Origin of the sequence: Succinivibrio dextrinosolvens DSM 3072 (genome assembly GCF_900167015.1) — a bacterium.
GTDB lineage: Bacteria > Pseudomonadota > Gammaproteobacteria > Enterobacterales > Succinivibrionaceae > Succinivibrio > Succinivibrio dextrinosolvens.
The window spans coordinates 57,672-115,342 of the sequence record NZ_FUXX01000002.1 but is presented as its reverse complement, the minus strand read 5'-3'; the positions used below and the strand labels follow the sequence as shown (position 1 = coordinate 115,342).

Below are 57,671 nucleotides of genomic sequence, written 5' to 3'. Positions count from 1 at the left end.
AGTACAAGGATGTTGTTCCATTCAAGGTATTCGAAGGCAACCGTCCAACCAACTCATTCCTGGTTAAGGAAATCACTCCTCGTACCCTAGGTATGCTGGTTGCTATGTACGAGCACAAGATCTTCGTTCAGGGTTCAATCTGGAACATCTACTCATTCGACCAGTTCGGTGTTGAGTTAGGTAAGCAGCTTGCATTAAAGATTATCCCAGAGCTGGAGAACTCAGATGAAATCACATCTCACGACAGCTCAACCAATGGTTTAATCAATGCATTCAAGAAGATGAAGTAATCTTCTGATTAACCATTAAGAAATACAACAAACCGTTATTAATCCTATGGACTAATAACGGTTTTTTCTTTGAGGAACACCTTTTGCTTCCAATATCTTCTGTTAAGGAGTCCCTAATAGTATTTCTTTGCTATTTCATATAGTTCTCTTATTTTAGGATTCTTCTCAAGCAGCTCATCATGCAGAGGAAGTACCTTTTCTCTGAAAGCATTCACATCAACATTGATGAAATTTACTCCCATTGTCTTTGCCTGTTCCTTTGCTGCATTGATTCTGTATTTCCATTCTCTGAATTCAACTCTCTGAGCCTCCATTGCAGCCTCTTTGAAGACGGCATACTCCTCATCGCTTAAAGATTTGAGAAAATCCCTTGAGCCGATAAGCAGATCCGGGATCATCTGATGACCGTCATAGGAGTAATACTTACAGAGTTCACCGTGTTTCTGGTCGACAAGAACAAGTTCATTGTTTTCAGCACCATCAATAACATCATGTTTAAGAGCCTGATAGACATCGGAAAACTTCATAATGTAGTCATTGGCACCAAAAGCCTCCATCATCAGACTGTTGGTTCTGCCAGTCTGTACACGGATTACCTTATCCTTCAGATCATCAACAGAATAAATCGGGAATTTTGCATAAAAGTTACGGGTACCTGCAGTAAAGGCTGCCAGAGGAACAAAGCCCTCCTTATCAGAATTCTTTCCAAGTTCCTTTAACACCTCAGGATCACTGATAAACTTCTCGTATACATCCTCTGAATTGAATAGGTATGGAATTGAGAAAATCGCATAGCTTTTTGCCAGATTCTCAATATTGGAGGAGGAAATCGCCATAAACTGAATAGAGTTTATCTTTACAAGCTCGAAAACTCTCTCATTTGAACCGGACAGACCGTTTGGATAAATCTGAATCTCATATTTATCGTCAATATTGTTCTCAATATGATTCTTGAATGCCAGAAATGCCTTATGTTCAGGATGTGTTTCCACATGGGTATGGGCAATGGTTATGGTGGTTCTTGCCTGAGCAGAAACAGAAAGCGCCAGGGCTGACAGCACACAGACAGAAATCGTGATCATTTTTTTCAGATTCATAATTTCAGTTCTCTCTGACAAATTATTTACTGAGGCAATACTAAAAGTATAGATTCGATCAAAAGTTTAACAGTCTATAATGCTCACAAAATCAGGCATAAAAATCGATTTTCTGCATAAAAAACAGTTTTTTTGTGCAGAAGTTGAATCCGGGAATAAATGTAAAACATGAGCGTCATAATCAAAAATTAAAAACAGCGGAAAACAAAAGTAGGTCATAGCCATTTTGAATGGTAGAATAATCTGCTGAAGAGATTAGAAATATACAGCCTATGATTGAAAAAGAATTAACTTATGTCCCCCTCCATGTTCACTCCTGTTATTCAATTAACGACGGACTTCAGAACGTTGGAGACATCGTAAAGAAAGCATCTAAGTTCAATATTCCTGCAATTGCTGTAACAGACTACAACAATATGGCCGGATTCGTCCGCTTCTATAATGCATGTTACGGTGCGGGAATTAAACCAATCATGGGAGCAGATCTTCAGGTAAGAGAAAACACCAAGCCAGGTGATCCTGAAGTAATCTTTACAGTTACCCTTCTTGCCATGAACCGTCAGGGCAAACAGAATCTTTATGACATTCTGTCTGATGCCTGGGTTAATACAGGCTCTCCTGATATTGCAGATGTTGTCTGCACAGTTGATGATCTATGGAAATACTCTGAAGGTCTTATAATTCTGAACGGTTTCAGAGGAGATATTGGCGCATTTTTAAGAGCGGATGAGAAGAACAAGCTAAAAGAACGCCTTGATCTTTATAAGAAATATTACGGTGACAGATTCTGTTTTGAAATCACCAGAACAGGTCGAGAAGGCGAAGGACAGTTTGAGAAAGCAGCCTTAGACTTCTGTCTTGAATACGGATTCTTCCCTGTTGCCACCAACGATACCAGATTCCTTCTTGGTCCTGACGAAATTCCAAAGGATGGACTTAGCGACTACTATGTACATGATATTCGTGTTTCCATTCAGCAGGGCTGTCAGAAAGGTTCACGAGAGAATGCCAGAACCTATTCACCTCAGCAGTACATGAGATCACCAGAGGAGATGGCAGAACTTTTCTCAGATCTTCCTGAAGCAATCATCAACACCAGACGTATTGCAGAACGCTGTAACGTCGAGATTGAGCTTGATGTACCTCGCCTTCCAAGATATGACACAGGCGAATTATCAACAGCAGACTGTCTTAGAATGAAAGCTCACGAGGGACTTGAGAAAAGACTTGAGTTCCTGTTCCCTGATGAGAAGGAGCGTGAGGAAAAACGTCCGATTTACGAGAAGCGTCTGGAAACCGAGCTGGACGTTATCATCACCATGGATTTCCCTGGCTACTTCCTAATCGTGATGGAATTTATTCAGTGGTCCAAGGCGCACGGTGTTCCTGTGGGACCAGGACGTGGTTCAGGCGGCGGTTCACTTGTAGCCTATGCGCTTACAATTACAGACTTTGATCCTCTGCGCTTTGATCTGCTGTTCGAAAGATTCCTGAACCCGGAGCGTGTTTCAATGCCTGACTTCGACGTTGACTTCTGTCAGCGTAAGAGACAGATGACACTGCAGCACGTGGTAGATCACTACGGTCGTAATGCGGTATCTCAGATTGCAGCCTTCGGTACTCTGGCACCTAAAGCTGCTATTCAGGGTGTTGGCAGAGCCATCGGTGTACCTTTAGGACAGGTGCGCCGTGTCGCAGCTCTGATTCCTGAAACTCCAGGTACTACCTTCAAGGCCTGTTTCGGTATTGATAAGAAAGGCAATCCATGTGAATCTGTATCTCCAGATTTTCTTGAATTCTATAATCGCGCCAAAGCCAATGACGATAAGGAATCCATCGAGCTTATCGATGTATCCGTAAGACTTGAGGGCGTAATCAGAAGTATCGGTAAGCACGCAGCTGGTGTGGTTATCTCACCTACCAGAATTGCTGAGTTTGCCCCTCTAATGCTCGATTCTGACGGTCGACCTATTACTCAGTACGATAAAAAGGACGTTGAGCACGCCGGTCTGGTTAAGTTCGACTTCTTAGGTCTGACCACTCTTACCATTATTGACGATGCCAAGGAAATGATTGATGCAAAGCTTGCCCGTCAGGGAAAGCCTCCAATCAATATCGCAGCAATTCCTTATGAGGATGAGGCATCCTACAAGATGATTCAGGAGACGGAAACCACAGCGGTATTCCAGCTTGAATCCACCGGTATGCGTAAGCTTATCGGAAAAATGCAGCCTGACCGCTTTGATGATCTTGTGGCTCTTGTGGCTCTATACCGACCAGGTCCGTTAAACTCAGGAATGGTTGATCACTTCGTTGATCGTAAACACGGTACCGAACCTGTAAGCTACCCTCTTCCAGAGGCACAGGATCTTGATTTAAAACCAATTCTTGATTCCACCTACGGCGTTATTGTGTACCAGGAGCAGGTTATGCAGATTGCTCAGGTACTTGCAGGTTACTCTCTAGGTGGTGCGGATATTCTTCGTCGTGCGATGGGTAAAAAGATCCCTGCCGAAATGGCTGCCCAGCGTGACGTTTTCAACCGAGGCTGTCAAAAGAAAGGTAAAGATCTGAAAATCATGGGACAGATCTTCGACCAGGTGGAAATGTTCGCGGCATACGGCTTCAACAAGTCTCACTCAGCTGCCTATGCACTGGTTGCATGGTGGACACTGTATCTGAAGGTTCATTACCCTGCTGAATTCCTGGCAGCGATGATGACAGCAGACTGTATGAAGACCGAAAAACTGATTGCCTATATCGGTGAGTGTCACCGTCTTGGAGTTGATGTAAATCCTCCGGATGTTAATATCGGTAAATTCCGTTTCGGAGTTGATCTTGACGGTAATGTAATCTACGGCTTCTCTGCCATCAAGGGAATCGGAGAGAGACTGGTTGATCATATCGTTGAGGAACGTGAGGCTCACGGCAAGTTCTCAGACTTCTTTGACTTTGTATACAGAGTAGGAACCAACTTCCTGTCAAAGGGAACTCTGGAGGCACTTGTAAAGAGTGGTGCTTTAGACAGCATCGGACCTAACCGAGCACAGATGCTGGCTTCGATTCCTACAGCAATCAAGTATGCATCTCAGAAATCAGACAATATGGCTACAGGTCAGATGGATCTGTTTGCAGCTTTGGATGATCAGAACGTTAAACCTAACTATGTACTTGTTCGCAACTGGTCAGACAAGGTTCGACTATTCCATGAAAAGGCTCTTTTAGGTCTATATCTTTCAGGCCATCCAATAGATGGATACAAGGCCGAACTGGTTAAATACTGTGGAGATACCACCCTGAACAACATGCTGCCAGGAACACCTGACAGTCCTAATCATGTAGTTATCGGTGGTGTAGTTATCGGAGCCAGCGCCATGCCTTCAAAGAAGGATCCAACCAAAAAGTTCTACATCATCACTCTGGATGATGGAACCGCAACCTTCGAAACACTGCTCTTTGGCAAGAATGCCGACAAGATGACAAGAATCCTTGAAGAAATCGAAGAGAGAAAGGAACTTAAAAAGAAGACTACCCCTAAGGGGGAGGATATCCCAACTCCTCTGATTCTGGTTTTAGACGGCTGGCTGACCATGGATCCTGAGAACGGCTCAACCAGAATGAGAATCTCCAGCTTTGATACACTCGAGACTCTGCGCATGCATCGAGCTAACAGATTAACTCTGAATTTCACCAGTCATGTACTGAATGAAAACATTTCCTTCATTGATGAAATCCTGATGAGAAACAAGCTTGATGTCAAGGAAGTCAATGCGAAGAAGAAAATGGCCGATAATCCTGACGATGTAATCTCAGGATGTTCGTTAAGGATGATTATCGACAACAAGCTGATTCAGCTTCGAGACGATAAATACAGATTCCTGCCTTCAGATGATCTGGTTGAAGGAATCCGTGATATGGCAGGTGTAGACAGCGTTAAGATCGCCTACTAGCTTCTGCTGCGAAAGGTATAGAGAATTTCAGGGGTCTTGGTTTTTACAAGCTTTGAATCCCTGAAAATGTAGAACTCACACTCTTCACCTGAGCATGAGCTGTAGGATAGAAAGGCAGCGCCATCATTATCAAGAACACTGTCCAGTCTTATAATGTTGACCTCGGTTCTATCAGGAACAGAGAAATAATCAAAAGTTTTCTTTTCTATATCAGCATCAATTGAACTGATATCCACCAGACCTCTTCCAGAAGTCTTGATTAGACACTCTCGCAGTGTCCAAAGAGCGGTGAAAAGATAAAGCTGCTTATCTTCATCGAGCTTCTCAAAGTATTCATATTCCCCTTCAGAGAGGATTCTTTTCTTCAGCCCCTCAATATTACGACGAGGCTTGATGTACTCAACATCAATGCCAAGATCACTCTCTCCTATGGCAAGACAGATAAGCTTTGAGCTGTGAGAGATGTTGAAGAATGGATAGCGGCTTTCGACAAATACAGGTTTTCCATGAGACAGAGTTGTAATCTCTGGAAGATATTTCTGTGAGTAGAATACAGACAGACTCTCCTGCAGAACAGCTCTTCCGCCTAAAAAGCTTTTCTGTCTGTTCTGAGAGAATGAAGATGCAAAGTCGTGCCACTCCTTTTTGAGGATATTACTGTGGGCATAGGCATCTTCAATTGTGGAGAGAATAATCTTCATGTGAAGTTCTACTCTTTATCGTTAACTTTCAGATTATCAAACAGGTGAGGATTTGCACTTTCGCTCTTAGTATCTGAAAGTTTATTTTCAGAAGCATCTTCACCGTTTCCTGATACTTCTGAGGATTCAGAGTGTTCTGTCTTGTCCTTTGAATCAGACCCAAATTTCTGTCTGATAAATACCATTATTTTACTAGTAACAAAATACCAGATAACAAGGCATGCAGCACCTGCGATACAACCAGCCACAAAAAGGTTAGCTGACTGATTTACATGGAAAAGATCCATAACAGGAGCCAGAGATTTCGGCATAACAATAGCGGACCACAGAGGAACATTTCCAAGACACAGTGAAATGATACCGAATTTAGTCTTGGATGGAATAAATACAGCGATAAAACTCAGGATGCAGAAGGCAATTCCTAGACCAGAAAAAAAAGTTTGAGTTGCTTCAATACTAATCATAATCGTTAAAAACTGCTAAAATACACGCGACTAATTTTACCAAAATAGGAACACAAATGTTTATTAACAACTTAGATCCTATAGCTTTTTCTGTAGGACCACTGTCTATACGCTGGTATGGACTGTTTTTCTCATTCGGTTTTATCCTTGGCTATATTATTATGCAGTTGTTTTTTAAACAGAAAAAATACAAAACCGAGGATCTGGATAAACTGCTGGTTTACATTTTTGCAGGTACAGTTATCGGAGCAAGACTTGCCCACTGTCTGATCTACGAACCAGACTTCTATCTGGCCCATCCGATTGAAATCCTGAAAATCTGGCAGGGAGGCCTTGCAAGTCATGGCGGCTCACTTGGTGTAGTTGTCGCAACACTGATTTTCCTGCGCAAAAACAAGTATAAGTTCTTTGAGCTTGGAGACATGCTATGTGTTCCAATCGCACTTGTCTGCTCACTCATCCGTATTGGTAATTATTTCAACTCAGAGATTCTTGGAAATCCAACTAATGCGGATTTCGGTGTAATCTTTGTAAGACTTGGTGAAACCTTCCCTCGTCATCCGGCACAGCTTTATGAGGCTGCAGCCTACTTCACCGTATTTCTGATCCTTATGGCGCTGTATCTGTTTGTAAAGAACAGACCGGACGGACTGCTTGTAGGTCTGCTTCTAACCCTGACCTTCACTGCAAGAATGGCTATCGAACCATTCAAGGTTGAACAGGCAGACTACTCAACAAATGCAATATTCAACGTAGGACAGCTCCTGTCAATTCCATTTATTGTGGTTGGAATAGCTGTAATTATCTACGCTGTGAAAAAGAATTCAAAACTAAAGAAAGGTATCTAAAAATGTCATTAGAAATCGTAATTCTTGCTGCTGGCAAAGGTAAGAGAATGCACTCAGCGCTACCTAAGGTGTTACACAGGGTAGCCAACAGACCTATGCTTGAACATGTAATCAGAACCTCTGCAGAGTTAAATCCTAAGGCAATTCATGTAGTTATCGGACATATGGCAGAGAAAGTCGAGCAGATGCTGAACGACCTGCCAGAAGAGTTAAGAAAACTTGTAACCATCTCTGTACAGGAAGAGCAGCTGGGAACAGGTCATGCTGTAAACTGTGCAATGCCTAAGGTTGCAGATGATTCTGACGTTCTGGTTCTGTACGGTGATACCCCACTTACACCAGCTGACCTGCTAAAGGATCTTATCGCCTCACTTGCAGGAAATGAGCTTAGTGTATTAAGTGCAATTGCGCCAAATCCATATGGCTACGGCAGAATTATCCGTGGTTCAGACAATAAGCTTAAGGCTATTGTTGAGGAAAAGGATGCAACTGACGAGCAGAGAAAGATTGATGAGGTAAATACCGGCATGATCGTCTGCAAGGCATCTGTTCTGAAGGAATATCTGCCTAAGCTGAAGAACAACAATGCTCAGGGTGAATACTACCTGACAGATTTATCAGGCCAGCTTTCATCAGAGGGCAAGGCTGTAAACATTCTGATTGCCCCTGATTTTGACATTCTCTCAGGTGTAAACTCAAAGCCACAGCTTGCTTTTGTTGAGAGACTTTACCAGAAAAATCAGGCAGATAAGCTGATGGTTGCAGGTGTAACCCTGGCTGATCCACAGCGTATTGATGTACGCGGTGAACTTACCTGCGGTGAAGATGTATTCATCGACATCAACTGTATTTTTGAGGGTAAGGTTGTTCTTGGAAACAACGTTAAGATCTGCGCCGGCTGTGTAATCAAGAACTGTACAATCGGAGACAACTCAGTAATCTCTCCATATTCTGTTCTTGAGGATTCAGAGATTAAAAAGGCTGCTACCATCGGACCTTTTGCAAGACTGCGTCCTGGTAATGTACTTGAGGATAATGTACACGTTGGAAACTTCGTTGAGTGTAAGAAAGCGCATCTTGGAGTTGGAACCAAGGCAGGACATCTGTCATACCTGGGTGATGCAGAGATTGGTAAGGACGTTAACATCGGTGCCGGTACCATCACCTGTAATTATGATGGAGCAAACAAGTTCAAGACTGTAATCGGTGATGATGTTTTCGTTGGATCTGATACTCAGCTGGTTGCACCTGTTACAGTAAAGAACGGCGTTACCATCGGAGCAGGTACAACCGTAACCCGCAGAATAAAGGCTAACGAAGGCGCTCTGATTATCACCCGAGCTCAGGCAACTGTTATCGATAATTACCCAAGACCACACAAGTAATCCGGGTAATTATGCTGCAATGCACTCTGACGGCACATAGCTCTGTGCCTCATGAGTGCATTTTTTTTCATATGTTAATCCCTGGAATTGCTAGTTTAATAGGTTATACAACGTCCTTCAGAAAAAACAGGCTTCTTTCCGTACATATAGCAACTTTTTATCTGCTAAATAATCACTTTTTTCTGCTAAAATACCAAGCTGATCACGAAATAATGTTTAAAGGATAAAAAATATATGTGCGGAATTGTCGGTGCTATTGCTCAGCGTAACGTATCTCAGATTCTTCTGGAAGGACTGTCAAGACTTGAATATCGTGGATATGACAGTGCAGGAATCTGTACCATCAGTGATGGAGAGCAGCATTGCATCAAGACCACCGGAAAGGTTAAGAATCTTAAGGAAGCTGTAAAGGAAAAAGGCTGTCCGGGATTTATCGGTATCGCACACACCAGATGGGCAACCCACGGTATCCCATCAGAGACAAATGCCCATCCTCACATCTGTGAGAACCTGGCACTGGTTCACAACGGTATTATTGAGAATTTTGCCTCACTTAAGGAAGATTTACTAAAGCAGGGCTATCAGTTCAAGTCACAGACTGACACTGAGGTTCTGGTATGTCTGATTCACAGTCATTTAAAGAACAGCTCTTCAGTTTTTGAAGCTTTCAAGAAGGCTTTAAAGGAAGTTAAGGGTTCATTCGGCCTTGCACTAATCGACAAGAACGATCCTGATACTCTGTACGCAGCCCGCTCAGGCTCACCTCTTATTATCGGTCTTGGTATCGGTGAAAACTTCATCGCTTCAGATACCCTGGCACTGCTGCCTGTAACCCGCAGATTCATTTATCTTGAGGAAAATGAGCTTGCAGTTCTGACCACCGAAGAGGTTAATGTATACGATCTTGAGGGCAATAAGCTTGAAAAGCAGATCGTAGAATCAGATCTTGATGCAGAAAGTATTTCAAAGGGTAAGTTCCGTCACTTCATGCAGAAAGAGATTTATGAGCAGCCTCAGTCTTTAAGAAACACTCTTTTAGGCAGATTAAACGGCGATGATATCTCTCTGGAAACTGTTGTCGGCGCAGATGAGAATACCTTCCGCAACATCAGCAGTATTCAGATTGTAGCCTGCGGTACCTCATATCATGCAGGTCTTGTAGGCAGATACTGGCTTGAAGAGTTAACCGGAATTGCAACAAATGTTGAGATTGCCTCAGAGTACCGCTACAGAAAAGCTGTTGTAAGAGACAACAGTCTGTTCATTACAATCTCTCAGTCAGGTGAAACCGCTGATACTCTGGCATCATTAAGACTTGCAAAAGAACAGAACTACAGCAAAACTCTATCAATCTGCAATGTTAACGGTTCATCTCTGGTTCGCGAATCGGACTTTACTCTGTTTACAAAGGCAGGCGCAGAAATCGGTGTAGCTTCAACCAAGGCTTTCACAACACAGCTGCTGTCACTTCTGATCCTTGCCCTGATTATCGGCAAGCAGAACGGTTCTATCAGTGCAGAGAAGAATCACGAAATTATTGAAGCAATCCGCAAGCTGCCTTCACTTGCAGAGGAATTCCTCTCATGTGACAAGCTGATTGCAACTCTTTCAGAGCAGTTCTCAGGCAAACGTCACTGTCTGTTCCTGGGACGTGGAGTTATGTTCCCAATTGCTCTTGAAGGTGCATTAAAGCTAAAGGAAATCAGTTATATCCATGCTGAAGGCTACGCTGCCGGAGAATTGAAGCATGGACCAATCGCCCTGATTGATAAGGAAATGCCTGTTGTCGTTGTTGCTCCAGATAACTCACTGATGGATAAGTTAATCTCCAATGTTGAAGAAGTCAGAGCACGTGGAGCACAGCTTTATATCTTTAAGTCTGGCAATACAGTTATCAAGTCAGATGGACAGACCAATATGCTGTCACTTCCTGACTGTCCTGAGATCCTGCAGCCAATTTTATTTACAATTCCTCTGCAGTTACTGTCATATCACTGTGCTGTAATTAACGGTACAGATGTTGATCAGCCTCGTAATCTGGCTAAATCAGTAACCGTAGAATAATTTATATAATTAAAATTTTATAGGCCTTCCCTCATTCTGCTTGATCGAAGGCCAATGTTTTTTTAGATAAGAACACAACATCAGAATCCTTATGAACAATCAGGTCTCTCTAAAATGGGCACTTCCATATGCTGTTGTCGGCATCGGCCGTGATGCAGTCTATATGTTTGTGCTGTCCTTTTACTATCTGTATCTGACAACTGTACTGGATATTTCTCCTGTATATATTGTTCCAATCTTCCTGATTGTTAAGTTCATTGAGCTGATAAAAGAACCATTTATCGGTATGCTTATTGATTTATGCGCCGATATCTTTAAGTACAACAAGTTCAGAATGACAATACTGGCAGGAGGCATCATTAATGCTGCAATCCTGATTCAGATGTTTGACATTCCAAGCATGAATTCATCAGTACAGATTATTTATGCTATCTTCATGTACATCGCATGGTCTCTTTCATTCTCAATGCTTGATATCCCTTCTTGGTCATTAACATCTATTTTCGGTTCAGATCATAGAACACGCGAAATTATATGTGGACTAGGTCGAGGTTCAGCTGTACTGGGATTCTGTTTAACACTGGTTCTGACCTACGCTTTTTTCTATGAGGACCAGGGGCTCCCTACACATATTTTTTCTTCAATGGAAGCCGACAGTTTTAGAACAGCTTCATGGTATATTGCTGCAACAATTTTCCTGAGTTCCATTATTTTTGCCAGCTTCTTTACCATGGAAGAACCAGAGAGAAAGGTAGTTAAAGCAAAAAATGCCACAGCAACCTTCTTCGGTAATGATCAGCTGATGATTATTTTCTTCCTGACTCTTCTGCAGCAGATGTGTCTGTGTGTTTTTGTCGGATACCAGAACTACTTTGCTATTACCATTCAGGATGTTCCATCTGACAACGATATTCTGTTCTTTATCCAGATTCCTTGGCTGGTAGTAAGCCTTCTAACTTATACTTTTTTTCATCTGATAATTAAGTACACGTCCCGCAAGCAGATTTTTATATTCTCTACCTTGTTGATTCTGCTGTCATTTTTAACACTGTATGCAATGCACAGCACATCAAGACTAAACATGCTGTCACTGAGTTTCCTTATGTGTCTGTTATCACTTGGATTCTGTCTTTCTCAGGCATCAACCACAGTTATGACAGCAGACTGCATCGATTATGGAGAATTCAAATTCGGTTGTCGTTCTGAGTGTATGAATTTCTCAATTCAGATAATGTCAGCAAAATTCGGTTCTCTGTTTGCAATGGTATTTGCTGCACAGGGATCTTCTTATGCTTCACTGTTCACTTCAAAAGGACTTGATGAGAATCTATTTTTCAACTCAGTAAACATATGTACTCTTATAGTATGTGTCTGCAGCATAAGCATGATTGTGATATACGCGAACTACTATAAATTACATGGAAGTTTCTTTGAGAACATCCTGAATGCTATCAATCATTTTGGAAATAACAGAGATAATTCTGCAAAATCAAATATTAACACCATCAGATATGCTTTAGATGAGAATAGTGTTATCTATAATCTTAAAGCGCAGTCCGTTGATGAAATTATTCACGTACTAACAGACAGACTGTCACTTGTAAGAGCAATCAATTCAAAACATGATTTCCTAAATGCGATTAAAGCGAAAATGGATCAGAATCCTGCAGGTATTGCTCACGGAATTGCAATTCCACATGCAAGAGGAAGCTTTGTTAACCGTTCAGCTATTGCTGTAGCATCACTATCAAAACCAATCAACTGTGGAGCTCTGGATAACAAGCCTTGTGATCTGTTCTTCCTGATTGCTGTTCCTGATGATGGAAATTCCCATATCAGTATTCTTGCAAACCTATCTCTTATGCTGAGCGAACCTGGATTTGCAGATAAGTTAAGACGAGCAGGATCAAGTGAGGAGATTACCAAGAGACTGATCCTTTGCGAGAAAAAGCTATTTAAATAACTTTTGAAGAGTATAAGTAATTTGTAATTAAATTTAACCTTACCATAAATTATGCAAAACAGAATTATTAAACTAATCGGACTACTAATTCTTTCTACCTCATTCACTTCAGTACAGGCTACTGATGATATTCCTGAAGTATGTGGTGTGCCACAGGTTTACTCTGCTCTTGAAGGCGTCAGAGAATACTCTGAGATTACATTTAACAGCTATTTCGGCACAATGCAGGATATTGAGTCACGAGCCATTTACTATCGCGGTAAGTGCAACGTAATTATCACCAACGAGGAAAGATTACCTGCAAATCTAATCAAGGAAGGCAAGATTACTCAGAACAGTGTTGCAAGACTTGTAAAAGCACCTCTGATCCTCTGGTCCAACAACAGATTCCTTCTAAAGGACAACATCAACGTTATCGTAAAAAAGAAACTTAAGTCACTGGCAATTCCAAAGGACAGCCTGACTACAGTTGGATTCGCTGCAACAGAAGTAGTAAAAAGAAAGGATTTCCCTTCAGAGTATCTAAAAAAGAAGAATTCAATCTATCGTGCAGAGCATGAATACCAGATCTACTCTTTACTGAAGAACAACAATATCCAGACTGGTTTCATAACCAAACCTCTGATTATGAAGAATGGAGAAGCTACCGGCTCATACTGGTATATTCCTCATGAGTACTATTCACCTATCTACTACTACATAATCAGCACAGATAAATCTGATAAGACACAGGAACTGTATAACTATATCAGGGGAAATAAAAAGAACCTGGCTGAGTTCTACAGCGCAGGTTTCGAGGCTCTTAACAACTAGTTACCACAGAAGTAGCAGTCAAAACGACAGGCTTTGCCGTCAACAAAGCTGCTTCTTCTGAGATTGAGCTCCAGTGGAGGCTCATTTGAAGGACGCTTAACCACAAGATGGTGTTTAGCCACTGTCAGAAGGAAATTCGCATACTCAGTGGTATCCTGATCAAAGCCAACAATCTCGTGAAATACTCTCATATCCTTTTTCACAAGAGCACTCTTGGTTCTCTGAGGAAACATAGGATCATAGTAAATAACATCAGGCTCAGGCAGTTTCTCGCCATTCTTCAGCTGTTCAGCAACAGAGCCTAATGATGTCAGATGTGGCAGTCCGTTTTTCAGAGAGGACAGAATCTCAGTATTATTCTCAGCATGAGTCATGGCTGATTTAAGAAGCAGCCAGATAACAGGATTACGCTCAAACATATAAACCTGACAGCCGGCTGACTGTAGAATGATACTCTCACGACCAAGTCCTGCGGTAGCATCAAACACTAAAGGCTTTACTGTTTTTCCGATTACAGCTCGACACACAGCCTCTGAGTTTTTGCCGCTATGAGCTAGTCTCCACAGAAGCTTGTCTCTGAACAGATCAATCTCAAAATCCAGAGGAGTAATCGAATCATCAGAGAGCTCAAGTACAATCTTCTGCCCGACCTTTAAAAGAAGCTCATTCTCAAACTTAAGAGAATGCCTGTCTATATAGGACATTACATCCAAAGCGGCATCTTTAAACGGAGAATTATCTTCAATCTGGATCTTTAGCATGGGCGAAACTTTTTAATTGCGGTATCAAAATCAGGCTTTACACCTCTCCACAGTTCAAAACTCAGGATGGCCTGCCCTATCAGCATACCAAATCCGTCATTAACATTCTGAACATTCAGAGATAAAGCCTTCTCGGTAAAGGCAGTCTTAGCTGTTTTAGAATACATTAAATCATAAACAGCCTTAGCTCCTGCTATTATCTCATCTTTTACCGGAGGTACATCACCGCTTAATGAAGATGATGAGGCATTAATAATAAGATCAAAAGAGCCTTCAAGCTCATCAAATCCACAGCCTTTAACCTTCTGTGGATATACAGAAGCCAGAGCCTGAGCCTTGGAAACTGTTCTGTTGGCAATCACAATCTCTTTAGGATCTTCATTGATAATTGGAAGCATGATACCCTTGGCAGCACCGCCTGCACCGATAATCAGAATTCTTGCTCCTGCAAGAGGACAGGAAAGTCTTTTTAAATCATAGACTAATCCGCGTCCATCGGTGTTATCTCCATAAATGGAACCGTCTTCCATTACCTTGAGGGTATTAACTGCACCAGCAGCCTTTGCATAATCGCTTAGGCTATCGGCCAGCTTATAGGCATCAAGTTTACATGGGACTGTTACATTACAGCCTCGACCGCCACTTTTGAAAAAATCCCTTACAGTTTTCTCAAAAGTACCGGTTTCAACCAGGATTCTGCCGTAGGTTAAATCCTGACTGGTCTTTTCAGCGAAAAACTCGTGCAGAAGAGGAGACATCGAATGTTCTATCGGATTTCCAAGGACAGCATATTTATCGGTATTACTCATCTTTGCACCTTATTGATTTGTAAGATTATTTTATCTTTGCTAGTTTTTCTTCCCACATAGGGCCCGGTCTTATAAGGGTGTGGGTCAATGTATTGTAGATTGAAGTTGAAGCTGACAGACCTCCGCAAGGAAGAGTCAGTACCAGATCAACATTGTCTGTTATACGGGGATCAAGCGAATCAATATCAGTTGTTGGATCTTCTCCGGAGATATTGGCACTTGTCGAGACAATAGGAGTCTTTGCCTGCAGACAGATCTCAGCAAACGGTCTGAAGGCTGAAATTCTTACACCTGCAGTGTGATCGTCCCTTACAGCTGCATTTCTAAATTCGTCGATCACAGGCACAACAAAAGTATGAGGACCAGGCCACATTCCATCCATAATAGCCATAGCCTTGGCATCTACTCTTGAAGTATCAAGATATTCCCTGAGGTATTCAAGAGAACTGTCAACAATGATCAGTCCCTTTGTTGAACTTCTATGTTTTATGGCAATAATTCTTTTAACTGCCGCCTCATTCAGAACAGAGCAGCTTATCCCGTATACACCTTCGGAAGGGCAGACGATTACACCACCATCAGCAATAACTGAAGCTGCCTGTTCAATACTGTCAGTAAATATAGTAGACATTACAGATTTACAAGTTTTTCCTGAAGTTTCTGATCTTTCTTCATGACTTCTTCGCTAGCTGCCTTTCTATCAGCCTTAACCTTGGCATCAATCTCAGGATCGGTTAAAGCAATAATCTGAGCAGCAAGATAAGCTGCATTCTTGGCACCAGCCTTTCCTACTGCAACTGTTGCTACAGGGATTCCGCCTGGCATCTGAACAGTTGAGTAAAGAGCATCGATTCCACTTAGAGGACCGCCATCACAAGGAATACCAATTACAGGTCTGGTAGTTCTGGCAGCAATTGCACCTGCAAGATGAGCAGCAAGACCTGCTGCACCGATAAATACTGCACAGCCTCTCTTCTCTGCATCTGCAACGTATGAAGATACAACATCTGGGGTACGGTGAGCTGATGCAACTCTTGCCTCATAGCGGATACCAAAGCCCTTTAGAATTGCCATGGTATTCTCAAGTAAAGGTAAATCAGAGTCAGAGCCCATAATAATTGATACAAAAGCGTTAGACATCAGTGAAATCTCCTAAAAAAACTCTGTGAATTGTATCACGCTTAAGAGTTAGGACGAACGATTATATGCTTACGTTTCTTTCTGCTCTCACATAGAGCATTTGCACAGACGAGACCTATACCTCTTTTAAACTTCTTTTCAAACATCAGAGGAAAGGAACAGTACTCACATACTCTTTCCACTGGCTTGCCAGGTGTTGAAAACTTGCAGTCAGGGAAATTACCGCAGGCATAGAAAACACGTCCGGAACGCAGTGTTCTCTGATGCAGTTCGCTCTTCTTACAGACCGGACATTGAATCTTTATGCTTTCCTGAGGATTATGTACATAGTTACACTCAGGATAATTTGAGCAGCCAATGAAAATACCGAAACGGCCTTTCTTGACCAAAAGCGGTTCACCGCAGGATGGACAGGGGGCTCCAACCTCACCTAGAGTAATAACAGAATGCGATACAGCTACAGGCTTTAAGAATGAACAGGACGGATAATCTGAGCAGCCTAGAAAATCACCGTGATTGGAATGTCTTAAAACCAGAGTCTGACCGCATAAAGGACAGGCATCTCCCTCCTTTAAATGCTCGTACTGAGAATAATCTTTCATGGCGGACATTTTACTACTTTAAATACAGCAGAATTATCTTTCGCTGCAAATAGTTATATTTATGGCCCGAAGAGCTTAAATAACTATCACATATATCAGCATTTTTTCATGATAGCGAATTCTTTTTTCAGGAGAATCTCTGAAAACGCGCAAAATATACGATTCAATGGTAAAATTAGCGCGATTATTTTCTCTAACTATATTGTTTTGTTTACGAAAAGAGAATTTTTAAGTTTGGATTACTCCTTTTGTTATACGGAGTATTTGTCTATTTAAAGGAATGACAATGGCTATTCGCGAAGTAATTACTTATCCAGATGATACATTAAGAAAACCTTGCACAGAGGTTACAGAATTCAACGATGAGCTTAAGACTCTTACCGATGACATGTTCGATACCATGTACGAGTTTGAGGGTATCGGTCTTGCAGGTCCTCAGATCGGTGTAAACAAACGAATTGTAGTTATTGATATCCCTGAGGAGGACGGTTCACAGGGAAACAACAAGCTGGTTATCATCAACCCTGTAATCAAGAAGCTTGAGGGTGAAAAGGTAGAATCTCAGGAAGGTTGTCTGAGTGTTCCTGGCTATCAGGATACAGTTGAAAGATTTGAGAGAGCTACCGTTGAGTATCAGGATCTTCAGGGCAACCACTGCGTTTTTGACAACGTAGACGGTCTGTTCGCAATCTGTCTGCAGCACGAAATTGATCATCTCGAAGGAAAGCTTTTCATTGATAAGCTATCAAGACTGAAAAGAGATCGTCTGAAAAAGAAGTTTGAAAAAATCAAGAAAGAACAAAGAGCTGCTGCAGAGTAAATAAAGAATATGGATAAAAGAATTATTTTTGCAGGTACTCCTGACTTCGCAGCAATCCATCTTCAGGAGCTGCTGAAGGCTGGAATCAGACCGGTAGCTGTATACACACAGCCAGACCGTCCTGCAGGTCGCGGTCACAAACTATGTCCATCCGATGTAAAGAAGGTTGCACTTGAGGCTGGACTTGATGTCTATACTCCTGTCAACTTCAAAAATGAGGATGACATCAGACAGTTTGAATCATTAAATGCAGACCTGTGCATCGTTGTAGCCTATGGAATTATTCTTCCACAGAGAATTCTTGATGCGCCAAAGCTGGGATGTATCAATGTTCACGGCTCAATTCTTCCTAAATACAGAGGTGCAGCTCCAATTCAGAGAGCCCTTCTTGACGGAGAGGAGGAGACTGGTGTATCAATCATGAAGATCGGTCTTAAGCTTGATGCTGGTGACGTATTTAAGATTGCTACAACAAAAATCACTGACGAGGATACCTCAGGTACACTGTTCGATCGCCTTGCCGCTCTTGGAGCATCAACACTGATTGATATACTGCCATCAGTTCTTGACGGAACAGCTGTTGCTACACCTCAGGATGAGTCCAAGGTTACCTATGCAGCAAAGATTTCAAAAGAGGAATCTGCTGTTAACTTTAATCAGGATGCAAAGGCAGTAAGCCGTCTTATCAGAGGCTTAAACCCATGGCCTGTTGCTACCTCAACCTTAAATGACGTCAAATACAAACTTTTTGATACAGCTGTTATCAATGAAGATTGCAACCTTGAACCAGGCAGTATTGTCAGCGTGGATAAAGAGGGTATCAATGTTGCCTGCGCCCATGGCCAGATTAAACTCATAACTATTCAGGCTCCAGGAAAGGGCCCTGTTAAGGCAGCTGATATTGCAAGATCAAAGAAAGATGTTTTTAGTATAGGAAATAGATTTGTCTGATATTCAAAGAAAAGGACCATACAAGTCACGTCCTTCAAATACAAAACGTAAGCCTTCTTTTTCTAAGCCGGTTATTGCATCAGGTTCTCAGTCAAGAGCCGCAGCAGCACTATGTGTTAATGCCGTCGAGGAAGGTAACTCTTTAAGTACAGCTTTACCTATGTATACAAAGGATCTCGATGATAGAGACAGAGCCTTTGTACAGGAAATCGTATACGGAACACTGCGTCATAAGAGACTTCTGTCCACTACAGCATCAGAGCTTTTAGACAGAGGAATCAACCAGAGATTCAATCAGGTAAGAACACTTATAATCTGCGCCCTATACCAGATTATCTTTACCCGTTCACCAGCTCACGCTGTTGTTGCAGCAACTGTTGGCGCATGTGATTTAATCAAATGCAGAAAATTCACAGGTGTAGTTAACGCTGTTTTAAGAAGATTCCTGCGTGAGGGAGCTCATTTAATTCACAGTGCAGATCCATGTGTCGAACATTCATTCCCTAAATGGCTGTTTGATGAGCTGTCACAGACATACACTGCAGATGAAGTTATAGAGATCATGAAGAACTCAAATGTTCATCCTCCAATGTATCTGCGTGTAGAGAACTCAAAAATCTCAACAGAAGACTACTTAAAGTGCCTTGAGAAAAAAGAGATTGGAGCCACTGCAGTTGAACAGTGCCCTTCAGCAGTACTTCTTGATGAACCTGAGCACGTTTCAAGACTGCCTTATTTTGAGCAGGGCTATGTAGCGGTTCAGGACGTATCTGCCCAGATGGCAGCCCCTCTTTTAGCTCTCAAAGACGGCATGAGAGTACTGGATACCTGTGCTGCCCCAGGCGGAAAATCAGCTCATATTCTTGATTTGGCAAAGGATATTGAACTTATTTCCTGCGATATTGATGAAAAGAGACTTGAGGAAACCAAGCGCGGACTATCAAGACTTAACCGCAATCCAGAGCTAAGACAGATTGACGCATCCGAGTCTCTATCTTCACTGGAAGGCGAATTTGACCGTATTCTTGTGGACGCACCATGCTCAGGAACAGGTGTAATCAGAAGACATCCTGACATTAAGTGGCTTCGCAGACAGAAAGATATTGAGAAGCTTGTTGAAACACAGGCAAAAATTCTGGACAATGCCTTTGCCAAACTGAAAAAAGGTGGCATTCTTGTATATACCACCTGCTCAATTCTGAAAAGAGAAAATATTGAGCAAGTTAGAAGTTTTTTAACCCGCCATACTGATGCAAGACTTCTTCCATTTATAATGAATGGAAATGAAGTTGAAACATATCAGAGACTTCCGGGTGAATTAAACGCTGACGGATTCTTTTACGCAAGATTTATAAAAGAATAGTTTTTTATGAAGATCATTATATTAGGTTCCGGTGATGTAAGTTTAGAGCTTGCAAAGTACCTTGTTGACGCTGGCCATGCTGTGACCATTGCTGACACAGCTTCTGAGAAGCTGGCTGAGATTGCCAACCGAATTGATCTTCGTGTTGTTGTAGGCAATCCTGCATCACCTGAAACACTGCGTAAGGCAGGAGCCAAGAATACCGAGCTTCTGGTGGCAACAACCTCAGACGATGAAACCAATATCACTGCCTGTTCTGTTGCGCATTTCCTGTTTAAAACCACCAGAACCATCGCCCGACTGCGCGCTCATGACTACCTTGAAGAGAGAAATAATCTTTTTGGTAAGGACGGTATTCCAATTGATCACATTATCGCTACCGAGGATGAGGTCACAAAGATTATCAAAGCCAAGGTTGATTTTCCTGGAATCAACGCCTATGGGGCATTCTGTAACGGATCTCTGGTAGTTGTAAGTACCAAGGTTACTGCTGAAGGTAAACTATGCGGCAAGCTTGTAGCTGATTTCAACAAATTCGATGCTGCCGATGCTGTAGTTCTAGCTATCTACAGAAAAGATGAGAACGGCAGAGAAAAATACCTTACCAAGATGGAAAACGAGGTTTTCGTCGAGGGAGATGAGGTGTTCTACTGCTGTATCAAAGAGAACATCAAACATCATTTAAGAGCATTCAGAGCTCTGCCGGTTTCAAAGAGATACATCACCATCGCTGGCGGTACCCATATTGCTGACTACATGGCAAGAACACTGTCAGAGAACTATCGTATTAAACTTATCGAAGCTGATCCTCAGAGAGCGAAACGAACCGCAATCAATCTTCACAGTTCATCAGTTCAGGTTTTCAATGCTGATCCTACTGATATGGATTTCATCCTTGAGGAGAATCTGGACAAGACTGATCTGTATATTTCAGCTACCCCTTCTGATGAAACCAATATCATGTCATCACTGATTATGCGCAGAATGCATAACGTTGAAACAGCAGCTATTATCAAATCCGAAGGCTACCTGCAGCTATCTGACAATGAGCGAAGCGAAATCGGAACCGTAATTCTTCCAAAGGAATCAATTATTTCCGCTATGCTTACCTCAATCAGACAGGAAGGTGTGGAATCGGTAAGTCTTTTCAGACAGGGAAAGGCAGAGGCCATAGAGTTTATTCTTGAGGGCTCAAAGTCAAGCTCAAAGATTATCGGCAAGAAGTTTTCCGATTTAAATCTGCCAAAGGGTGTTACTCTTGGTCTTGTTAAGAGAGAAAGAAAGTTTGTACGTATTGATGATTCCTTTGTTTTTGAGCCTAAGGATCATCTGATTGCATTCCTGGACGATCATACTCAGATGCGTAAACTGGTTAAAATGTTCAGACCTGATTCATTCTGGATTCCATCGTGGTTGTAGATTTCAGACTGGTAGCAAAGCTACTTACCCCGGCATTATTCGTCTTCGGACTGGTTACATTCATTCCGGCGATATATGCACATATCAATGAGGCAAGAGGAGGAACAGCCTTTTACTTCACAGGCGGTCTCAGTATTTTTATCAGTTTTATTTTCTATCTGATCGGTAAAAAGGCAGGACAGTATCCTTCGCTTCGAGTGCTGTTCCTATTCACAACCTCTCTATGGGTTATTGTGTCCTTAATCTCTGCGATTCCTTTTTACTTTGATCTTCCTGATATCAACGTCTACAAAGCAATTTTTGAATCCTGTTCTGCCCTGTCAACAACAGGCTCAACAGTAATCACCCATCTTGATTCAAGACCAAATGCCATTCTTTTATGGAGAGCTATTCTGCAGTATGTAGGAGGCGTAGGATTCGTGGCTTTGGCGGTTATTATTCTTCCAATCTCAGCAATGGGTGGTATGAGTATTTTCCGTACAGAATCAAGCTCTTTTGATGATTCAGCAAAATATACTCCCCATATCAAGATTATGGCTCTGTCACTTATCATCTGGTACATTGCTATTTTAGGTCTGTGTACCTTCCTGTATGTGGTTGGCGGATTCGATCTGTTCAGAGCTGTAACCACAGCCATGAGTACAGTGGCTACCGGAGGTATGACTCCAACTGATATGTCAATGAACGGAACTTCACCTTTCATTCAGTACACAGCCATCATCTTCATGTTCATATCAAGCTGTCCATTCATGCTGATTCTGTCATCGCTTGCAGGAAACTATCTGCAGTTCTTCAAAGATCAGCAGGTCAGAGGTTTTCTGCTTATCAATCTGATTATTGCAACAAGTGTTGCTATCTCATTGATATTCAAGAATGATTACAGTATTGAGAAAGCATTTAGAATATCATTGTTTAACGTGGTAGCTATTACCTCAACAACAGGCTTCGCACTTGAGGACTTCACTTTATGGAATCACTTTGCTTCCATGGCATTCCTCTTTATTCTGGCCATCGGCGGCTGTTCAGGTTCAACATCAGGCGGTATCAAGACCTTCCGTCTGCAGATCTGCTATTCAATGTACAAGACACAGCTGTTAAAACTGATCCATCCACATATTGTCAGTGAGCCAAGATTTAAGGGCAAGGTAATCGATCCTGGTACCTTATCTGCAGTTATTACCTATATGGTGTCATACATCGCCTTTCTGGCAGTATCTTCAGTTATCGCCTCAATTTTAGGTCTTGACCTTGGTGACTCAGTAACAGCAACCATATCATGTCTTTCAAACATTGGACCTGCAATGGGTACAACTCTGAACCCATCAACAAACTTCAGTCAGATTTCAGATTCATTATGTCTGCTTTTCAGCTGTGACATGATTCTAGGACGTCTTGAGATTCTGCCGGTACTGCTGTGCTTTACAAGAATCTTCTATAAGCAGTAATAAAAAAAACAGCACTGTTTGTTAAATACAAAACGTTCAGTGCTGTTTCTAGTGTTATGTTCTTCGGATTTCTAGTAGTAAACCCAGAAATCAACAATCAGAATAATGATCCATGCAATATTGTGAATAGCGCAGCCGATAAGACTGAATTTACGCTCCTTTGCTACCTTTGAGCCATCTTCACAGTGAATAAAGGCTCTGTAGGTTGAAGCTAAAAGAGGTATAAGCGCAATAACCAGGATTGAACACTCCCAAAGCTTGTGGGAAGTCAGACAAGCGCCTAATGATAGCAATGCTGATACCACAAACATGGTTACAAGATAGATACCGGAAAGTCTGTGACCAAGTCTTGCAGCAACAGTCTTCTTACCGTTTAGACGGTCCTCATCGATATCTCGCATAGCAGACACATGCAGAATCATTACGGAGTGAATACCGATAGCACAAGCAAGATATATAGAGTCTGGGAATATGTCCACTGGCTGACCGCTTGCGCCAAGAACCAGAAGCTGAGAACCTATTACTGCGGCAAGGCCGAAAAAGATAAATACGGCAATATCACCAAAGCCCTTATAGCCATAGGCAAAACCAATGGTATAGAAAATCGCTGCCAGAATTGCAAACACACCAAGGAAGGCAAACCAGGCCAGGGCCTGAAGATTGCTTCCAAGACACATGTAGATTGCAAGAATACCGCAGATTGTTGCTGCAACAGTTACAGTTCCCATGGCTTTTCTCAGCTGTGTAAGCGAGATGGAGCCAATCATTACAGCACGGATTGGACCTAATCGGTTAGGTCCATCTGCCTCCTTGAGGGCATCACCATAGTCATCTGCGAAATTACTTAGAATCTGAAGCAGAACACCGGTTGTAACAATAAGTACAGATGCAATTATGGTGTAAAGAGAGACTACGCCGTAGTAGCAGCCTAAGGCACAGCCGACAGAACAGTTTGTTAAAGACAATAAAAGAGATTTGATACGTAATTCAGTAATCCAGTCTGACATCATAAGATACTCAAATTTAACAAGAATCAGTTATATATCCAATAATCTACAGCAAGGATGATAACCCATACAAGATTATTTATACAGCAGAAGAACATAAGATTGTTAAAACTCTGCTTAAGAATGACCGACATTTTCATATGTCTGATAATGGTGTAGACCTGATATGACATAGGAATAAAGCCAGCCAGCAGCATCAGAGCCTCAATAGGTCTGTGTGAGGATACACATGCAAGTACTGAGAAGAAAATGTTAGCAACTAGAAGTCCTAACAGGTAGATGGAAGTAATCTTGTAACCAAAAGAAAGCACAAAAGACTTGCTGGCTACATGAGGTTCATCCGAAACCATCATTCTTATGGAGCGGCCGTACAGGATCATTAAAGATGAAGCTCCTGATGAGAAGGCAAGAAGAATGGTATCAGGATATATATCGATAGTGGAATGACTTGCGGCAACAATCAGAAACTGTGCGCAAACAACAGATGCCATTCCAAACACCAGAAAAATCGCAATTGCGCCTATACCTCTGTACAGGTACAGAGCGGAAACATTGTAAAACAGAGTCGCAAGCACACACATTACGCACAGAAAGATAAACCAAGACAGAACCTGAATGTTTGAGCCAAGAGCTAAATAGATGGCAATCGCGCCAAATACAGCAGCAATCAGGGTCATCATAGCCATGCGTTTTCTAAGCTGTGTAACAGGTATATCACCAACCATAATAGGAGAGATAATACCTGCTTTCTTATCTCTTAAATGGTTCTTATAAGCTCTTGAATAATCAATAGAAAAGTTGCACAGAGCAAGGACACTTACACCTGTTATGGAAATTGAAACAGCAGTAATCAGAGTAGCAAAGGTGACATGGCCATAGAAAAATCCCAGTGCACATCCAAGAATACAGTTTGTCAGTGCAAAAGCATACGAATTAAAACGGATTTGTGAGTTTATCTGATCATTAAGCATCGTACTATTAATTCTTTTTCTTAAAAAATGATTATTATTTGATTTTTCTAGGGTCTTTCCTTCTATTTTAAATTACTTTTTGTGTTTTTTTTAAATTTTGTGAAAAGAATGCGCTATGCATGTATAATTCACGCTGATATTTTTTCGGAGAGCATATTAATAATGTTATTTGACGATCCAGCATTAAAGCAGCTGAAAAACACCTTTGAGAAAGAGAAGGTAAGAAAAGAAGGCTACGTAAAGACCACCGATCGCGCATTCGGTTTTCTTGAGGTAGACAGAGATTCTTTCTTTATTGCCCCTAATGACATGAAGAATGTTGTCAACGGCGATAAGGTTGTAGCCATTATTGAAAAAGACGGCGACAAGACCAAGGCTGTTCCAGAGAAACTTGTTGAAGCCTATCTGACAAGATTTGTTGCAAAGGTTCTTTTTGTTTCAGGAAAACTGTTCATCATTCCTGATCATCCTAGCATCAATATCAGGATTGCTGCAGATGACAGACGCAAGGACCAGTCAGTAAAGCTGAACAATGGGGACTGGGTTATCTGTAACCTTAAATCACATGCTCTGCAGAAAAAGGAATTCAGAGCAACTCTTGATGAACTTATCTGCAAAAAGGATGATCCAAAGACTCCTTGGCTTGTAAGCTTAAGAAAATACGATCTTCCAACTCAGGAACCTGAGGATTCAGAATTTGAGTTCAAAGAGAAGGATCTTCCTCGTGAGGATATGACCTCTATTCCATTCGTTACCATCGACTCAGAGCACACCGAGGATATGGATGATGCTTTATATATTGAAGAGAACGATGATAACTACAAGCTGTATGTAGCTATTGCAGATCCAACCGGATATATCGAGCAGAATACACCTGAGAATGAAAGCGCCTCACACAGAGCATTCTCAATCTACCTTCCAGGTAGAGATATTCCAATGCTGCCAAGAATTCTTTCTCAGAATCTATGCTCATTAAGAGAGAATGAATTAAGACCTGCACTGGTTGGAATCATGACTGTTGCCAAGGACGGTACTCTGCTTGCAGACAAGACAGAGTTCAAGCTTGCAAACATCATGTCTCACGGAAAACTTGCATACAACAAGGTATCTGACTACTTTGAGAAGGTTGAGGGCGCCGATTTCGTTCCAACCGAAGAAATCAAGACTGTCCTTGAGACTCTTATCAGATTTACCGAGTGTCGCGATAAGTATCGTGCTACTCATGCCGCAACATTCAAGAACAAGCCTGATTATGATTTCGTTCTAAAAGAGGACGGTTCACTTGATCATATCGAGGTTAACTTCCGCCGTATTGCCAACCGTATTGTTGAAGAATCAATGATCATTGCCAATATCGCAGCAGGCAGTTTCCTTGCTGAAAAACTAAACAGCGGTATCTTTAACCTGCATAAGGGCTTTGATCTTCAGAAGAAAAAGGATCTGATTGAACTTTTAAACAAGGAACATTGTCCTTTCAATGAAGAGAAGTTAGGTGAGCTTGAAGAATACAATGCCATCAGAAGATTCGCCATTGAACACAACAATGACTATCTTGACAGCAGAATCAGAAAGCTGCAGGAATTCTCAGAGATTTCAATTAAACCAGGCCCTCACTACGCACTGGGTGTGTACAACTATGCAACCTGGACATCTCCAATCAGAAAATACGGCGATATGGTAAACCACCGTCTTCTGAAATCCATGATTGAGCACAAAGAGCAGATCACCATGCCGGATGAGAACCTGCTTAAGATCATGAATGAAGCCAGAAGAACAAACCGTATGGCAGAAAGAGATGTTAAAGACTGGTTATACGTTGAGTTCCTTGAGCCAGACATTGAAAAGAAGACAAAATTTGAAGCTGTAATCTTCGAGGTTTCAAGAGGTGGATTCAAGGCTATTCTTGAGGCTAACGGAGCCATGGTATTCGTTCCATTCTCCATGATGACAGAGGATAAGGATTCTCTTACTCTTCAGGGAGACACTGGTGAAATCTATGTTAAACAGGATCTGGTTTATAGACTTGGAGACAAGATCAATCTGAAGGTTGTTGAAATCAACAAGAAGACCAGATCAATTATTGCAGCGCCTTGCGAGAGCATCGGAGGATTGATGCTTCCTGATCCTTATGCGCCTAAAAAAGCTAAGGTTGCGCCAAAACGCAAATAAAACCGTTTAAAATCGCATTTTTAAAAAGAAGCTTCAATAATTTGAAGCTTTTTTTTTATTTGAATTTAAAATAGAAAATGATAGATAACAAAAACATACAGGAGTATTTATGGAAATTATAGACGGTAAGAGTTACTTGCCTCAGGTAAAAAAAATGATCGAAGACTCGGCCCTGAATCTTAATCAGGATGCCGCATTCCAGCATTTTGAAAACGAACTTGATAATGTCGAGAAAAAATACCTTCCTCCTTTCGGAGATCTGATCGTAGCTGTTGATGAAGACGAATTTCAGGGAATGGCAGCATTCAAAAAAGTCAGCGATGAAAGATGTGAGGTCAAAAGACTGTATGTTAGACGTGAAGCACGCGGTCAGCATTTAGGTGATCTGCTTTTGGGAGAACTCCTGAAAAAAGCAAAGGATTCAGGTTTCACCGAGGTGATTGTGAATACACCTCTAAGTGTTACTGCAGCTGTAAATCTGTATAAGAAACATGGATTTGAAGTCTATGAAGGTGAAGACGTTAAGCCAAAGCCTAACACCTTCTATATGATTAAAGACCTATAGAGTTTTTTCCAGAAGAACCTGATAGAAAAAAATCGCAGGATTATTTTCCTGCGACATGGTTTTGTTATCTTTGATTCAAGAGTCGATATTCCACTTAAGAAACAATCTTAAGTGGATTTTTGTTTTTAGAAGGAGATTCCGCTCTGCTTTAGAAGAGCATCAACCTCAGGTTTTCTGCCTCTGAACTCTTCAAAGTTCTTTAGTGGATCATAGGCTCCGCCTGATGCAAGAATCAGCTCCTGGAAATCTCTACCGGTATTCTTGTTGAAGATACCATCCTCCTCGAACTTGGAGAAAGCATCTGCAGCTAGAACCTCAGCCCACTTGTAGCTGTAATAGCCGGCTGAATAGCCGCCTGAGAAGATGTGAGTAAAGTTATTAGGGAAACGACTGTCCTTAAACTGAGGGGTAACAGCAACCTTTGACTTAACATCGTTCAGGATCTCAAAGATTCTGCCACCTTTCTTCTCGTCGTACTCAAGATGGATTCTGAAGTCAAACAGAGCAAACTCAATCTGACGCAGCATAGCCATTGCAGACTCAAAGTTCTTGGCATCCAACAGAGCCTTAAGCTTCTCCTTTGGAAGAGGCTCATGAGTGGTAACATTTGATGATAGGAAGTTTAAGACCTCTTCCTGCCATGCAAAGTTCTCATTGAACTGACTTGGAAGCTCAACCGCATCCCAAGGTACACCGTTGATACCAGATACATCAGCAATGTCAATCTTGGTTAAAAGATGGTTCAGGCTGTGACCAAACTCGTGGAACATGGTTACAACCTCATCGTGAGTCAGAAGAGAAACCTTTCTTCCTACAGGACGGCTGAAATTACATACAAGATAGGTTACTGGAAGCTGAAGAACACCGTCAGAACGGTAACGTCTGGTCAGACATTCATCCATCCATGCACCGCCGTTCTTTCCTGGACGGGCATACAGATCCATAAACAGAGTACCGATGATTGAGCCGAACTTGTCCTCATAAACATCAAAGCACTTTACGTTCTCATTCCATACATCTACACCGTAGCGCTGCTTTAAGGTGATACCGTAAAGACGGTGTGCACACTCGAACATGCCGGCAATAACCTTGTCCTCAGGGAAATATGGACGAAGCTCTTCCTCAGAATATGAATACTTCTTCTGACGAAGTTTCTCAGAATAGAAGGAAATATCCCAAGGCTCAAGCTTATCAAGGCCCTGCTCCTTGGCAAAATCCTCAAGAGCCTTCACCTCAGCCTTACCCTGCTTGTAGGATTTTTTTGCAAGATCCTCTAAGAAAGAGATTACAGTTTCAGGCTTATCAGCCATCTTGGTTGCAAGAGACAGATGAGCAAAAGTCTTGAAACCTAAAAGCTTGGCTTCTCTGTCACGCAGCTTTAGGATCTCCTCCATTAAAGGAGCATTATCCCATTTGCCTGCATTAGGACCGACATCTGATGATCTGGTACCGTAGGCAACATACATCTCACGTCTTAATTCTCTGTCCTCACAGTAGGTCATAAATGGAAGATAGGATGGCATCTCCAGAGTGAATACATAACCGTCCAGCTTTCTCTGGGCAGCCTCAGACCTGGCAAGATTCAGAGAGCTCTCAGGAAGTCCCTTTAATCTTTCCTTATCTGTAATATGAAGGGTATAGCCATGAGTTGCATCTAAAACATTGTTTGAAAACTTTGACTGCAGCTCAGACAGTCTTGATACAACCTTGGTGTATTCAGCCTGAGCCTCTTCAGGCAGGTCGATACCTGACAGCTTGAAGTCACGGATTGAGTTCTTGATGGCTTTCTGCTGAGGAATAGACAGTCTGCCGAAAGCATCTGATGCCTCAATTTTCTTTAAAATCTCAAAATAAGGCTTGTACTGACCAGCCCATGAACTGAACTCGGCAAGCATTGGCAGACATTCATCATGAGCGGCTCTTAGCTCATCAGTATTGTTTACAGAATTCAGATGAGAAACGACACCCCATACCTTTGACAGTCTGTCATCAGCTTCTTCGACAGGTGCAATGGAATTATCCCAGCTAGGATCTTCCTTGTATTTCTCACTAACCTCAATAATGATATTTCTGCATTTCTCAATAGCGTTCTCTACAGCAGGCTTAACATGTTCTGGCTTTACTGCTGAAAATAATGGTAATCCACTGTAATCTAGAAGCGGATTCTTGTTAACTTGTTCATTCATATGTTTTTCCTGCTTAAGACTAAACCGATCTTACAATCAAAGTCTATGTTAGTTTTTGATACCTATTTTGCTATGTGTTAAGATCATCTAAATATACAACAATATATATACATAATGTATATATGTGGACAACAGAGACAAATTTCCATATGTCTGACCTAAATAAAACTATCTTTTCACAGAGAGTCAGTGTACTGAAAGATGCAATGGCTCAGGCAGAGCTTGATGCTCTGATTATTTCTCATGATGACGAGTTTCTGTCATATGAGTTAAATGAAGATAAAGAACGAATCAAATATATCAGCGGATTTTCAGGAAGTGCCGGTTATGTGGTTATTGCCCGTAACTTTAATCCTCAGCTTGAAACCCGCGGTATCGAGCTTAGCAACAACCGTGGCGATGAAACCACAGTTGCAGAGAGAAGCTGTGCCGTTTTTGTAGACGGTCGTTATGTCGTTCAGGTAAAAGATCAGATCGACTCAAAGCTTTATCAGGATTTCGACTTTTCAAAGGTAAGCCCAAGCAACTGGCTTTGCTCAATTCTGCAGAAAAATGCTACTGTAGGTATCGATGCAAACTGTATCAGTTACAAGGAATACAAGAATATAGAAAAAGATCTTCAGGCTCTGAACATTAACCTTGTTCAGACACAGGGAAATCTTGTGGACAGAATCTGGGATGACCGCCCTGAAGAGATTGTCTCCCCTATCAGAATATTCAACGACGAATACAACGGCAGTCCAAGTACACAGAAGCGTAAGAAGCTTGCAGAAACCCTGCGTGACCTTGATCTGGACGCAACTGTAATCACTGATCCGGAAAGTATCTGCTGGCTTTTGAATATCCGCGGTAATGACAGAAAATACCTTCCGGTTATCAACAGCCGTGTTGTAGCCTATTCAAACGAGGCAGTTGAGTGGTACATAAATCCGGAGCACTTCATTGACAAGGAAAGCGGTGAAGATATTCATGAAAAACTTCATGAGCATATCGGACATATTGATATCTTCCCTGAAAACGCCTTTGATGATGTGCTGAACAGACTGTGCTCATCAAACTGCAAGGTTTATGTTGATCCTGACTCAACCAATGCCCACATCATGCTTAGCCTGATTAACGGAGGCGCAAAGCTGATTGAGGGTCTTGGACTCTGTCAGAAACCAAAATCAATCAAAAATCACATCGAGGTTGCCGGTGAGTATAAGGCTCACATTAAAGACGGTATTGCGATGTGCCGTTTCCTATGCTGGCTTGATAACCTCACCAGGATTGAAACTCTTGAGAACGACGAGAGCTTTATCAGACGTGTTGAGGAAACAACAGAAGCAGACCTTGCCGCCAGAGCAGAAATGTTCAGAAAGGTTGAGGCAGGCTACATTGAGCCTTCCTTTGCAACTATTTCCGCACTAGGTCCAAATGCGGCAATGTGCCACTATAATCATGAGAATGCTGACAAACCTAGAGCAATGGGACATGACAGCGTATATCTCATCGACAGTGGAGCTCACTACAAGGACGGTACAACTGATATAACAAGAACCGTTCTGGTCGGCCCTCATCTTTCGAATGAACTGAGAAAGATGTATACCCTGGTATTGAAGTCTCATATTTCTCTTGCAACACTGATATTCCCTAAAGGTACAACCGGCCTTCAGATTGATGCGATTGCAAGACGTCCGCTGTGGGACTACGGTGAGGATTTTGCTCACGGTACAGGCCATGGTGTAGGTCACGTTCTGTCAGTACATGAGGGACCTCAGTGTATTTCATCAAAACGTTCCATGATTGCCCTTGAACCTGGAATGGTTATTTCAAACGAGCCTGGATTCTATAAGGAAGGAGAATTCGGTATCCGTCTTGAAAACCTGATGGTAGTTATGCCTTGTACACAGCCAGGCATGAAACATATGCTATGCTTTACTCCTTTGACACTGGTACCTTTTGATACTAGATTTATCATCAGAGACCTTTTATCTCAAAAAGAGATAGACTGGCTGAACAATTATCATCAGAATGTAAATAATGTAATTACAAATGCAGCAACATCACTAAGTGATGATGAAATCGTATGGCTGACAAAAGCCACCGCTGCAATTTAGGAGCAAGATATGCCTTTTTGGAAAAAAAGTCTTCCAAATTCATTATATTGTCAGACAAGACTTCAGCAGCTTCCAACTATTCCTGTAGGAATATCGGATTACAATATTCTTGAAACTCCTCATCACTGCTACACAAGAATACTAGAGCTGATAGCTTCAGCCAAAGAACGAATTCTTATCACCGCCCTGTATCTTGAAAATGATGAGATCGGACGAGAAATCCTTAACGCTCTTTATGAAGCAAAGGAAAAGAATCCAAAACTATATGTGAGAGTATATGTGGATTTCCATCGCGCTCAGCGTGGCCGTATCGGTGAAGGAGCATCACTTGGAAACTCACAGCTTTACTATGACATGGCAAAAAAGACTGAGACACCACCTGCAATCTATGGTGTTCCTGTCAAGCGCCGCGAGCTTTTCGGTGTAATGCATCTTAAGGGATTTGTATTTGATGATACTGTTCTTTACACCGGAGCAAGTATCAACAATGTATACATGGGTTACAACGGCAAGTACCGTCTTGACCGCTACCATGAGATTCATTCAAGAGAGCTGGCAAACACTTTATGTGCCTTTGCAACCAACGCTTTCCATCCTAACTTTGCTGTACAGGATTTCTCTCAGGGACAGGTTCGTCCTGCAAAAGACATGAGAGAAGAAATCAAGGAGCTTCGTAAACACTTAAGCTCAGTACAGTACATGGTCAAGAATGAGAAGGTAACAAAATACCACGTTGGAGTTACTCCTCTGGTTGGTCTTGGCAAGAGAGCAAATCTTCTGAACCGCTCAATCCTGTGGCTTTTAGGAGCCGCACGCGAGAAGATGTTTATCTGCACTCCTTATTTCAATCCTCCAAAGATCATTATCAAGGCTTTAGAGGACGCATTAAACCGTGATGTTTCAATTACTCTGGTTGTAGGCGACAAGACTGCCAACGACTTCTTTATCCGTGACAGTGAAAATTTCTGCACTATTGGTGCAATTCCATACATTTATGAGCAGAACCTCAAGAACTTTATCATTAAAAACAAGAAGTTCATTGATTCTGGTCTGCTAAAGGTTATGCTATGGAAAGACGGTATCAATACCTACCACGTAAAGGGTATGTTTATTGATAACAACTATGCTCTGATTACAGGAAACAACCTGAACCCTCGTGCATGGAGTCTTGATCTTGAGAATGGAATCATTATCAGCGATCAGAATCATCATCTGCAGGAGAAGTTCATCCATGAACAGCAGTATCTGCTGCGTCAGACCACCAGAATCCGTTCAGAGGATGAGATTGAGTCAATCGACAACTATCCTCCTGAGGTAGTAAAGATTCTGAAGAAGGTTAAACGCCTGAGAGCATCTATCTTCATTAAACAGCTTTTATAAGAGATTTATGGTCCCTAAAGATGATTCTTACTATGCAAACTCAGATATAGCCATCATCAAAGGGCTAGGGACTACTTATACATCAAGCTTCTATAAAAAGGGGATCTTTACCTTATTTGATCTCCTTTTAGACTTTCCTTTCAAGTTTCTTGATCAGACAAAGATAACCAAGATTTCCGATATCAGACCTGATGGCGGTTTCTATTTTATCGATGCGCATATTGTTGCGGTACAGAATGTTCTCACCCGCAGAGTAAAGATGCTCAAGATGATGCTTCAGGACGACACCGGTAAAATCGAGGCGGTATTCTTCAATCTGTATCCAAATCAGATCAAGGCTTACACCAGAGGTCGAAGAATACTGGCTTTTGGTCCTGTTAAGTACAATGACTACAACGGAGTGGTCAACTTTACCCAGCCTACGGTAACCTTCCTTGAAGAAGGAGATGAGGTCAAGCCTCAGGAGCGAATGACTCCGGTTTACCATGCTGTTGAAAAGGTTCCACAGGCTGCTATCAGAAAAGCGGTAAACGGAGTACTGCAGTCTCTGCATGCCATTCCTCTGCCAGAGCTTCTGCCACAGAAGCATAATCCTTTTAACCTGACACTAAGTCAGGCTCTGGATCTGTGTCACTATCCATTTCCTCCTGATATACCAAATCAGAAGATTATTCCAGAGAAAACAGAAGGATTTAAAAGAATAAGCTACGAGGAGCTTATAGCCTATCAGCTGACCCTTCTATCTGTAAAAAGAAAGAATGAACAGCACAATGCTGTTGCTATAGATAAGGCTTTGGAAGATACAGACCGCTTCATCAAATCACTGCCTTTTGAGCTTACCGGTGCCCAGATGCGATCCTTTAAAGAGGTTCAGCAGGATTTAAGCTCACAAAAGCCGATGCTTAGACTGCTTCACGGTGATGTAGGCTCAGGTAAAACAATGGTCGCTGTCCTGGCTGCAATTCAGGTTGCTAAGTCAGGAAATCAGTGTGTAGTTCTGGCACCGACAGAACTTCTTGCCCAGCAGCATTATCAGAAATTTAAGGCACTTCTCGATCCATGCGGGATCCGTACAGAACTTATAACCTCATCCATCAAGGGAGTAAAGCGTAAAAAGCTTTTGGAGGATATTGAATCCGGAGAAGTTCAGGTCATCATCGGAACACACAGTGTCTATCAGGAAGAGGTTCATTACAGAAATCTTATTCTGGCAATCATTGATGAGCAGCACCGTTTCGGTATTGATCAGAGAATTGCTCTTTTGAAGAAAGCCCCTTCAGATATCACCATGCATCAGCTGGTTATGACCGCCACCCCAATTCCGAGAACACTGCAGCTTGCCCTGTTCTCTGATCTTGATGTCTCAACACTTGATGAGCTGCCTAAAGGCAGAAAACCTATTATTACAGCTGTTATGCCGGACACCAGAAAGGCTGAGGTCATAAAAAGGCTTGATGAGGTATGTCATCAGGGAACTCAGGTTTACTGGGTATGTCCTAACATTGAAGAAAACGAGGATGAGACCGAGTCAGTCAAGACGACCTACAAGGAACTTAAAAAACAGCTTCCTGATCTTAAGATAGGACTTCTGCACGGTCAGCTTGCAACAAACGAAAAGAACAAGGTTATGAAAGCCTTCCTGGAGAAGGAATACGATATTCTGGTTGCAACAACTATCATTGAGGTCGGTGTCGACGTTCCTAATGCGTCAATTATTGTTATAGAGGGAGCTCAGAGACTTGGACTGGCACAGCTTCATCAGCTGCGCGGACGAGTAGGCAGAGGAGCTCTGGATTCCTACTGTATTCTGATTTATAAGAGCTCTGAGACTGACGTTAACGATATCGCAATGCAGAGACTCTCAATCATGAGAGCAACAACAGATGGATTCAAAATCGCAACCGAGGATCTTAAGTTAAGAGGTCCTGGAGAAGTGTTAGGAAACAAGCAGACTGGATTTGATATCTTCAGAGTTGTTGACGTAAATCGAGATTTTGAACTAATAGATATTGCCAGAAATGCAGCTTTGGATATCATTCATAATGATACAGAAACCTGCAGAGCTCTGATCGCCCGCTGGTTCCCTAAATTTAAAGTGTAGAGCATGCTGTAAATGGCGTTCAAACCGAATATATACTACAGAAAACAGACTCCGCGCTATCTTAAAGTCATTAAGATTGCCGTCTGTGTTCTCATTGTCTCGATTGCCGTCGTGTGGGGATTCATTCTGTATTTCAACGGACAGCATGTGAAGGCTCCTCTTTTAAAATTCCTCTCCGAGCGTACCAGTTTCTCAATTAACTGCGATGAAATTGAATTTTCTCCGCTGTACCCTGACGTTCTAAAGTTAAAAAAGGTAACACTGGGTAATTCAAGTATCGGCGAGATTTATGTTGAGTACGATTTAAAAAGTGTAATCTCATCAGAAAATCTTGATATTAAGTATCTGTATGCAAAGGATATTTCCTTTGACAACAGTGATCTGGAAGAACTTAAAAAAGAAAGATTCAGATATAAGAATATAAACATCAGTAAGCTTGATCTTATAAACAGTCCTCTGTATCTGGGAAGATTCAAATCAAACAAGGCAGATCTCTCCGCCTTTGATGTCATAGTCTCAGAACAGCAGCAGATAAGCTTCAATGACTCAACCCTGAATGCACAGACAGGATCTATTGATAACCACGAGGTCAAAAAGGTTCATGCACGAATACTCTCATCAGGGGATAAGGTTGAACTGTCCGACGTACAGATGCAGATTTTCGGAGGAACTGTTTTTGCAGCTCTGAGCATAGATAAAAAAACACAGCTCATTGATTTTTCAAAGCTTTCTATCAGCAATGCGATTTTCCAGAATTACTCAAGTCTGATTGATAAATACTATATCCGAGCAAGAAACGCCAATCTTAACAACTGTGTTCTCTCAATTCCTACGGCAGATCTTCTTTTAGGTCAGGTCTCAGGCAAGATAGAGGAGCTTTTGATTGAGAATAAGAATATTTCCTTTGATTTCAAGGGAAAAGCAGGTGAAATCTCTAAACCAGATCTACTGGTTACAGCGGATGATTCTCTTCTGAAGGCATCCATAAGAAAAGATCTCATCAGCATCAGCTCTGAAGGTAAGCTCTTTAATGGAGAGTACAGTAGCAATATCGAGATGACAAATCTTGATAAACAGAATTCCTCCGTAACAATAAACGGGTTTACTCTTAAAAACGCTAAGTTCGAACCAACTCCTGAACTTTATAACCGTTTGAAATACCTGCTGTTTTCTCATAATACAACAGTGAAGGACTTCAGCGTTGATAATACTGAACTGGTATCTCACATCGACAAGATTCCTTTATCAGTTAAATCTGTAACCCTGAAAATGGAAGACATCCTGTTTGATGAAAACTCGAAGAAAGTAATAGGCACTCCAGGTAAATTTACTCTTAAGACAGACAGTGCCTACTATTCTGATCTGTTTATAAAGGGAACCGAGCTTCACGGAGCATTCAGCAATGACGGTTACTCAGTAGTTCTTGATAAGATTGAAAGCTACAACTCAAATGCAACTGCCTCAATTTCAAGAGATTTTTCAAAGAATACATTTGCCTTCAAGGCAAAATCTGAAGATTTTGATATGTCTGACCTGAACAGTGACCTGTTCTCAAAACTATTCAACGGAAAAATCAGTTTCGATATTGATCTGCATTCAGATGAAAATGAGGACAGCACATTATCTGTAACACAGAAGCTTTTTGGAAATATTTCTATAAAATCAAAATCACTTCTGATTTCTGCGTTTGGTCTTGATTTAATCAACGGTGGCAATAAAAAGGATTATGAGCTGACATTAAAACAGCTGCTTTCATCTATCGAAAGCGGTGACTGCGGCTTTTACAGTCTTGATTTCAAATCAACCCTTGATAAGGGCCAGGCTAAATTCAGACTCTCTACAGACCTTGCAACATCACATTTAACCGCTAAGGGAAACTATGATGCCAACGACAGGATCATTGAATCAAAATCTACACTGATCTCGCTGGCAAAGGACAGTATCACATCTGTAATCACCCGTGGACATATTACAGATCCAACCTTCTACATATCTGCAATAATGCGCGGAGCTATAAGACCGGGAATTGATGAGAGCGCTCTTGGAGACGAAAAGTATACTGCTGCAGAGGATGGGACATTAACCAGAGTCAGGGCAAAGGAACTTTCTGACAAGCCTAATATCAAAGACTCGGAAGATGACAAAGTCTCAGTTCACAGTGATGATGAGAATAGAGAAAAGGCGCTTACACCGGATTCACTGGTTCTTGATGAGCAGAAATCAATGCTAACGCCTCAATAAAAAAGCGGAGATAAACTCCGCTCTTAAACTTTGTTTTGACTTAAATGCTAATTTGGTTTAGCTCTGTTTGAAGTTATCTTGACTTTGATAGGAGCCTGTTTATTCTTAGGTCTTACCAGTTCCTCTGAGCCCAGGGTTGATCCGGTTACATTTGCAAGATAAACCATGAAGCTTGGAACATCATCTGAAAGACCAGATCTTACAACACCTAATGAAGCAGTAAACTCAGCGCCCAAAAGTACCAGCCACCAGCTGATATAAATCCAGACAAACAGAGCAGGAATTACTGCTATAGCGCCATAAATAGCCTCGTAATTTGAGAAATTCAGAACAAAGATACTGAATAGTTTCTTTGAAACCTCAAAAGCAACTGTAACAAAGATAGCTCCCAAGAATGCATCCTGCATTTTTACTCTTACTCTTGGAACAATAACGTACAGAGCTGTAAGAACAGCGCATTCGATGATGATAGGAAATATGAAATAGGCCAGCATCAGAGCCATTCCGATATGCACGTTACTTGAAATAGCAATACCAACAACTCTGGTGAAAATCCAGATAATAATACCTAAAGCAATAGGACCTAAGGTTAAAAGAGTCCAGTAGATAGCAATCATTGAACCAAGCTTTCTTTTACCGCCTCTCCAGATACGGTTCAGACACTGATCAATTGAGCGTACCAGCATCAGAGAGATAATGAAGAAAACAATAGTACTTGTTGCAGTCAGTTTACCGGCATGATCAACAAAGGTTCCGACATATTTGCCTAAAGATTCTGAAAAAACAGGCATGAAGTTGGCCTGAGCAAAAGCCTTTAATGATTCTCTGAATTCTGAAAATGCAGGGAAAACGGCAAAGAAATAGAAAATCACACTGATAGCAGGGATTAGAGCCAGAATTGATGTAAACGATAAGGCAGATGCTTCCAGTCCGATAGAATCTCTTTTTACTCGATTGAAGAAATATATATAAAGCTCTTTCACGGTACCCACCCTAAATTTTCAGAAATCTTATTCTAGTATAGGGTAATATTCTATAATTTTTTGAGATGTGATAATAAGTTAATTAAAAAAATGAGATTCTTTTGCTCAATATGTTATACATTTTGATACAAATCATCCTAAAAAATAGATGAGCGATTTGTTTTTTTTGAATTAGCTGCTACGAAAAAAACAATCTATAACTGATTGATTTCCTTTTCAAAGTGACAGTAATCCTTCAGAGATTTCCATTCACCTCCCCAGGTAAAGCCATGAGAAATAAACAGATTATAGGCAAGATCTTCCTTGTCAATCTTATATACGAAGTTATTGGAACGATCGCAGTATTCCTTTGAAGTCGACGGCTGGACAAAAAAACTGCCGTCTTTTTTCACTCTGCAGTATGGATTGGTGCGTGGATTGAGATCAACCGCCAGACCTCTGGCATGATATGAGAGGAAGTTTGATCCGGTAATATAGCGGAAAACGAAGCAGTTGGTATTGTTCGCCCCCATCTGAATATCATCATCGGCATCATAATTATCAGCAAGCAGGATGCGCTCAATAGGATATTTATTTTTATACAGGATAAAGAAAATTTCGCGAAGATCCTCTGCAATAGCTTTATTACAGACCATTTCACCCAGTCTGATTTTTCCGTCATAATCACAGTGAAGTACTCTTATATAGCTCAGATCACTTCTTTTAATGTAAGGATTCTCATGATAGGACTTGCCCTGCATTTTCTTCCATACAGAATCTGGAATGTCACTTATGCTGAAAAAACTGTTCTCCCCATAGAAATCCAAAAGCTGCTCATCAATAATATCTCCGCCATCAAGATTAATGGAAACAAGATCATCCAGCGTTGAAGCAGATGTAATGTTCATGCATGCAAATGCCAGACAAATAAAAATTGAAGACCAGATTTTTCTTATGGAAATAAAAGACATAAAACATCCTCCAGATCTTTTAAGTATACATACAAATTAATGCACTATACTTTTTACGTGCAAAAAACACCTTAAACGGGCATTATTCAGAGCCTCAACTAAATAGTGAATCACGGTGATTTTTGTATAATACGGTTTTCTTTTAGGGTTAATGCGCTTGTTTACCGAGTGAATACGATATAAATGCCATTTCATTGATAATTTTTTTTAATCTTTTTTTTAAGAAAATGTTACACAGGTCAAAAATGGTATACAATAGCGCATATTTTTTTTCTAAGAACTCATAAGTCAGAGTTAATTATCTTGGGGTTTACCACATGGATGTTCAGAAGATCCGTAACATTGCTATTATTGCTCATGTTGACCACGGAAAAACAACATTAGTTGATAAATTACTACGCCAGTCTGGAACTCTTGACCGCAATGAAATCGGTCAGGAACGTATCATGGACTCAAATGATATCGAAAAAGAGCGTGGTATTACTATTCTTTCAAAAAATACCGCTATCAACTGGAAAGATTACCGCATTAATATCGTTGATACCCCAGGCCACGCTGATTTCGGTGGTGAAGTAGAACGTGTTATGTCTATGGTTGACTCAGTACTACTGCTGGTTGACGCTGTAGACGGCCCAATGCCTCAGACACGTTTCGTAACTCAGAAGGCTTTCGCTGCAGGTTTAAAACCAATCGTTGTTATTAATAAATGCGATCGTGAAGGCGCAAGACCAGACTGGGTTATTGATCAGATTTTCGATCTGTTCGACAATCTTGGCGCAACAGATGAACAGCTGGATTTCCCTGTTGTTTATGCATCAGCTTTCCAGGGCTGGGCATCATTAGATCTTGAGAATCACGGCGACAACATGGAGCCATTATTCCAGGCTATCGTTGATAAGGTAAGCCCTCCAGACGCAGATCTTGAAGGTCCTTTCCAGATGCAGATTTCATCACTTGATTTCACCTCATACGTTGGTGTTATCGGTGTTGGCCGTGTAAAGCGCGGTGTAGCTAAGGCAAATCAGCCTGTAACCATCATTGACCGTGACGGCAATACCCGTACCGGTAAGATTGGTCAGGTTCTAGGTTATCTAGGCCTTCACAGAACTCAGGTTGAAAGCGCAGAGGCTGGTGACATTATTGCTGTTACCGGTTTAGGTGAGCTGAAGATTTCAGACACCATCTGTGATAGCTCAGCTGTTGAGGCTCTGCCTGCTCTATCAGTTGATGAGCCAACAGTTTCTATGAACTTCTGTGTTAACACCTCTCCTTTTGCTGGTCGTGAAGGAAAGTTCATTACATCCAGAAACATTGAAGAGAGACTTCGCGAGGAGCTTGTTCACAACGTTGCTCTACGCGTTGAAACAACTGAAGATACTGACAGATTCAAGGTATCAGGCCGTGGTGAATTACACCTGTCAGTTCTGATTGAAGAGATGCGTCGTGAAGGCTACGAGCTGGCTGTTTCACGTCCAGAGGTTATTCTTCACAAGGAAGGCGGCAGAACTCTTGAGCCATATGAGATCCTTACATTAGATCTTCAGGAAGAGCATCAGGGTCCTGTTATGGAAGAGTTAGGTCTTCGTAAGGGTGAGTTAAAGAACATGGTTCCAGATGGAAAGGGTCGTGTTCGTTTAGATTACCGTATCCCTGCACGTGGACTTATCGGCTACCAGTCACTATACATGACTCTAACCTCAGGTACCGGTTTAATGTTCCATACCTTCGACAGCTACGATGAGTATGCAGGCGGCAGCATCGGTGAGAGACAGAACGGTGTTCTAATATCTAACGATACCGGTAAGGCTGTTCCATATGCTCTATGGTTCCTACAGGAGCGTGGCAGACTGTTCGTATCTCCAGGTGAAGAGATCTACGAGGGTGAGGTTATCGGTTTACACGTTCGTTCAAACGATCTGACTGTTAACCCATTAAAGACCAAGAAACTAACCAACGTTCGTGCTGCAGGTTCAGACGATAACATTATCCTGACCCCAGCAGTTAAGATGACCCTGGAGCAGGCTCTGGAGTTCATCAATGAGGACGAGCTGGTTGAGGTTACCCCTCAGAGCATCAGAATCCGTAAGAAGAATCTGTCTGAGCTTGATCGTGTTCGTGCATTCAGAGCCGCTGGCGGTAAGAAAGCTGACGAATAATACTCAAGTTTAGAGTTCAGAAAGCCTGTACCATTTTGGTGCAGGCTTTTTTATTTCCAAAAACGTTATATATATCAAAAGATTACCTCCATAACCCCTCATTATTCGTAAAAAACTGCACTATTTTTGTGCCTTTTTCAAATTCTGTGATAAAGTGTAAGAAAATATCACATGCACTATTATAGAACGTTATAGGCAATCTGATGTCCGAAATAGATAAGGAAAATATATTAGAAAACCTGACAACGGCGGTAATGATTACGGATAATAAGATGAGTATCCTGTATGCAAATACCGCTGCAGAACAGTTGTGTGGAATTTCACGAACTCGTCTTAAGTCACAGAAGCTTCAGGATCTTGTAGACAGAGAGGAAATTACTCTGATAGATACGTTGAATAATCCAGACTTCAACGTCAATTTCCAAGGTTTCTCTGCCGCAGACGTGCGTTTCACTCCTTATCCAGGCAAAACATCAAAAGCCGACCTCACTATCTTCCAGTATACAGAAAATAAATTTGACGGATTCCTTGTTGAAATCCACCCTATCGCTCATCAGGAAAAACTTATCAATCAGGCTCAGCAGAATTTCCAGTTCACTGCAGCAAGAGACCTTATCCGAAACCTCGCTCATGAGATTAAGAATCCTCTTGGCGGCATCAGAGGCGCAGCTCAGCTTATTGAGATGACCTATGCTGACAAAGTTGAGAATCTAAAGGATTACACCAAGGTTATTATCGAACAGACCGACAGACTGAAGATTCTGGTTAATAACCTTTTAGGACCTCAGCGTCCAAATCCTTTGACCCAGGTTAACATTCACTATCTGATTGAAAAGGTGTTAAAGCTTGTTCAGCTTCAGGATAACTGCAAGAGAATAACGATTAAGAAGGATTACGATCCATCTCTGCCTGAACTGCCTTTAGATTCAGATTCAATCGAACAGGTTATTCTAAACATCGTCAACAACGCAATTGACGCACTTGATAACGAAGTATTTACCGATCCTGTAATCAAGATTAAAACCAGAGCAAGTTTCAGAACAATCATAAGAGAAACCAAGTATCCGCTGTGCATGGTTATTTCAATCATCAACAACGGACCACAGATTTCCGAACAATTAAAAAAGACACTGTTTTATCCAATGGTAACCACCAAGCCTAACGGTAACGGTCTTGGCTTATCACTGGCTCTGAACATAATCGAACGTCATAATGGAACCATTGAGTGTCTGTCCGATGCTCACGAAACTGAATTTAGAATAATTTTACCAGTCAAAACAGAAAATCACGGAGAATACCGATAATGAATCCAATGATTTGGGTAATAGACGATGATGCAAGCATTCGCTTTGTTTTCGATAAGGCTTTGGATGTAAACAGCATTAATCATCGTCTTTTTGAAAACGCTGAAGCTGCACTTGAAGCAATAAAGAAAGAGACACCTGATGTTATCGTTTCAGATATCAAAATGCCTGGCATTGATGGTCTTGAGCTAATCAAAGCAGTTCACGAGGTCGATGAGAACATTCCTTTCATTATCATGACAGCTCACTCAGACCTGTCAGCAGCTATTGATGCCTTCAATGAGGGCTCATTTGAATACCTGCCAAAGCCTTTCGACATTGATCAGGCAGTTGCAGTTATCAGAAGAGCAGCAGTTCACAGAGTGAATATGCTTCAGCTTGTAAGCCAGAGAAACCGTAATACTCTTATGGCTTCTCCTGTTGAGCAGAAGGAAGAGACTGAGATTATCGGCAAGTCACCTGCAATGCAGGATGTATTCAAGTTTATCGGCCGTGTTTCCAAGACTGATTTACCAGTACTTATCCACGGTGAAATCGGTACCGGTCGTGGCCAGGTTGCAAAAGCCCTGCACAATCACGGAGAGAGAACAGGAAAGAGCTTTGTTTCAATCAACATCTCTTCTATTCCACAGGAAATGGTTAAGTATGAGCTGTTCGGTGACATTACCAAAGATCCTTCAACCTGCGCAATAGCAAAGGCAGAAGGCGGTACCCTGTTCATCAGTGAAATCAATGATCTTCCAATGGACTGTCAGTCAAGACTGTTAAAGCTTCTTCAGACTGGTGAATACACCAATATCGACAGCACAACAGCAATCAAAGCAAACGTAAGAGTAATCGCCTCAACATCTCAGGATTTAGAGGCAAAGATCGCAAAGGGTACCTTTAACTCTGATCTTTTCTACAGACTGAATATCATCAACATCAATATTCCTCCTCTAAGAGACAGAAATAATGATATTCCTCTGCTGACAAAGCATTTCCTTGCACAGGCAGCTCAGGAAGGACACACCGAGCCTAAGAAGCTAACTTCAGAGGTTCTGGTATTCCTATGCCGTCTTCCATGGCCTGGCAATGTACGCCAGCTGAAGAATCTGTGTAAGTACCTAACCATTATGGTAACAGGACGTGATATTCAGCTTGTGGATCTTCCATCTGAATTCCTGCATGCTAACAACACTCAGAACAAGAGCAACACAAGCGGTGCTGTGGCTAAGGAAAATCAGTCATGGCAGGATATGCTGAGAAGCTGGGTGGATGCAAAGCTCAAGGCAGGAGAAAGAGATATTCTTAATGAGGCTGTTCCTGAGTTTGAGAAGGTTATGCTTGAAGCTACCCTTACCTTTACGGGTAATCACAAGCAGGAATCAGCAAAGCTTCTGGGCTGGGGAAGAAATACTCTGACCAGAAAGATTAAGGAACTGAATCTGAAATAATCGCAAATTTTGTTTCATAGTAAAGCAATATTTAAGTGCAGGCTGGATTTCCAGACCTGCATTTTCTTTATCAGGGCAATTTTTTTTCAGAGAAAATCGCCTCTCGTCTGATAATTCAATTAAGTAATATTCTTTATATTCAGTAAGTTAACTGAGTATTAGTTTTTAGTTATAACCGATAATTAGAAATTAGTATTAGCCAAAAGAGATTTTAAAGATAAGAATAACAACATCGAAAGATACTAAAAAAACAATCCTAAAAATAGAAAATAAAAGGAATATTATGAAAAAGAATCAGCAAGATCTTCAGAAAGAAGCTCTCTTCTTATCTGACAGAAGAATTACCTTAAACAAATACTCCGACAGCACCTCTGACTGTATGTGTATGTGCATGTAGCACACTAATCTCACAGAAATTTTCCATTATTTTTTAGTAATTATTTTTAACAGCGCAAAAGCTGTCCGGAGTTTTATTATGTCAAAATTATCAAAGAAAAATATCCTACTTACTGTTTTATCAGCATTTTTAGCTTTAACCGTAACCGCCTGCAATGATGAGGGCAGCAAATCAGCAAAGGCTGATACTGTCCCAGAGCACATCAAAGTCGGTGTAGTACCAGGTCCTTACAAGGATCTGCTGAAAAACCATCTGACAAAGGTTGTTGAAAGCCGCGGTCACAAACTGGATTTTGTTGAGTTTTCTGACTGGGTACAGCCTGATTCAGCACTGGATGCAGGTGAAATCGATGCCAATCTGTTCCAGCACTCAATCTACCTTAAGGCAATTGTTGAGAATCAGGGCTTAAAGCTTGATGAGGTTATCAACGTACCAACCCTAGGCTTATTTGCTTTCTCAGAGAAGGTTAAATCTCTTGATGAGCTTAGAGATGGAGCTTTGGTTGCTCTGCCTAACGATGCGGTAAACCTGTCACGTGCTTTAAGATTCGCCCGTGATGCAGGCATTATCACCCTTAAGGCCGACAAGGATGATCTCAAGGCATCTATTGCTGATATCGACAAGAACCCTAAGCACTTAAACTTCGTGCCAATGGAAGCTGCTCAGCTGCCACGTTCACTTGATTCAACAGACCTTGCTTTAGTTCCTGGCAACTATGCATATGAGGCAAAACTGCCATTTGACAAGGCACTGGCAAAGGAGAAGGTATCTGAACCAATCAAGCTTGTGGTTACAGTACAGAGTGATCGTGTAAACACCGTTGGAGCCTTCTTAAAGGATGCAGTTGCAAGCCGTGAATTTACCTCATCTGTAAATGCAGATCCTACTTACAGGGATTTTGCTAAACCAGAGTGGTGGCCTGCAAACTAAGAAAAAGAATAATAACCTTTAGTGGAAAGAAAAAATAAAAATGATCAGATTCGAAAATCTAAGTGTTAAGTTCTCGCATACCGACGCTGAATATACAGCAGTTGACCGCGTTAATCTAACCATTAACAAAGGCGAGTTCTTCGGAATAGTAGGAGCATCTGGAGCAGGTAAATCAACACTGGTTCGTACAGTTAACCTGCTGCAGAAGCCAACCTCAGGTAATGTGTATATCAATGGGGAAAACATCGTAAACTACAGCGGACAGAAGCTTAGAAACCTACGACTAAACATCGGCATGATCTTTCAGCATTTCAACCTGATATCTAATGCTACAGTCTATGACAATATTGCTTTTGCCCTTAAAGCTTCCAGCACTCCAGTTAAGGAAATCCAGAAAAGAGTTCCTGAGCTTTTAGAGCTGGTAGGACTTGCAGATAAGGCGGAATTATTTCCGCCATCATTATCAGGCGGTCAGAAGCAGCGTGTGGCTATTGCCCGCGCTCTAGCAAACAATCCACAGATCCTTCTATGTGATGAGGCAACCTCTGCACTCGACCCTGACAACACCAAGGAAGTGATTCAGACACTGCGTAACATTAAGAATCACTATCCAATCACCATTCTGTTCATCACACATCAGATGGAGGTTGCAAAATCTCTGTTTGACAGAATAGCAGTAATGGAAAAGGGGCGTCTTGTTGAGGTTGCACCTTCCTACACCCTGTTTGCGACTCCACAGTCAGAGGCAGCCAAGGCTCTTATCAGCAGTGATTACAAAAAGGCTGTACCTAAGAAGGTGTTAGAGCAGGAAAAAGATCTTTACATGATCACCTACAAGGAAGAGGGAGCTTTTGATCCTGTTATTTCAGATGTATCAAGAAAGTTCTTAAACACAGATTTATCAATTATCGAAGGCAACATTGAGTACGTGCAGGATAAACCTATAGGAAGACTTCTGATTTCTCTGCGTACCAGAGATGAAAAAGAAAAAGAGTCTGTAATCAGCTATCTGCACAGAAAGACCTTCATAAGCAGATTGGATGCGGAGTAAAAAATGAGCAGTCAGTTACTGGAATCAACTATAAATATTCTTCAGAACGAGTTTTTAAAGTCCATCTATGAAACCGCTCTGATGATCGGAATATCATTTTCATTAAGTCTTATTTTCGGTCTTGCACTTGGCTTTGTTCTATACCTGACCTCAGGTAAGACATTTTTTGAAAAGACCATCAGTCTAAATAAAACAGTATCAGCGTTTATCAACATTATCCGCTCCATACCATTTATTATTCTGGTGGTATTCTCACTGCCTCTAACCTTTATCCTGGTGGGAACCAAAATCGGTCCGATTGCAGCATCTGTACCTTTATCAATCGCAGCCATTGTCTTCTTTGCAAGACTGGTTGAGAGTGCCTTAAAGGAAGTTGATGCAGGTGTAATTGAAGCTGCAATTGCAACAGGAGCCTCTCATTCTCTTATTATCAGAAATGTTCTTCTGGTTGAGGCGGCACCAGCAATTGTCAGAGGTATCACCATAACCTTCATCAATCTTATCGGCTGCTCAGCAATGGCTGGTATGGTCGGTGGCGGCGGTATCGGTAACCTTGCGATCCAGTATGGTTACTATCGATATGAAACCGGTGTAATGATCTTTACTATTGTGGTACTGGTTGTTATCGTACAGTTAGCACAGCTAACCGGTGACAGAATTGCAAAACTGCTGACCCACTAAAAAACAGAATAAGGATACTCATGATTACTCTAAGTGAAAGAACAAAATATTTTACTGATTCGGTCATACGCCGTATGACAAGAATCTGCAATGGCTGCGGAGCTATCAACCTCTCTCAGGGATTCCCTGATAATCCGCCTCCATTTGAAATGACACAGAGTCTATCAGAGATTGCACTTAGCGGACCTCATCAGTATTCAATTACCTTTGGAGCTCAGGACACCAGAGAGGCACTTTCTGCTAAAATCGAGCACTTCTCTGGTCTCAGATATAATCCAGACACTGAGCTCTGTATAACCTGCGGCGGTACTGAAGCCATGATGAGTGCAGTTATGGCAACCTTAAATCCAGGCGATAAGATAGCAATCTTCTCACCTTTTTATGAGAATTACGGTGCCGACGCAATTCTCTGTGGAGCAGAGCCTATATATGTACCGCTGCATACTCCTGACTTCTCATTTGATGAGAAAGAGCTTGAGAAGGCATTTTCACAGGGAGCAAAAGCACTGATCCTGTGTAATCCATCAAATCCAAGCGGTAAGGTATTTACCCGTGATGAGCTTTTAACCATTGCAAAGCTTGTAGAGAAGTACAATGCCTTTGTGATTACCGACGAGGTATATGAGCATATCATTTTCGAGCCTTACACCCACACCTACTTTGCATCACTTGATGGTATGAGAGAGAGAACCATTATGTGTAACTCTCTTTCTAAGACCTACTCTATTACAGGCTGGAGACTTGGTTATGTAGCGGCTCCTCCTGAGGTTATGGACAGAATCAGAAAGGTTCATGATTTTCTTACAGTCGGTGCAGCAGCACCTCTGCAGAAAGCTATCATCAAAGGCCTGACTCTGCCTGATTCATACTACCAGGATGTAAGAGCGCTCTTTACCCACAGAAAGAATCTTTTCTGCGGTGGACTTAAAAAGCTTAACCTTGATTTCTATGAACCTCAGGGAACCTACTTTGTGCTTGTTGATATAAGCTCCTTTGGCTACGACGATGACTATCAGTTCTGTCTTGATCTAGCCAATAAGATTAAAGTCGGTGCAGTGCCTGGTTCTTCATTCTTCAAGGAGAAAGAGAACCGTTATATACGACTGCACTTTGCCAAGTCAGATGAAGTTCTAAACAGTGCATTAAAAAATCTTGAGGATATTCATTTACTAAAAAAATAACTCCGAAAAGCTTATCTATTTTCCAAGGATACACATACCTCGTTCACAACTCCTTATAAGTTCTTCATAAGGAGTTTTTTTTAACACATATAAATATCAGCTATAACTAACCATAAAAATATAGTATTAGACAGATTCTGTATATTTTATAAAATGCTACATATCATTTACGGATATAGTTCTTTTCTATAAAAAGAAGATTTATCCAATAATTATTACAAATAAACATACTATAAAGAATAGCTATATAAAGTTATAGCAAATAACTATAAGGTTCGAGATATGTACGAGATTTTATGGCACGGACGAGGTGGACAGGGAGCTTTTACTGCAGCAAAACTTCTATCTGCAGCCTGGACCTTCAAAGCCGATGAGAACAAGGCGCTAGCCTTCCCTTCTTTCGGTCCGGAAAGACGAGGCGCCCCTGTCAGAGCCTTCTCAAGACTTGGAAGTGGTTCTTTAGGTGATCGCTCTCAGATAAAGAAAGCAGACTATGTTGTCTTTCTGGATGACACTCTTTTCGATGAACATGCATATGAGGAATTAAAGGAAAACGGAAAGATCATTCTCTGCACAAAAGAGAAAGTAAATGACGCTCGTGTTCTATGCATCGACGGACAGAAGATTGCTCTTGATATTTTAAAAAGACCTATTACCAATACAGTTGTTCTGGGAGCTCTTCTAAAGGTCTTTCATGCCATAAAGATCGAAGATTTAAAGCCAGCAGTACAGAAGCTTATGTCACCAAAAATCGCAGATATCAACCTTGAGGCAATCAGATTTGCCTATGAGGAGGCGGTCTGATGATTTCAGATGTTAATGAAAAGGATTTTACATCCTTAAAAAACATACCCTTTGCACCGGCTTACAAACACACTCTGGTTAGTGTAAACAGCGGATTTAGAACAGAAAAACCAGTATGCAACAGGGAAAAATGTAACGGCTGTTTTCTGTGCTATCTGTACTGTCCTGACGGAGTCATAAGCAAGGATGGGGAAAGTATCAAGATAGATTATGACTACTGCAAGGGATGCGGTATCTGTCAGAAGATCTGCCGCAAGGACGCAATTCATATGGAGAAGGAAAGATAATGACCAAGGAGTTTCTCTCAGGAAATGAGGCATTTGCCTATGGAGTAAAGCTCTCCAGGCCACATGTTATCTCAGCCTATCCAATAACACCTCAGACAACGGTTGTGGAAAAGCTTGCAACTCTGGTTGAAAGAGGTGAATTAAAAGCGGATTTCATCCATGTTGAGTCAGAGCATTCAGCTTTATCAGCTGCCATTGGAGCAAGTGCTGTGGGAGCAAGAACCTTTACAGCAACCTCTTCACAGGGACTTCTGTATATGGCTGAATGCCTTCCTTACGCAGCAGGAGGCAGATTTCCGATTGTAATGATGAATGCAAACCGTTCCACTGCGCTGCCATGGAATATCTACGGTGATCAGAGAGATTCTCTGACACTTCTGGATTCTGGCTGGATTCAGTCCTATGCAAAGGATGCCCAGGAGGCTTTAGATCTGGCTTTAATGAGTTTCTATATTGCAGAGGATAAACGTGTAGCAACACCTGTAATGGTAAACCTTGATGGCTTTACTCTGACTCATACATATGAGGCAGTTGAGGTTCCATCAGATGATGATGCGGAGGGATTTCTTCCTGATTATGAAACAGATAACAAGCTCTCACTTGAAGAACCAAAGAATATGGCCTTCACTGCAGGACCAGATACCAACACCGAATTCAAATATAAGGAACATCTGGGCGTACTTGCAGCAAGGGATGTCATTTCAGAGTGTGAAGGACGTTTTGAAAAGTACTTCGGACGTAAGTACACAGGACTTGTGGAACAGTACCGTACAGAGGACGCTGAATACATAATCATCACCCTTGGCACACTGTACAAGAGTGTCTGCGAATGTGTGGATAAGCTCCGCGACAGGAATCAGAAGGTTGGATGTCTGAGACTGAGATACCTAAGACCATTCCCTAAGGCGGAGCTGATTGAGGCTCTGAAGGGAGTTAAAGCTGTAGGAGTTCTGGAGAAAGATATCTCCTTTGGCAATGAAGGTACAGTTTACACAAATGTCTGCTCAGCACTGCAGCAGAGCGGTTTTAATCAGCCATGCTCCAACTATATAGCCGGACTTGGCGGCAGAGATGTTCCCCTCTCTGATATTGAAGAGATCTTTTCAGATCTTAAAAGGGAACAGAACGGTGTCCATTTTGTAGGACTTGAGGAATAACCATGAGCGTTAATGTAAATACACTTCGAGAAGATGAATACTTCTTCGGTCACAAGGCATGTGCCGGCTGTGGCGGTGCACTGGCAGTGAGAATCGCGCTCAAGGTTATCGGACCTAATGCCATTGCAACCATACCTGCAGGATGTATGTCAGCTGTCGGTTTTAACTTTCCTCAGCTGTGCTTTAAGAACAATGCCATCATTTCAACCTTTGCAGGAACTGCATCAATGATGACAGGAATTGAGGCAGGTCTTAAGGCTCTTGGAAAAAAAGATTACAAGGTGGTTGGTTTCGCCGGAGACGGCGGTACAGCTGATATCGGAATTCAGGCACTTTCAGGTGCCATCGACAGAAACGACGACGTGCTTTATATCTGCTATGACAATGAAGCCTATATGAATACCGGTATTCAGAAAAGCTCACTGACACCTTTCGGTGCCAGAACAACAACCACACCGGCAGGAAGGAATATTAAGGGAAATCAGAAGGTTAAGAAGAATATGTTTGAAATTGTGGCAGCACACGGGATCCGCTACTGCGCCACAGCAAGCATCGGATACCTTCAGGATTTCATGAACAAGGTGGAGAAAGCTGCCTCTATCAAAGGCACTTCCTACATACATGTACTGGCTCCATGTCCAACCGGCTGGGGAATTAAGACCGACGAATGTGTAGAGGTTGCAAAAGAGGTTGTGGACTGCGGACTGTGGTACCTGGCTGAGTATGAGCACGGAATCTACAGACTGAATAGAAGACCACGTGAGTTTACTGATGTTGCTCACTACATCAGACGTCAGGATAGATTCAAGCATCTGACTGACACTGAAATTAAAGAGATTGCGCTTCAGAGAGATGCCAAATGGCAGCTTCTGGATAAACAGTACTTTTCAAAATAAATTAAATAAACAAGAGGATATATAAAATGCCTATCAACGACACTAAATATTGGAACGAGGAACTTGAAACCATTTCACGTGAGGACCTCGAAAAACAGCAGTTAAAGGATCTTAAGAAGATCGTTAAATATGCCTATGACAACTCTCCATACTACAAGAGAGCTTTTGATCAGGCTGGAGTTAAGCCAGAGGATATCGTAACCTTAAAGGATATCGAGAAATTCCCATTCATGGACAAAAAGACCCAGCGTGATACTCAGGGTAAGGGGTCTTTCCTGGGTGAGCTGTGTGCTGTACCGGAGAATGATGTTGTATTCATTTCAACATCATCAGGTTCAACCGGTGTTCCTACCATCTCTCCATTCACTCAGAAGGACTTTGATGAGTTCCAGGAGACTGAGGCCCGCTGGTTCTGGCAGGTTGGTGTAAGACCAAATGACCGTTATGTACATGCACTGAATTTCTCACTGTACGTTGGTGGACCTGATGTTATCGGAGCTCAGAAAACCGGTGCACTGTGCATCTGGGGTGGTACCCTGCCATCAGAAAGACTTCTGTGGGTACTGCAGAACTATAAGCCAACAGTAATCTGGACTTCTCCATCATATGCATGGCAGTTAGGTGAAAAGGCCTTAAAGAACGGAATTGATCCTAAGAAGGATTTAAACATCAAGAAGATAATCGTCGCTGGCGAGCTAGGCGGTTCAATCAACGAAACCCGCAAGGCTATCGAGGAACTGTGGGGAGCTGAGGTTTACGACTTCTACGGTCTGTCAGACATCTTTGGTGCCTGCGCTGCAATGTGTGAATACAAGGATGGTCTGCATATTGCCGAGAATCATATTCTGGTTGAGACAGTTGATCCTCAGACTGGTAAAGTGCTGCCACCTGGTTCAAAGGGAGAGTTCGTATTCACAACACTGCGTAAGCATGCCCGTCCGCTGATCCGTTTTAGAACCGGTGATATCGGCTGGATTGATACCTCAAAGTGCAAGTGTGGCAGAACCCATGGCAGAATTCATGTTCTTGGCCGTAAGGATGACATGTTCATTGTAAGTGCTGTTAACGTCTTCCCATCAGACGTTGAAGCTGGTATCAGAAGTATCCCAGGTCTGACCGGTGAATACCGCATCAGAATCTATGATCAGGATTTCACCTGCAAGTATGCAGTTGAGGTTGAGAAGAAGGCTGAAAACGATCAGAGTGATGCAGAAGTAATCAACACTGTAGCAAATACTCTGAAAGCCAGAATCGGTGTAAAACCAGCAAATGTAGTTGTGCACAGGGATGGCGATCTGAATACACGTTCTGAGCACAAATCAAAGCGTGTTATTGATGAACGTGAGCACAAGCTGGCTTCTTAAAGCCTGATTTCAGGGCACTGGAGGGAACATCCCCAGTGCTCTTTTAAGCCCCAAAAAAGGGAGTTTTCAAAAAAAATTGTTATTTTTTATAAAAACTACTTTATTTCATTTTTCTGTTGTTGTATAAATAAATTAGACAAAGGGAAAATTTTACTATGACAAATTTACGTTTACATAGCAACATAGAGAGCACAGACATCAGTCTGCGTACCTATACCTTTGTTTTCTCTCCAAAGAACCTATCTTTATACTGTTGTAACTGTTGTTGTTAAAAAAAGCAGCTAATACACAGGCTTAGACTTATCTTAAGTCAATTTACATCAAAGCAGAAAGCTTTGATTACCAAAATAAAATCGACACAGAAAGTGGGATTAAAAAATGACAACATATCAGGGCAGCGTTACAGCCAGAATTTGCGCGTGGGCTAGAGCCTATTACTCAAAAAGCGAAAATCAACCAGTTTTTAATGATTACCTTGCAGAGAAAATCATCGAGGATGACAAGAAGCTACTTCTGAATCTGATCCTGAAAAAACGCAGACAGGAGCATGGAGTATTCAAAAAGAACGTCCTTGATCTGATTCTTCCGATTCCTGTTTCAAGAAGTATCTTTGCTGAACATGAATTTCTTGATTTCAAAAAGAAAAATCCTTCAGCTCAGTATCTGATTCTGGGAGCCGGTCTTGATACCTTTGCCTGGAGAGATACTTCTGATAAGACAAGCTACTTCGAAGTTGATCATCCATTCTTCCAGAGCATCAAAAAGCAGAGAATAAAAAATCTGCATCTTGAAAACAGAGCTATCTTTGTTCCAGTTGATTTCAGAACAGATTCTCTTAAGGAAAAGCTTAAGCAGGCAGGTTTTGACAGCAGCAGGCCAACCTTTGTTACCATCATGGGGTTATCTTACTACCTCAATTTCTCAACCTTCATCTCTACACTCAAGGATATTCTTGAGCTTTCATCAAAACTTACTGTTCTCTTTGATTTTTATGAAGAAAAGTCATTATCAGATACCGACAGACGTTTTGAAGAACTTAAGAATCTGACAAGTTATGTTGGTGAACCAATGAGCGATGGCTACAAGTCCTCAAGTGTTGTAAACACTCTTGAACAGCTGGGATTTGCTGTAAATCATCTAACACCTTATGAAATAAAGGAAAAATTCCTCTCCGGTCAGATAAAAAAAATTAAGGCCTATGACAACGTACATTTTATAAAAGCAGAAAAACTATAAGGAAACTTACCATGAAACACTATTCACATATTGAGACATCATTTATCCACGGCGGTATCAGCACTGATGAACATACAGGCGCAGTAAACGTACCTATTTATCAGACATCAACCTATGCTCAGAAGAATATCGGTGGAGAAGTTAAGTGGGAATACTCAAGAACAGGAAATCCAACCAGAGCAGCTCTGGAGAGTCTGATTGCAGAGCTTGAAGGAGGAGATGCCGGCTTTGCTTTCGGCTCAGGAATGGCTGCACTTACAGCTGTAATCTCACTTTTTAAAACCGGAGATAAAATCCTGATTTCATCAAATGTGTACGGTGGAACATACCGAGTTTTAGACAAAATCTTCTCAAATTTCGGTATTACCTATGAGATAACAGATACAACCAGGGAAAGTGCTTTTGAAAAGGCTATTACTCCTGATGTAAAGGCAGTGATTATTGAAACTCCAGCCAATCCGCTGTTAACAGTTACTGATCTCGAGGCTATAGCCAGAATAGCTCATAAACATAATCTTGTGGCAATTGCAGATAACACATTCATGACTCCTTACCTGCAGAGACCTCTTGAGTTCGGTTTCGATATCGTTGTTCACAGTGCAACAAAATATTTAGGAGGTCACTCTGATGTAGTAGCAGGTCTAGTCGTAACAAGTAAACCTGAGCATTCAAAACAGATTGCTTTCATCCAGAATGCTACCGGTGGAGTTGCAGGTCCATTTGACTCCTTCCTGATGATAAGAGGTATCAAGACTCTGGCAGTCCGTATGGACAGACATGCGCAGAATGCCCATGATATTGCTGAATACCTGCAGTTAAACAGTGATGTGAAGACTGTTTACTATCCAGGACTTACAAGTTTTAAAGGTCATGATATCCACAAAAAACAGGCAAAAAACGGTGGAGCCATGATCTCATTTGAGCTGACAGAGAATCATGACATCAGAAAATTCTTTGGAAGCCTAAAACTTATTACTCTTGCTGAAAGCCTTGGCGGTGTTGAATCACTGGTATGCCATCCTGCCTCAATGACACATGCTTCAATTCCTAGAGATCTAAGAGTGAAACTTGGAATTACAGATAATCTGATAAGACTGTCAGTAGGCATCGAGAATGCTTCAGATCTTATCTCAGACATCAAACAGGCAATCGAAAACAGCAGAATTTAGGAGTAAAAAATGTTTTATTACAATTCAATAAAAGATCTAATCGGCAACACTCCACTGGTAAAACTTAACCAGGTTGTAAACAGTGATTCTGTGAATCTGTTTGCCAAGCTTGAACTCTACAATCCTGGCGGCTCAGTCAAAGATCGTACCGGTACTTACATGATTGCAGATCTTGAAAGAAAGAAGCTTCTAAAAAAAGGAGGCACCATTATTGAGGCTACCGCAGGAAATACCGGTCTGGGCATAGCCATGGCAGCACTGAACAAAGGTTATAAGATTATCTTTGTAGTACCTGAGAAATTCTCTGAAGAAAAGCAGATCCTGATGAAAGCGCTTGGTGCAGAGATTATCAGCTCTCCTCGCGAGGAAGGAATGCTTGGTGCATCAAGACGTGCAGAGGAGCTGAGAGCAAAGATACCTGATTCAGTAACTCTTAATCAGTTTGGAAACATGTCAAATCCTCTGGCCCATTATGAGACTACCGGTCCTGAAATATACAAGGCACTGGACGGACAGATCGATTATGTCGTAGCAGGAGCAGGCTCTGGCGGAACCTATAGCGGTGTGCTTAAGTATCTAAAAGAACAGAATCCTGATATCAAGGGAATCCTTGCTGATCCATACGGCTCTACCATGGGTGGCGGCGAACATCATGACTACAATATCGAAGGTATCGGAAACGACTTCATTGCTGATACCATGGATATCAAGCTGGTTGACGAGGTGATCAAGATTTCAGATGACGATGCATTTGAAGCATCAAAACTTCTGGCAAGAAAAGAGGGAATCTTTGCAGGTTCATCATCAGGAGCCGCTCTAAGTGCCTCACTTAAGCTAATCCAGAAGGGGGTAAAGGGAAACATCGTCACCATCTTCCCGGATCGCGGTGACAGATATTTCTCAAAGGGCTTATATAACTAGTTTTTGTTCTTCACATATTTGTTCATGGTTGGTAGAGCGGCTTCTCTGATAATTCAGGCCCGGAGACAAAAGTCGTTCTACCTTTTTTACAGGTTCTTCTCGCTTACGAGTTGAAGCCGTATTTTATACTGCACTTTTTCATGCAGAACCATGTCAGAACAAGAGAGCTTATCTCAGCTACCACAATAGCCAGCCAGATACCGTTGGCTCCAATCAGTAAAGGCAGTATCAGAATTGCACCTATCTCAAAGATAAAGGTTCTGAAAATTGAAATAACTGCTGAGACCACACCGTTGTTAAGCGCTGTAAAGAAAGCCGATCCGAAAATTGCAATTCCGCTGAACAGGAAAGATACAGCATAAAGCTTTAAGGCATGAGATGTCAGATAGCACAGCTCCTCGTCATAACCAACAAAAATCGAAGCTAGGAAATCAGAGAATACCTCAGACACCAGAACAATAACGGCACCGCCGATTAGCACAAGCTTTAATGCTCTAACCAGAATCATCTTCAGCATCTGTTTTCTTCTGGCACCAAAGTTATAGCTGAATATCGGTGCACTGCCGGTAGCAAAGCCATAGAATGCAGCAGTAAACAGGAAGCTCAGATACATGATTACGCCAAAGGCGGCCACACCATTGTCTCCGTATGTTCTCAGAAGCTGGAAGTTATAAACAATGGTAACCACACTTACCGCGATATTGGTAACCATCTCTGACATACCGTTGAAGCAGGACTGAGTCAGAACCTTAAGATCAAACTCAGGATTTCTTGATAATGACAGAAGTGAATCGTTCTCTCTTGAAAAATAGATAAGAGCAACCATAACACTTATCACCTGACTTAGAACAGTTGCTATAGCCGCACCTTTAAGCCCCATATGAAAAACAATGATGAACAGAGGATCAAGCACCATGTTCAGTACACCGCCTAAAAGAGTGATGCAGAAGCCAAGCTTTGGCTTTTCTGCTGTCACAAAGAATCCCTGAAGAGAGAAGGACAGAATAAAGAACGGTGTAGACAGAAACAGATAATCTGCATACATTGTTGCGTAATACAGCAGTTCTCCCTGAGCACCAAGCATTCTTGAGAGAGTCTCAGAGAAGAAAAAGCAGACAATTCCAAAGACAGAACCAAGTCCTAGCATGGAATAGATGAACATAG

The 57,671-nt window shown here is 41.7% G+C and carries 47 protein-coding genes (2 of these 47 cut by a window edge); 33 read left to right on the top strand and 14 right to left on the bottom strand.

The genetic code is table 11. The annotated features are described in order from the left end of the window. Nucleotides 1-290 carry the final stretch of a glucose-6-phosphate isomerase gene (gene pgi / locus B5D46_RS01225; protein WP_078927867.1) on the top strand. The gene continues 1,363 nt to the left of window position 1, outside the view, so the window shows 290 of its 1,653 coding nt (coding positions 1,364-1,653); its start codon lies beyond the left edge, outside the window; it ends in the stop codon at nucleotides 288-290. Nucleotides 291-403: 113 nt separating this feature from the next. On the opposite strand, the gene dctP is transcribed toward pgi, so the two are convergent. Further along, nucleotides 404-1,387 carry a TRAP transporter substrate-binding protein DctP gene (gene dctP / locus B5D46_RS01220; RefSeq protein ID WP_078927866.1) on the bottom strand — a complete coding sequence of 328 codons (984 nt, stop codon included), beginning with the start codon at nucleotides 1,385-1,387 and terminating at the stop codon, nucleotides 404-406. A 272-nt stretch (nucleotides 1,388-1,659) separates the two neighbouring features. Here dctP and dnaE point away from each other — a divergent pair, with 272 nt between their 5' ends. Continuing rightward, nucleotides 1,660-5,337, top strand: a complete 3,678-nt coding sequence (dnaE, locus tag B5D46_RS01215; protein ID WP_078927865.1) for a DNA polymerase III subunit alpha — start codon at nucleotides 1,660-1,662, stop codon at nucleotides 5,335-5,337. On the opposite strand, the gene B5D46_RS01210 is transcribed toward dnaE, so the two are convergent. Both B5D46_RS01210 and B5D46_RS01205 read right to left on the bottom strand, forming a co-directional pair. Then, nucleotides 5,334-6,038, bottom strand: a complete 705-nt coding sequence (locus B5D46_RS01210; RefSeq protein WP_078927864.1) for a 4'-phosphopantetheinyl transferase family protein — start codon at nucleotides 6,036-6,038, stop codon at nucleotides 5,334-5,336. The two genes, dnaE and B5D46_RS01210, sit on opposite strands and share 4 nt — an antisense overlap. An 8-nt stretch (nucleotides 6,039-6,046) precedes the next feature. After that, on the bottom strand, nucleotides 6,047-6,502 hold the full coding sequence (locus B5D46_RS01205) for a hypothetical protein (RefSeq protein ID WP_078927863.1): 456 nt from the start codon (nucleotides 6,500-6,502) through the stop codon (nucleotides 6,047-6,049). A 56-nt stretch (nucleotides 6,503-6,558) separates the two neighbouring features. On the opposite strand from B5D46_RS01205, the gene lgt reads away from it, so the two are divergent. From lgt to B5D46_RS01180, 5 genes are all read left to right on the top strand, one after another. Continuing rightward, nucleotides 6,559-7,350, top strand: a complete 792-nt coding sequence (gene lgt, locus B5D46_RS01200) for a prolipoprotein diacylglyceryl transferase (protein ID WP_078927862.1) — start codon at nucleotides 6,559-6,561, stop codon at nucleotides 7,348-7,350. A gap of 2 nt (nucleotides 7,351-7,352) precedes the next feature. Further along, complete coding sequence (gene glmU / locus B5D46_RS01195) at nucleotides 7,353-8,735, top strand: bifunctional UDP-N-acetylglucosamine diphosphorylase/glucosamine-1-phosphate N-acetyltransferase GlmU (protein ID WP_078927861.1); 1,383 nt, start codon at nucleotides 7,353-7,355, stop codon at nucleotides 8,733-8,735. Nucleotides 8,736-8,969: 234 nt separating this feature from the next. Then, nucleotides 8,970-10,799, top strand: coding sequence for a glutamine--fructose-6-phosphate transaminase (isomerizing) (glmS, locus tag B5D46_RS01190; RefSeq protein WP_078927860.1), 1,830 nt, complete (start codon nucleotides 8,970-8,972; stop codon nucleotides 10,797-10,799). Nucleotides 10,800-10,890: 91 nt separating this feature from the next. After that, nucleotides 10,891-12,762, top strand: a complete 1,872-nt coding sequence (locus B5D46_RS01185) for an MFS transporter (RefSeq protein ID WP_078927859.1) — start codon at nucleotides 10,891-10,893, stop codon at nucleotides 12,760-12,762. Between the two features lie 51 nt (nucleotides 12,763-12,813). Continuing rightward, nucleotides 12,814-13,575, top strand: a complete 762-nt coding sequence (locus B5D46_RS01180; RefSeq protein WP_078927858.1) for a substrate-binding domain-containing protein — start codon at nucleotides 12,814-12,816, stop codon at nucleotides 13,573-13,575. On the opposite strand, the gene B5D46_RS01175 is transcribed toward B5D46_RS01180, so the two are convergent. Genes B5D46_RS01175 through B5D46_RS01155 form a run of 5 tightly spaced genes read right to left on the bottom strand, consistent with a single transcriptional unit; the run spans nucleotide 13,572 to nucleotide 16,896 of the window. Continuing rightward, the gene (locus B5D46_RS01175; protein ID WP_078927857.1) at nucleotides 13,572-14,336 is read right to left on the bottom strand and encodes a class I SAM-dependent methyltransferase; all 765 of its coding nucleotides are present in this window, start codon (nucleotides 14,334-14,336) and stop codon (nucleotides 13,572-13,574) included. The genes B5D46_RS01180 and B5D46_RS01175 overlap by 4 nt on opposite strands. Beyond that, nucleotides 14,330-15,145: a shikimate dehydrogenase gene (gene aroE, locus B5D46_RS01170; protein ID WP_078927856.1), complete on the bottom strand. Its 816-nt coding sequence runs from the start codon at nucleotides 15,143-15,145 to the stop codon at nucleotides 14,330-14,332. The genes B5D46_RS01175 and aroE overlap by 7 nt, the downstream gene beginning before the upstream one ends. Nucleotides 15,146-15,170: 25 nt before the next feature. Beyond that, entirely contained in the window at nucleotides 15,171-15,776 is a 606-nt protein-coding gene (locus B5D46_RS01165; RefSeq protein WP_078927855.1) for an L-threonylcarbamoyladenylate synthase, read from the bottom strand. Beyond that, on the bottom strand, nucleotides 15,776-16,285 hold the full coding sequence (purE, locus tag B5D46_RS01160) for a 5-(carboxyamino)imidazole ribonucleotide mutase (protein WP_078927854.1): 510 nt from the start codon (nucleotides 16,283-16,285) through the stop codon (nucleotides 15,776-15,778). Before purE ends, B5D46_RS01165 begins: the two co-directional genes overlap by 1 nt. A 41-nt stretch (nucleotides 16,286-16,326) precedes the next feature. Beyond that, complete coding sequence (locus B5D46_RS01155; protein ID WP_051639289.1) at nucleotides 16,327-16,896, bottom strand: DNA topoisomerase family protein; 570 nt, start codon at nucleotides 16,894-16,896, stop codon at nucleotides 16,327-16,329. 277 nt (nucleotides 16,897-17,173) lie between these two features. On the opposite strand from B5D46_RS01155, the gene def reads away from it, so the two are divergent. From def to B5D46_RS01130, 5 genes are read left to right on the top strand one after another with little or no spacing between them, the layout of a single operon-like run. Beyond that, complete coding sequence (gene def / locus B5D46_RS01150) at nucleotides 17,174-17,707, top strand: peptide deformylase (protein WP_078927853.1); 534 nt, start codon at nucleotides 17,174-17,176, stop codon at nucleotides 17,705-17,707. Between the two features lie 9 nt (nucleotides 17,708-17,716). Then, on the top strand, nucleotides 17,717-18,658 hold the full coding sequence (gene fmt / locus B5D46_RS01145; RefSeq protein WP_031491493.1) for a methionyl-tRNA formyltransferase: 942 nt from the start codon (nucleotides 17,717-17,719) through the stop codon (nucleotides 18,656-18,658). Next, the gene (gene rsmB, locus B5D46_RS01140) at nucleotides 18,651-20,021 is read left to right on the top strand and encodes a 16S rRNA (cytosine(967)-C(5))-methyltransferase RsmB (RefSeq protein WP_159442986.1); all 1,371 of its coding nucleotides are present in this window, start codon (nucleotides 18,651-18,653) and stop codon (nucleotides 20,019-20,021) included. The genes fmt and rsmB overlap by 8 nt, the downstream gene beginning before the upstream one ends. A gap of 6 nt (nucleotides 20,022-20,027) precedes the next feature. Then, nucleotides 20,028-21,440 carry a Trk system potassium transporter TrkA gene (trkA, locus tag B5D46_RS01135; RefSeq protein WP_078927851.1) on the top strand — a complete coding sequence of 471 codons (1,413 nt, stop codon included), beginning with the start codon at nucleotides 20,028-20,030 and terminating at the stop codon, nucleotides 21,438-21,440. After that, nucleotides 21,431-22,885: a TrkH family potassium uptake protein gene (locus tag B5D46_RS01130; protein ID WP_159442985.1), complete on the top strand. Its 1,455-nt coding sequence runs from the start codon at nucleotides 21,431-21,433 to the stop codon at nucleotides 22,883-22,885. Before trkA ends, B5D46_RS01130 begins: the two co-directional genes overlap by 10 nt. 71 nt (nucleotides 22,886-22,956) lie before the next feature. Here the strand turns inward: B5D46_RS01130 and menA are convergent, their stop codons facing one another. Beyond that, a complete protein-coding gene (menA, locus tag B5D46_RS01125; protein ID WP_078927849.1) occupies nucleotides 22,957-23,895 on the bottom strand; it encodes a 1,4-dihydroxy-2-naphthoate octaprenyltransferase in 939 nt (312 codons plus the stop codon). Nucleotides 23,896-23,918: 23 nt separating this feature from the next. Then, nucleotides 23,919-24,863, bottom strand: coding sequence for a UbiA prenyltransferase family protein (locus B5D46_RS01120; protein ID WP_078927848.1), 945 nt, complete (start codon nucleotides 24,861-24,863; stop codon nucleotides 23,919-23,921). Between the two features lie 162 nt (nucleotides 24,864-25,025). Between B5D46_RS01120 and B5D46_RS01115 the strand changes: the two genes are divergently transcribed. Next, on the top strand, nucleotides 25,026-27,032 hold the full coding sequence (locus tag B5D46_RS01115) for an exoribonuclease II (RefSeq protein ID WP_159442984.1): 2,007 nt from the start codon (nucleotides 25,026-25,028) through the stop codon (nucleotides 27,030-27,032). Nucleotides 27,033-27,141: 109 nt separating this feature from the next. Further along, entirely contained in the window at nucleotides 27,142-27,597 is a 456-nt protein-coding gene (locus B5D46_RS01110) for a GNAT family N-acetyltransferase (protein WP_078927846.1), read from the top strand. Nucleotides 27,598-27,722: 125 nt separating this feature from the next. On the opposite strand, the gene prlC is transcribed toward B5D46_RS01110, so the two are convergent. Further along, entirely contained in the window at nucleotides 27,723-29,783 is a 2,061-nt protein-coding gene (gene prlC, locus B5D46_RS01105; protein WP_078927845.1) for an oligopeptidase A, read from the bottom strand. Between the two features lie 149 nt (nucleotides 29,784-29,932). Here prlC and B5D46_RS01100 point away from each other — a divergent pair, with 149 nt between their 5' ends. Genes B5D46_RS01100 through B5D46_RS01085 form a run of 4 tightly spaced genes read left to right on the top strand, consistent with a single transcriptional unit; the run spans nucleotide 29,933 to nucleotide 37,604 of the window. After that, nucleotides 29,933-31,882 (top strand): aminopeptidase P family protein, encoded by a 1,950-nt coding sequence (locus B5D46_RS01100; RefSeq protein ID WP_159442983.1) that lies wholly within the window; start codon nucleotides 29,933-29,935, stop codon nucleotides 31,880-31,882. A gap of 9 nt (nucleotides 31,883-31,891) precedes the next feature. Further along, the gene (gene pssA, locus B5D46_RS01095; protein ID WP_078927843.1) at nucleotides 31,892-33,262 is read left to right on the top strand and encodes a CDP-diacylglycerol--serine O-phosphatidyltransferase; all 1,371 of its coding nucleotides are present in this window, start codon (nucleotides 31,892-31,894) and stop codon (nucleotides 33,260-33,262) included. A gap of 7 nt (nucleotides 33,263-33,269) precedes the next feature. Beyond that, the gene (recG, locus tag B5D46_RS01090) at nucleotides 33,270-35,363 is read left to right on the top strand and encodes an ATP-dependent DNA helicase RecG (RefSeq protein ID WP_078927842.1); all 2,094 of its coding nucleotides are present in this window, start codon (nucleotides 33,270-33,272) and stop codon (nucleotides 35,361-35,363) included. A 12-nt stretch (nucleotides 35,364-35,375) separates the two neighbouring features. Beyond that, nucleotides 35,376-37,604, top strand: a complete 2,229-nt coding sequence (locus B5D46_RS01085; protein WP_143675574.1) for an AsmA family protein — start codon at nucleotides 35,376-35,378, stop codon at nucleotides 37,602-37,604. A gap of 47 nt (nucleotides 37,605-37,651) precedes the next feature. Here B5D46_RS01085 and B5D46_RS01080 read toward each other — a convergent pair whose 3' ends face one another. Both B5D46_RS01080 and B5D46_RS01075 read right to left on the bottom strand, forming a co-directional pair. Beyond that, complete coding sequence (locus tag B5D46_RS01080; RefSeq protein WP_159442982.1) at nucleotides 37,652-38,587, bottom strand: YihY family inner membrane protein; 936 nt, start codon at nucleotides 38,585-38,587, stop codon at nucleotides 37,652-37,654. A gap of 194 nt (nucleotides 38,588-38,781) precedes the next feature. Next, nucleotides 38,782-39,537: a M15 family metallopeptidase gene (locus B5D46_RS01075; protein ID WP_200804998.1), complete on the bottom strand. Its 756-nt coding sequence runs from the start codon at nucleotides 39,535-39,537 to the stop codon at nucleotides 38,782-38,784. Nucleotides 39,538-39,854: 317 nt separating this feature from the next. On the opposite strand from B5D46_RS01075, the gene typA reads away from it, so the two are divergent. From typA to B5D46_RS01000, 15 genes are all read left to right on the top strand, one after another. Further along, on the top strand, nucleotides 39,855-41,693 hold the full coding sequence (gene typA / locus B5D46_RS01070) for a translational GTPase TypA (protein WP_078927839.1): 1,839 nt from the start codon (nucleotides 39,855-39,857) through the stop codon (nucleotides 41,691-41,693). 203 nt (nucleotides 41,694-41,896) lie between these two features. Further along, nucleotides 41,897-42,997 carry a nitrogen regulation protein NR(II) gene (gene glnL, locus B5D46_RS01065; RefSeq protein WP_078927838.1) on the top strand — a complete coding sequence of 367 codons (1,101 nt, stop codon included), beginning with the start codon at nucleotides 41,897-41,899 and terminating at the stop codon, nucleotides 42,995-42,997. Next, a complete protein-coding gene (locus B5D46_RS01060; protein ID WP_078927837.1) occupies nucleotides 42,997-44,433 on the top strand; it encodes a sigma 54-interacting transcriptional regulator in 1,437 nt (478 codons plus the stop codon). Before glnL ends, B5D46_RS01060 begins: the two co-directional genes overlap by 1 nt. 475 nt (nucleotides 44,434-44,908) lie before the next feature. Further along, nucleotides 44,909-45,760 (top strand): MetQ/NlpA family ABC transporter substrate-binding protein, encoded by an 852-nt coding sequence (locus tag B5D46_RS01055; RefSeq protein WP_078927836.1) that lies wholly within the window; start codon nucleotides 44,909-44,911, stop codon nucleotides 45,758-45,760. Between the two features lie 40 nt (nucleotides 45,761-45,800). Beyond that, on the top strand, nucleotides 45,801-46,811 hold the full coding sequence (locus B5D46_RS01050; protein WP_078927835.1) for a methionine ABC transporter ATP-binding protein: 1,011 nt from the start codon (nucleotides 45,801-45,803) through the stop codon (nucleotides 46,809-46,811). 3 nt (nucleotides 46,812-46,814) lie between these two features. Further along, nucleotides 46,815-47,492: a methionine ABC transporter permease gene (locus B5D46_RS01045; RefSeq protein WP_200804997.1), complete on the top strand. Its 678-nt coding sequence runs from the start codon at nucleotides 46,815-46,817 to the stop codon at nucleotides 47,490-47,492. A gap of 20 nt (nucleotides 47,493-47,512) precedes the next feature. After that, on the top strand, nucleotides 47,513-48,673 hold the full coding sequence (locus B5D46_RS01040) for a pyridoxal phosphate-dependent aminotransferase (RefSeq protein ID WP_078927834.1): 1,161 nt from the start codon (nucleotides 47,513-47,515) through the stop codon (nucleotides 48,671-48,673). A 282-nt stretch (nucleotides 48,674-48,955) separates the two neighbouring features. Beyond that, on the top strand, nucleotides 48,956-49,477 hold the full coding sequence (locus B5D46_RS01035; protein ID WP_078927833.1) for a 2-oxoacid:acceptor oxidoreductase family protein: 522 nt from the start codon (nucleotides 48,956-48,958) through the stop codon (nucleotides 49,475-49,477). Beyond that, nucleotides 49,477-49,764 carry a 4Fe-4S binding protein gene (locus tag B5D46_RS01030; RefSeq protein ID WP_051639304.1) on the top strand — a complete coding sequence of 96 codons (288 nt, stop codon included), beginning with the start codon at nucleotides 49,477-49,479 and terminating at the stop codon, nucleotides 49,762-49,764. Before B5D46_RS01035 ends, B5D46_RS01030 begins: the two co-directional genes overlap by 1 nt. Continuing rightward, nucleotides 49,764-50,921 (top strand): pyruvate ferredoxin oxidoreductase, encoded by a 1,158-nt coding sequence (gene porA / locus B5D46_RS01025; protein ID WP_078927832.1) that lies wholly within the window; start codon nucleotides 49,764-49,766, stop codon nucleotides 50,919-50,921. Before B5D46_RS01030 ends, porA begins: the two co-directional genes overlap by 1 nt. Before the next feature lie 2 nt (nucleotides 50,922-50,923). Next, the gene (locus B5D46_RS01020; protein WP_078927831.1) at nucleotides 50,924-51,817 is read left to right on the top strand and encodes a thiamine pyrophosphate-dependent enzyme; all 894 of its coding nucleotides are present in this window, start codon (nucleotides 50,924-50,926) and stop codon (nucleotides 51,815-51,817) included. 26 nt (nucleotides 51,818-51,843) lie between these two features. Beyond that, complete coding sequence (locus B5D46_RS01015) at nucleotides 51,844-53,181, top strand: phenylacetate--CoA ligase family protein (protein WP_078927830.1); 1,338 nt, start codon at nucleotides 51,844-51,846, stop codon at nucleotides 53,179-53,181. A 378-nt stretch (nucleotides 53,182-53,559) separates the two neighbouring features. Further along, nucleotides 53,560-54,417 carry a class I SAM-dependent methyltransferase gene (locus B5D46_RS01010; RefSeq protein WP_078927829.1) on the top strand — a complete coding sequence of 286 codons (858 nt, stop codon included), beginning with the start codon at nucleotides 53,560-53,562 and terminating at the stop codon, nucleotides 54,415-54,417. Nucleotides 54,418-54,428: 11 nt separating this feature from the next. Next, nucleotides 54,429-55,586, top strand: coding sequence for a trans-sulfuration enzyme family protein (locus B5D46_RS01005; RefSeq protein ID WP_078927828.1), 1,158 nt, complete (start codon nucleotides 54,429-54,431; stop codon nucleotides 55,584-55,586). Between the two features lie 9 nt (nucleotides 55,587-55,595). Beyond that, nucleotides 55,596-56,507, top strand: coding sequence for a PLP-dependent cysteine synthase family protein (locus B5D46_RS01000; protein WP_078927827.1), 912 nt, complete (start codon nucleotides 55,596-55,598; stop codon nucleotides 56,505-56,507). Between the two features lie 103 nt (nucleotides 56,508-56,610). Here B5D46_RS01000 and B5D46_RS00995 read toward each other — a convergent pair whose 3' ends face one another. Beyond that, nucleotides 56,611-57,671, bottom strand: the 3' portion of a protein-coding gene (locus B5D46_RS00995) for an MATE family efflux transporter (protein WP_078927826.1). 277 nt of this gene lie beyond the right edge of the window; only the last 1,061 of its 1,338 coding nucleotides appear in the window; its start codon lies off the right edge, out of view — the gene reads right to left on this strand; its stop codon occupies nucleotides 56,611-56,613.

Bases quoted from the DNA above. Each gene is read 5' to 3' on its own strand.
- B5D46_RS01185 (WP_078927859.1), top strand. From the start codon at position 10,891: ATGAACAATCAGGTCTCTCTAAAATGGGCACTTCCATATGCTGTTGTC.
- B5D46_RS01085 (WP_143675574.1), top strand. From the start codon at position 35,376: ATGGCGTTCAAACCGAATATATACTACAGAAAACAGACTCCGCGCTAT.
- B5D46_RS01210 (WP_078927864.1), bottom strand. From the start codon at position 6,038: ATGAAGATTATTCTCTCCACAATTGAAGATGCCTATGCCCACAGTAAT.
- lgt (WP_078927862.1), top strand. From the start codon at position 6,559: ATGTTTATTAACAACTTAGATCCTATAGCTTTTTCTGTAGGACCACTG.
- B5D46_RS01155 (WP_051639289.1), bottom strand. From the start codon at position 16,896: ATGTCCGCCATGAAAGATTATTCTCAGTACGAGCATTTAAAGGAGGGA.
- prlC (WP_078927845.1), bottom strand. From the start codon at position 29,783: ATGAATGAACAAGTTAACAAGAATCCGCTTCTAGATTACAGTGGATTA.
- B5D46_RS01060 (WP_078927837.1), top strand. From the start codon at position 42,997: ATGAATCCAATGATTTGGGTAATAGACGATGATGCAAGCATTCGCTTT.
- pssA (WP_078927843.1), top strand. From the start codon at position 31,892: ATGCCTTTTTGGAAAAAAAGTCTTCCAAATTCATTATATTGTCAGACA.
- B5D46_RS01045 (WP_200804997.1), top strand. From the start codon at position 46,815: ATGAGCAGTCAGTTACTGGAATCAACTATAAATATTCTTCAGAACGAG.
- porA (WP_078927832.1), top strand. From the start codon at position 49,764: ATGACCAAGGAGTTTCTCTCAGGAAATGAGGCATTTGCCTATGGAGTA.
- aroE (WP_078927856.1), bottom strand. From the start codon at position 15,145: ATGAGTAATACCGATAAATATGCTGTCCTTGGAAATCCGATAGAACAT.
- dctP (WP_078927866.1), bottom strand. From the start codon at position 1,387: ATGAATCTGAAAAAAATGATCACGATTTCTGTCTGTGTGCTGTCAGCC.
- B5D46_RS01010 (WP_078927829.1), top strand. From the start codon at position 53,560: ATGACAACATATCAGGGCAGCGTTACAGCCAGAATTTGCGCGTGGGCT.
- B5D46_RS01040 (WP_078927834.1), top strand. From the start codon at position 47,513: ATGATTACTCTAAGTGAAAGAACAAAATATTTTACTGATTCGGTCATA.
- B5D46_RS01000 (WP_078927827.1), top strand. From the start codon at position 55,596: ATGTTTTATTACAATTCAATAAAAGATCTAATCGGCAACACTCCACTG.
- B5D46_RS01035 (WP_078927833.1), top strand. From the start codon at position 48,956: ATGTACGAGATTTTATGGCACGGACGAGGTGGACAGGGAGCTTTTACT.
- B5D46_RS01030 (WP_051639304.1), top strand. From the start codon at position 49,477: ATGATTTCAGATGTTAATGAAAAGGATTTTACATCCTTAAAAAACATA.
- trkA (WP_078927851.1), top strand. From the start codon at position 20,028: ATGAAGATCATTATATTAGGTTCCGGTGATGTAAGTTTAGAGCTTGCA.
- B5D46_RS01120 (WP_078927848.1), bottom strand. From the start codon at position 24,863: ATGCTTAATGATCAGATAAACTCACAAATCCGTTTTAATTCGTATGCT.
- def (WP_078927853.1), top strand. From the start codon at position 17,174: ATGGCTATTCGCGAAGTAATTACTTATCCAGATGATACATTAAGAAAA.
- recG (WP_078927842.1), top strand. From the start codon at position 33,270: ATGGTCCCTAAAGATGATTCTTACTATGCAAACTCAGATATAGCCATC.
- B5D46_RS01110 (WP_078927846.1), top strand. From the start codon at position 27,142: ATGGAAATTATAGACGGTAAGAGTTACTTGCCTCAGGTAAAAAAAATG.
- B5D46_RS01050 (WP_078927835.1), top strand. From the start codon at position 45,801: ATGATCAGATTCGAAAATCTAAGTGTTAAGTTCTCGCATACCGACGCT.
- B5D46_RS01055 (WP_078927836.1), top strand. From the start codon at position 44,909: ATGTCAAAATTATCAAAGAAAAATATCCTACTTACTGTTTTATCAGCA.
- dnaE (WP_078927865.1), top strand. From the start codon at position 1,660: ATGATTGAAAAAGAATTAACTTATGTCCCCCTCCATGTTCACTCCTGT.
- B5D46_RS01075 (WP_200804998.1), bottom strand. From the start codon at position 39,537: ATGTCTTTTATTTCCATAAGAAAAATCTGGTCTTCAATTTTTATTTGT.
- glnL (WP_078927838.1), top strand. From the start codon at position 41,897: ATGTCCGAAATAGATAAGGAAAATATATTAGAAAACCTGACAACGGCG.
- B5D46_RS01115 (WP_159442984.1), top strand. From the start codon at position 25,026: ATGTTATTTGACGATCCAGCATTAAAGCAGCTGAAAAACACCTTTGAG.
- purE (WP_078927854.1), bottom strand. From the start codon at position 16,285: ATGTCTAACGCTTTTGTATCAATTATTATGGGCTCTGACTCTGATTTA.
- B5D46_RS01020 (WP_078927831.1), top strand. From the start codon at position 50,924: ATGAGCGTTAATGTAAATACACTTCGAGAAGATGAATACTTCTTCGGT.
- B5D46_RS01180 (WP_078927858.1), top strand. From the start codon at position 12,814: ATGCAAAACAGAATTATTAAACTAATCGGACTACTAATTCTTTCTACC.
- B5D46_RS01175 (WP_078927857.1), bottom strand. From the start codon at position 14,336: ATGCTAAAGATCCAGATTGAAGATAATTCTCCGTTTAAAGATGCCGCT.
- B5D46_RS01100 (WP_159442983.1), top strand. From the start codon at position 29,933: ATGTCTGACCTAAATAAAACTATCTTTTCACAGAGAGTCAGTGTACTG.
- B5D46_RS01205 (WP_078927863.1), bottom strand. From the start codon at position 6,502: ATGATTAGTATTGAAGCAACTCAAACTTTTTTTTCTGGTCTAGGAATT.
- B5D46_RS01165 (WP_078927855.1), bottom strand. From the start codon at position 15,776: ATGTCTACTATATTTACTGACAGTATTGAACAGGCAGCTTCAGTTATT.
- typA (WP_078927839.1), top strand. From the start codon at position 39,855: ATGGATGTTCAGAAGATCCGTAACATTGCTATTATTGCTCATGTTGAC.
- menA (WP_078927849.1), bottom strand. From the start codon at position 23,895: ATGATGTCAGACTGGATTACTGAATTACGTATCAAATCTCTTTTATTG.
- B5D46_RS01015 (WP_078927830.1), top strand. From the start codon at position 51,844: ATGCCTATCAACGACACTAAATATTGGAACGAGGAACTTGAAACCATT.
- fmt (WP_031491493.1), top strand. From the start codon at position 17,717: ATGGATAAAAGAATTATTTTTGCAGGTACTCCTGACTTCGCAGCAATC.
- B5D46_RS01005 (WP_078927828.1), top strand. From the start codon at position 54,429: ATGAAACACTATTCACATATTGAGACATCATTTATCCACGGCGGTATC.
- glmU (WP_078927861.1), top strand. From the start codon at position 7,353: ATGTCATTAGAAATCGTAATTCTTGCTGCTGGCAAAGGTAAGAGAATG.
- glmS (WP_078927860.1), top strand. From the start codon at position 8,970: ATGTGCGGAATTGTCGGTGCTATTGCTCAGCGTAACGTATCTCAGATT.